The sequence below is a fragment of the Emticicia fontis genome, from assembly GCF_054779675.1.
The window spans coordinates 1-57,671 of record NZ_BAAGXU010000017.1 but is presented as its reverse complement, the minus strand read 5'-3'; the positions used below and the strand labels follow the sequence as shown (position 1 = coordinate 57,671).

General features: G+C 38.1%; 43 protein-coding genes (1 of these 43 running past the window's edge). 24 read left to right on the top strand and 19 right to left on the bottom strand.

Annotated features, from left to right (window positions below):
- From ACYVFA_RS09820 to ACYVFA_RS09805, 4 genes are all read right to left on the bottom strand, one after another.
- A protein-coding gene (locus tag ACYVFA_RS09820; RefSeq protein WP_460471650.1) for a DUF4440 domain-containing protein crosses the window boundary here: on the bottom strand, positions 1-248 show its 5' portion. It extends 601 nt beyond the left edge of the window; the window shows 248 of its 849 coding nt (coding positions 1-248); its start codon is at positions 246-248; the stop codon falls past the left edge of the window.
- Between the two features lie 152 nt (positions 249-400).
- Positions 401-2,005, bottom strand: a complete 1,605-nt coding sequence (locus tag ACYVFA_RS09815) for a Na+/H+ antiporter (RefSeq protein ID WP_460471649.1) — start codon at positions 2,003-2,005, stop codon at positions 401-403.
- Between the two features lie 199 nt (positions 2,006-2,204).
- Positions 2,205-3,191, bottom strand: coding sequence for an aldo/keto reductase (locus ACYVFA_RS09810; protein ID WP_460471648.1), 987 nt, complete (start codon positions 3,189-3,191; stop codon positions 2,205-2,207).
- A 57-nt stretch (positions 3,192-3,248) separates the two neighbouring features.
- Positions 3,249-4,148, bottom strand: a complete 900-nt coding sequence (locus ACYVFA_RS09805; RefSeq protein WP_460471647.1) for a helix-turn-helix domain-containing protein — start codon at positions 4,146-4,148, stop codon at positions 3,249-3,251.
- Between the two features lie 378 nt (positions 4,149-4,526).
- Here ACYVFA_RS09805 and ACYVFA_RS09800 point away from each other — a divergent pair, with 378 nt between their 5' ends.
- From ACYVFA_RS09800 to ACYVFA_RS09780, 5 genes are all read left to right on the top strand, one after another.
- Complete coding sequence (locus tag ACYVFA_RS09800) at positions 4,527-5,654, top strand: glycosyltransferase family protein (protein ID WP_460471646.1); 1,128 nt, start codon at positions 4,527-4,529, stop codon at positions 5,652-5,654.
- A 319-nt stretch (positions 5,655-5,973) separates the two neighbouring features.
- Positions 5,974-6,378, top strand: a complete 405-nt coding sequence (locus tag ACYVFA_RS09795) for a response regulator transcription factor (RefSeq protein ID WP_460471645.1) — start codon at positions 5,974-5,976, stop codon at positions 6,376-6,378.
- A gap of 14 nt (positions 6,379-6,392) precedes the next feature.
- Positions 6,393-7,589: a sugar transferase gene (locus tag ACYVFA_RS09790; protein WP_460471644.1), complete on the top strand. Its 1,197-nt coding sequence runs from the start codon at positions 6,393-6,395 to the stop codon at positions 7,587-7,589.
- Between the two features lie 120 nt (positions 7,590-7,709).
- The gene (locus ACYVFA_RS09785; RefSeq protein ID WP_460471643.1) at positions 7,710-8,615 is read left to right on the top strand and encodes a glycosyltransferase family 2 protein; all 906 of its coding nucleotides are present in this window, start codon (positions 7,710-7,712) and stop codon (positions 8,613-8,615) included.
- Between the two features lie 95 nt (positions 8,616-8,710).
- The gene (locus ACYVFA_RS09780) at positions 8,711-9,844 is read left to right on the top strand and encodes a glycosyltransferase family 4 protein (RefSeq protein ID WP_460471642.1); all 1,134 of its coding nucleotides are present in this window, start codon (positions 8,711-8,713) and stop codon (positions 9,842-9,844) included.
- A 7-nt stretch (positions 9,845-9,851) separates the two neighbouring features.
- Here ACYVFA_RS09780 and ACYVFA_RS09775 read toward each other — a convergent pair whose 3' ends face one another.
- The 11 genes from ACYVFA_RS09775 to ACYVFA_RS09725 all read right to left on the bottom strand — a co-directional run bounded on the left by ACYVFA_RS09775 (position 9,852) and on the right by ACYVFA_RS09725 (position 24,781).
- Positions 9,852-10,712: a core-2/I-branching beta-1,6-N-acetylglucosaminyltransferase family protein gene (locus ACYVFA_RS09775; protein ID WP_460471641.1), complete on the bottom strand. Its 861-nt coding sequence runs from the start codon at positions 10,710-10,712 to the stop codon at positions 9,852-9,854.
- A 9-nt stretch (positions 10,713-10,721) separates the two neighbouring features.
- Positions 10,722-12,074: an oligosaccharide flippase family protein gene (locus tag ACYVFA_RS09770; RefSeq protein ID WP_460471640.1), complete on the bottom strand. Its 1,353-nt coding sequence runs from the start codon at positions 12,072-12,074 to the stop codon at positions 10,722-10,724.
- An 8-nt stretch (positions 12,075-12,082) separates the two neighbouring features.
- Positions 12,083-13,324 carry a glycosyltransferase family protein gene (locus tag ACYVFA_RS09765; RefSeq protein ID WP_460471639.1) on the bottom strand — a complete coding sequence of 414 codons (1,242 nt, stop codon included), beginning with the start codon at positions 13,322-13,324 and terminating at the stop codon, positions 12,083-12,085.
- A 103-nt stretch (positions 13,325-13,427) separates the two neighbouring features.
- On the bottom strand, positions 13,428-14,603 hold the full coding sequence (locus ACYVFA_RS09760) for a glycosyltransferase family 2 protein (protein ID WP_460471638.1): 1,176 nt from the start codon (positions 14,601-14,603) through the stop codon (positions 13,428-13,430).
- A 74-nt stretch (positions 14,604-14,677) separates the two neighbouring features.
- Positions 14,678-16,153, bottom strand: a complete 1,476-nt coding sequence (locus ACYVFA_RS09755) for an O-antigen ligase family protein (protein WP_460471637.1) — start codon at positions 16,151-16,153, stop codon at positions 14,678-14,680.
- Between the two features lie 14 nt (positions 16,154-16,167).
- Positions 16,168-18,375, bottom strand: coding sequence for a GumC family protein (locus ACYVFA_RS09750; protein ID WP_460471636.1), 2,208 nt, complete (start codon positions 18,373-18,375; stop codon positions 16,168-16,170).
- The gene (locus tag ACYVFA_RS09745; protein ID WP_460471635.1) at positions 18,372-19,133 is read right to left on the bottom strand and encodes a TolC family protein; all 762 of its coding nucleotides are present in this window, start codon (positions 19,131-19,133) and stop codon (positions 18,372-18,374) included. The genes ACYVFA_RS09750 and ACYVFA_RS09745 overlap by 4 nt, the downstream gene beginning before the upstream one ends.
- Positions 19,134-19,455: 322 nt before the next feature.
- Positions 19,456-20,664, bottom strand: a complete 1,209-nt coding sequence (locus ACYVFA_RS09740) for a glycosyltransferase family 2 protein (protein ID WP_460471634.1) — start codon at positions 20,662-20,664, stop codon at positions 19,456-19,458.
- Between the two features lie 90 nt (positions 20,665-20,754).
- Entirely contained in the window at positions 20,755-21,123 is a 369-nt protein-coding gene (locus ACYVFA_RS09735; protein ID WP_460471633.1) for an Hpt domain-containing protein, read from the bottom strand.
- Positions 21,124-21,242: 119 nt separating this feature from the next.
- On the bottom strand, positions 21,243-21,932 hold the full coding sequence (locus ACYVFA_RS09730) for a LytR/AlgR family response regulator transcription factor (RefSeq protein ID WP_460471632.1): 690 nt from the start codon (positions 21,930-21,932) through the stop codon (positions 21,243-21,245).
- Positions 21,929-24,781, bottom strand: coding sequence for a PAS domain S-box protein (locus ACYVFA_RS09725; protein ID WP_460471631.1), 2,853 nt, complete (start codon positions 24,779-24,781; stop codon positions 21,929-21,931). Before ACYVFA_RS09725 ends, ACYVFA_RS09730 begins: the two co-directional genes overlap by 4 nt.
- A 664-nt stretch (positions 24,782-25,445) precedes the next feature.
- On the opposite strand from ACYVFA_RS09725, the gene ACYVFA_RS09720 reads away from it, so the two are divergent.
- From ACYVFA_RS09720 to dapA, 14 genes are all read left to right on the top strand, one after another.
- Positions 25,446-28,547 carry a SusC/RagA family TonB-linked outer membrane protein gene (locus ACYVFA_RS09720; RefSeq protein ID WP_460471630.1) on the top strand — a complete coding sequence of 1,034 codons (3,102 nt, stop codon included), beginning with the start codon at positions 25,446-25,448 and terminating at the stop codon, positions 28,545-28,547.
- 33 nt (positions 28,548-28,580) lie between these two features.
- Positions 28,581-30,014: a RagB/SusD family nutrient uptake outer membrane protein gene (locus tag ACYVFA_RS09715; protein ID WP_460471629.1), complete on the top strand. Its 1,434-nt coding sequence runs from the start codon at positions 28,581-28,583 to the stop codon at positions 30,012-30,014.
- Positions 30,015-30,077: 63 nt separating this feature from the next.
- Positions 30,078-30,554 (top strand): hypothetical protein, encoded by a 477-nt coding sequence (locus ACYVFA_RS09710; RefSeq protein WP_460471628.1) that lies wholly within the window; start codon positions 30,078-30,080, stop codon positions 30,552-30,554.
- A gap of 281 nt (positions 30,555-30,835) precedes the next feature.
- On the top strand, positions 30,836-31,195 hold the full coding sequence (locus ACYVFA_RS09705) for a cupin domain-containing protein (RefSeq protein ID WP_460471627.1): 360 nt from the start codon (positions 30,836-30,838) through the stop codon (positions 31,193-31,195).
- An 11-nt stretch (positions 31,196-31,206) separates the two neighbouring features.
- Complete coding sequence (locus ACYVFA_RS09700) at positions 31,207-32,367, top strand: alpha/beta hydrolase (RefSeq protein ID WP_460471626.1); 1,161 nt, start codon at positions 31,207-31,209, stop codon at positions 32,365-32,367.
- 4 nt (positions 32,368-32,371) lie between these two features.
- On the top strand, positions 32,372-33,580 hold the full coding sequence (locus ACYVFA_RS09695; protein WP_460471625.1) for a DUF6786 family protein: 1,209 nt from the start codon (positions 32,372-32,374) through the stop codon (positions 33,578-33,580).
- A 27-nt stretch (positions 33,581-33,607) separates the two neighbouring features.
- Positions 33,608-36,001 (top strand): glycoside hydrolase family 95 protein, encoded by a 2,394-nt coding sequence (locus tag ACYVFA_RS09690; protein WP_460471624.1) that lies wholly within the window; start codon positions 33,608-33,610, stop codon positions 35,999-36,001.
- Positions 36,002-36,045: 44 nt separating this feature from the next.
- Positions 36,046-37,959 carry a glycoside hydrolase family 88 protein gene (locus ACYVFA_RS09685; RefSeq protein WP_460471623.1) on the top strand — a complete coding sequence of 638 codons (1,914 nt, stop codon included), beginning with the start codon at positions 36,046-36,048 and terminating at the stop codon, positions 37,957-37,959.
- Positions 37,960-38,142: 183 nt separating this feature from the next.
- On the top strand, positions 38,143-39,543 hold the full coding sequence (gene uxaC / locus ACYVFA_RS09680) for a glucuronate isomerase (protein ID WP_460471622.1): 1,401 nt from the start codon (positions 38,143-38,145) through the stop codon (positions 39,541-39,543).
- Positions 39,544-39,553: 10 nt separating this feature from the next.
- The gene (locus ACYVFA_RS09675; protein ID WP_460471621.1) at positions 39,554-42,085 is read left to right on the top strand and encodes a glycosyl hydrolase family 2 protein; all 2,532 of its coding nucleotides are present in this window, start codon (positions 39,554-39,556) and stop codon (positions 42,083-42,085) included.
- A 104-nt stretch (positions 42,086-42,189) separates the two neighbouring features.
- Positions 42,190-43,518 carry an MFS transporter gene (locus ACYVFA_RS09670; RefSeq protein WP_460471620.1) on the top strand — a complete coding sequence of 443 codons (1,329 nt, stop codon included), beginning with the start codon at positions 42,190-42,192 and terminating at the stop codon, positions 43,516-43,518.
- Entirely contained in the window at positions 43,515-43,955 is a 441-nt protein-coding gene (locus ACYVFA_RS09665; protein WP_460471619.1) for a nuclear transport factor 2 family protein, read from the top strand. The genes ACYVFA_RS09670 and ACYVFA_RS09665 overlap by 4 nt, the downstream gene beginning before the upstream one ends.
- Positions 43,956-44,074: 119 nt before the next feature.
- Positions 44,075-45,349 (top strand): serine hydrolase domain-containing protein, encoded by a 1,275-nt coding sequence (locus ACYVFA_RS09660; RefSeq protein ID WP_460471618.1) that lies wholly within the window; start codon positions 44,075-44,077, stop codon positions 45,347-45,349.
- Positions 45,350-45,562: 213 nt separating this feature from the next.
- Positions 45,563-46,447 (top strand): 4-hydroxy-tetrahydrodipicolinate synthase family protein, encoded by an 885-nt coding sequence (dapA, locus tag ACYVFA_RS09655; protein ID WP_460471617.1) that lies wholly within the window; start codon positions 45,563-45,565, stop codon positions 46,445-46,447.
- 18 nt (positions 46,448-46,465) lie between these two features.
- Here the strand turns inward: dapA and ACYVFA_RS09650 are convergent, their stop codons facing one another.
- Positions 46,466-47,380: a YihY/virulence factor BrkB family protein gene (locus ACYVFA_RS09650; RefSeq protein WP_460471616.1), complete on the bottom strand. Its 915-nt coding sequence runs from the start codon at positions 47,378-47,380 to the stop codon at positions 46,466-46,468.
- A gap of 188 nt (positions 47,381-47,568) precedes the next feature.
- On the opposite strand from ACYVFA_RS09650, the gene porX reads away from it, so the two are divergent.
- From porX to ACYVFA_RS09635, 3 genes are all read left to right on the top strand, one after another.
- Positions 47,569-49,131 (top strand): T9SS response regulator signal transducer PorX, encoded by a 1,563-nt coding sequence (gene porX, locus ACYVFA_RS09645; protein WP_460471615.1) that lies wholly within the window; start codon positions 47,569-47,571, stop codon positions 49,129-49,131.
- Positions 49,132-49,136: 5 nt separating this feature from the next.
- The gene (locus ACYVFA_RS09640; RefSeq protein ID WP_460471614.1) at positions 49,137-49,850 is read left to right on the top strand and encodes a hypothetical protein; all 714 of its coding nucleotides are present in this window, start codon (positions 49,137-49,139) and stop codon (positions 49,848-49,850) included.
- Positions 49,851-49,973: 123 nt separating this feature from the next.
- Positions 49,974-50,681, top strand: a complete 708-nt coding sequence (locus tag ACYVFA_RS09635; RefSeq protein WP_460471613.1) for a hypothetical protein — start codon at positions 49,974-49,976, stop codon at positions 50,679-50,681.
- Between the two features lie 6 nt (positions 50,682-50,687).
- On the opposite strand, the gene ACYVFA_RS09630 is transcribed toward ACYVFA_RS09635, so the two are convergent.
- Positions 50,688-51,368 (bottom strand): cell division ATP-binding protein FtsE, encoded by a 681-nt coding sequence (locus tag ACYVFA_RS09630; protein ID WP_460471612.1) that lies wholly within the window; start codon positions 51,366-51,368, stop codon positions 50,688-50,690.
- Positions 51,369-51,440: 72 nt separating this feature from the next.
- Positions 51,441-52,100 carry a transaldolase family protein gene (fsa, locus tag ACYVFA_RS09625; protein WP_460471611.1) on the bottom strand — a complete coding sequence of 220 codons (660 nt, stop codon included), beginning with the start codon at positions 52,098-52,100 and terminating at the stop codon, positions 51,441-51,443.
- Between the two features lie 433 nt (positions 52,101-52,533).
- Between fsa and ACYVFA_RS09620 the strand changes: the two genes are divergently transcribed.
- Both ACYVFA_RS09620 and ACYVFA_RS09615 read left to right on the top strand, forming a co-directional pair.
- Positions 52,534-53,826: a tail fiber domain-containing protein gene (locus tag ACYVFA_RS09620; RefSeq protein WP_460471610.1), complete on the top strand. Its 1,293-nt coding sequence runs from the start codon at positions 52,534-52,536 to the stop codon at positions 53,824-53,826.
- A gap of 10 nt (positions 53,827-53,836) precedes the next feature.
- Positions 53,837-54,220, top strand: a complete 384-nt coding sequence (locus tag ACYVFA_RS09615; RefSeq protein ID WP_460471609.1) for a hypothetical protein — start codon at positions 53,837-53,839, stop codon at positions 54,218-54,220.
- Positions 54,221-54,272: 52 nt separating this feature from the next.
- Here the strand turns inward: ACYVFA_RS09615 and ACYVFA_RS09610 are convergent, their stop codons facing one another.
- Positions 54,273-57,578 (bottom strand): VCBS repeat-containing protein, encoded by a 3,306-nt coding sequence (locus ACYVFA_RS09610; protein ID WP_460471608.1) that lies wholly within the window; start codon positions 57,576-57,578, stop codon positions 54,273-54,275.
- Positions 57,579-57,671 lie beyond the last annotated feature (93 nt).

Genomic DNA, 57,671 nt, shown 5'->3' with positions numbered 1-57,671 from the left:
TCAGTGATTAATAAGACTTGACCGGCCGGATGAGAATGCCAGTCCAGCTTGGCGCTTGGTGCGAAAGTGGCAAAGGCCAGACTATAATTGAAGTTATTGTCGGCCTCACTTAATTCTTTAAGCCAGACAGTTCCTGTATGATTGTCAGTGGTAGAAATTTCACCTTTGGGGAAAATAGAAGTTTCCTGAGCAACAGTTTTTGTAAATATGGCAGATAATATAAGCGTTAAATACAGTAATTTTTTCATTGATTTCATGGGAGAATATGGAGAAATTTGTGTCGTACTTTTTTCAACACAAAGTTTCCATTATTTTTCTCCTGAAATGTTATACATATTACTGAATTATCTACCAAAATTACTGGTTGATAAAATATACCTTAGTAAATAGAATCTAACACTCATTCCAACATCTTCTCCCGCACCTTAAACTCTTCAATATCAATCAAAGAATGGTATTTCCTGACGAGTTCTTCATCAAACTCTGCTTTCAGGTTAATTCGGTTAAGCAATTCTCGTTGGTGTTCTAATAACTGCAGATAAGTATATTGGTAGCTTTTATAAGGGTGTTCTTCGGCTGGGTCTGTTTCGGCTATGGTTTGGTTAAACAGTCTTAGCTCAATTCTTAATTTTTCAAGCAAATCACTTAATTGATTGTCCTTAGCGCCATCTTCCTCATATTTTTTCTCTAAATGCTGTATAGAATATTGCAGGATTTTCTTCTGGATGAGTATTTCCTGATCATGCTCAGACATAGTTGCATATTTATCTTCCATCTGTACTTTTTTAATAAGCCAAGGAAGCGTGAGCCCTTGAAAAACCAAAGTCACTAAAATAACAATGAACGTGATAAATAAAATAAGATTACGATACGGAAATGGCTGATTATCATTGGTAATCAATGGAATAGAAAGCGCCGCGGCTAATGACACTACCCCACGCATACCTGCCCAACCAAAAACAAGGGGCAGCCTCCATCCCGGATTGGCATCTGCTACTGTGATATAGCGACTAACCCAATGGGAAAAACCAGATGCCCCGAGCGCACACAAAACCCGAACCACAATGAGTACAAAAGATATGGCTAAGCCATAGCCAATGGCTTCACTTAATTGCGTATCTCCCAATTGTTCAACAATTGAGGGCAATTGCAATCCAATCAGGAGAAAGACTAAGCCGTTCATTACAAAGACCAGACTACCCCAGACATTTACACCCTGAATCCTGCTTGCATACGAAAGTATTCTTTGCCTTCTGCTTGATAAGAAAAGCCCTCCACTTACTACTGCCAATACGCCCGAAAAATGGAAATATTCAGCAAAATAATACATACAGTAAGGTGTAATGAGCGTGAGGACAATCTCAATACTTGGGGTAGTAGGTAACCACCGGTGTATACCATAGAAAACTAACCCAACCAAAAGGCCAATCAATACGCCTACCACTACCACTAAAAAGAAGCTGGTGGCTGCTTCCTGAAAGTAAAAATTGCCTGTAAGTATAGCTAATAATGCAAAGCGAAAGATAATTAAAGAGGAAGCATCATTCAACAAACTTTCGCCCTCACCAAGGCTTAATAATGACTTGGGTACTTTCAGGCGTCGCATGATAGTAGACGAAGATATTGCATCAGGCGGAGAGACAATTCCACCTAAAAGAAAGCCATGTGCCAGAGTGAATCCCGGAATTAGTGCTACTGAAAATACGGCAATAACCCCGGCATTAATAATCACTACCAGAAAGGCAAAACTCATAATGATGCGTCTCCATCGCCAGAATTCTTTCCATGATACCTGCCAGGCAGATTCATATAATAAGGGCGGTAGAAAAATAAAGAAGATTAAATCCGGGTGAACGGTGACATTAGAAAATATTGAAAGAAAACTAACAGCCAGGCCCCCTAAAACAAGTACTATCGGGTATGCCAAACGAAGTTTATTGGCCACCATAACCAATGCCAGAATAATCAGGATAAGGTAAACGTACTCAATAAACTGGTCGTGCATAATGACAAATATGAGGAGTTTAGGATATATATGTGTTAAACGCTTTCTATTAAAACAAAGAGAGATTATCATTAGAGCATCTCACGAATATCAGCAAATTTATCCTTTTTTCTACATTTGTATATTATTGTTTTATAAAATAAAATGCCTATATAATCAAGCAGACGCTTAACTATATAGGCATAAGTATTTTATAAAATTATAATCCCGTCGATTTCTCCATGGCTTCGGTATAGCGTGTACCTATCACTTTGATATGCGCTGAGGCATTTTCAATTTCCTGCAATTCTTCTGTTGTTAATTGAATGGCAGCCGCACCGTTATTTTCGGTCAGGCGATGGATTTTGGTTGTACCAGGGATAGGTACAATCCAAGGCTTTTGAGCCAATACCCATGCCAGAGCAATCTGGGCAGTTGTGGCATTTCTTCGTTCAGCAAACTGATTCAATAAGTCCAACAAAGTCTTATTGGCTGTGCGCGCTTCTTCTGTATACCTTGGTAAAATATTACGAATATCTCCTTCCGCAAATTTGGTATTTTCATCAATCTTGCCTGCTAAAAATCCTTTCCCTAGTGGACTGAATGCTACCAGACCAATACCCAATTCTTCAATGGTTGGAATGATATCTATTTCGTGCTGGCGTGTCCAGAGTGAGTATTCACTTTGCAAGGCAGTAACTGGTTGTACTGCATGCGCTTTGCGAATAGTACTTGCTCCGGCTTCCGATAAACCAAAATGTTTTACTTTCCCTTCCTTGATTAAGTCTTTTACCGTTCCGGCCACTTCTTCGATAGGTACATTAGGGTCAACCCGATGCTGGTAGAAAAGGTCTATCACTTCCAGTTTCAATCTTTTTAGTGATTCTTCAGCTACTATTCTGATATTATCCGGGTGGCTATTTACACCAGCCATTTTTCCATCCTGAATATTGAAGCCAAACTTAGTAGCAATCACAACTTCATGCTTAAATGGTTCCAGGGCCTCGCCTACTAATTCTTCGTTTGTAAAAGGGCCATATACCTCGGCCGTATCAAAAAAAGTAACCCCCTGCTCAACAGCCGTGCGGATTACTTTAATCATTTCGCTTTTTTCGCCTGCCGGGCCATAGCCAAAACTCATGCCCATACAGCCCAAACCTATGGCTGATACCTCTAAATTACTATTTCCTAATTTGCGTTTTTGCATAGCTATTATCATTTTATAAAGAACAAAATTTAATCATGTATAATGATTTTACGAAAATCAAATATTCCTGAATTTCACTGGGCTTTGCTGAACATGCTTCTTGAAGAAATTATTGAAATGCGTTACTTCCGTAAAGCCCAAAGCATAGGCTATCTCAGATACATTCCATTTACTTTGTTTCAGTAGTATTTTTGATTCCTGTAAAATACGTTCGGTAATAATCTGAGAGGTTGTTTTCTGTGTGATTTCTTTGACTGCTCTGTTCAGGTGATTGACGTGAACATTTAGTTGGTTAGCAAAATCTGATGCCGAACGTAATTGGATTGCCGGATGCGCATCATCAATAGGAAATTGCCTTTCTAACAACTCTAAAAATATAGTAGCAATGCGCTGAGAGGCATTCATCTGCTGTTTTTCAAAAGTTGACGAAGGTTGCATTTTCATCCCGAAATGCAATAATTCAAATACCATATTTCTGAGCAAATCATACTTATGCATATAGTCAGAATTGATTTCGTCAAACATCCGCTCAAAAATGGCATTTACTTTATCTGCCTGCTCATCTGTCAACTCAAATATATGCGTGCCATTCGGTTGAAAAACTTCGTATTGATTCAGATTGCCGAATTGATGGAAGAAGTGTTGATTAAAAATGCAATAAGCTCCGCTTCTAACATTTTCTAGATGCTCCCATTTATACGGTATCTGCGGATTCGAGAAAGATAAAGCCTGTTTCTTTACCTCAATTATTTTATCGGCATAATGCACCTGACTATTACCAACCATCAGCATGACTTTATAATAATCCCGACGTTTATAGGGTACGGGTTTAGACTTGCCATCTATCAGCGGCTCTAATCTGAATAAATTGAAATGCCCTATTTCATTGCGGATATTCTCTGGCATCCACTCAAACTTCCTTTGATACATCTCTTCGATGGTCTCTACTTTTTCCATACGCTTCAATTGATTATCTTCATTCACTATTTCTTCAAAAGTACTGGAAATAGTTCTTTAAACGCTTAAACTTTACCTTACAAAATTAGTTTATCAGATAGCTATTTTCTAAACGAAATTCAAACCAAAACTTACGAAAATCAAACAATCATTAAAAATCCACTCTTCACTTATCAAATTTTATACTAAAGATGGACCTCATAGACTTATGAAATTTATCTACTATATAAAACCCTCTTCAATTCAACTGTTCTTTTAACTAGTAAAATTTTAATGTTCCACTTGATAACTTTATAAAATTATTCGTCGAACTTGGCATTACGTTTGTGCATAAATCTTTGCTTAATATATACTTACCTTTATTTATAGTCACCAAACATGCCAGAAAATCATAAAATCAGAATTCTACAAACAATCAGACAAGGGAAAATAGGTGGCGGTGAAACCCATGTGCTTGATTTAGTGAGCACACTTAATAAAGATAAATATGAATCTATCGTGCTTTCGTTTACAGAAGGCCCGATGGTAGATAAGATGAAAGCGATGGGTGTAAAAACCCATGTAATTTATACCGAAAAACCCTTTGACAGGTCTGTCTGGGGTAAAGTAAAAGATATTCTGGAAGAAGAGAAAATTGAAATAGTACACGCGCATGGCACCAGAGCCAATTCTAATACTTTTTCGGCTGCCAAAAAATTGGGTATTCCTCTCTTGTATACGGTTCATGGCTGGTCTTTTCATAACGACCAGAATTTTCTGGTAAAAAGTGTACGGACATTCGGAGAAAAGTTTCTGGTAAAAAATGCTACCAAAACCATTTGTGTATCCAATAGTAACTATGAAGATGGAGCCAAACGGTTTAATATGAAAAATGCCACAGTGATTACCAACGGCATTAATCTGGATAAATTTAATCTGACTCAATCATTTAAAGATATAAGGAAGGAATTTGATATAAAGGAAGACGAGGTTCTGGTTGGATTTATTGCCCGCATGACCTCTCAGAAAGACCCTTTTACGCTTTTAAAAGCGATAGCGAAGATTCCGGCAGATAGTAAACTAAAATTCCTGATTATAGGCGATGGAGATAGTAAAGAAGCAGTGTTGAAAATGGCAGATGAATTGGGAATCAACTCTAGAGTAATTTTTGAAAAATTCAGACAAGATATACCGGATGTGCTCCACGGCATTGATATTTTCTGCTTACCGTCATTATGGGAAGGCTTACCGATAGCCTTATTAGAGGCTATGGCTATGGCAAAAGCAGTGGTGGCTACTGCCATTGATGGTACCAAAGAAGTAATTGTGCATCAGAAAAACGGTCTATTGGTACCAGTAATGAATCCGGACGAATTAGCAAATGCCCTCATAAGACTAGCCCATGATAAAGCTTTAAGAGATAAATTGAGCAAAGAAGCCCGGTTAACAGTTGAGAAAGATTACAATATTTTGCGGATGACACGTGAGGTTGAAAAGATTTATGATGAATTGCACAAATTACAGTAATATGGTATATTTATAGAAAAAATTTTATTCTTTACTGAGCGGGGTAATGAGCCCCTAAAACCCATCTGTTTACTGCTTAAAAAAAGACTCTTATCAGGTATTTTGGCAAAATAATTGCTATATAATTTACTGATTGAAAGGTCATTTTATTTAAAAACTGTACCCTTAGCAAACAATAATTCTGGTAATTCTGATTATCTGTCTAGGATCAAGAGCCAAAATCTGTTTTTATACCCAATAAGGGCGGTTCTTTTTCATTCAATATATTAAAGCCAGTCATTGGTAAGCTTGTCTAACATATTCTCAAAAAATAATAACGATGAACAAAAAATTAAAACTTCTGATAATTGATGATGAGGCAAGTATTAGAAAAGTTTTAGAGCACTTCCTGAATAAAGAATTTGAAGTAACAGCCAAAAATGATGGAATGGAAGGTATGAGCTGGCTTGAAGCCGGAAATGATACCGACTTTATCATTGCGGATTTGAATATGCCAAATCTGAACGGGAAAGAATTTACTAAAGTAATCAGAGCAAGCAATCTATATTCAGAACTACCAATCATTATACTTTCAGGTACTGACGAAAGTAAAGAACGAATTGAATGCCTGAATATTGGTGCCGACGACTTTATGTTGAAACCATTCAATCCAATGGAAGTTCACGCCAAAATTAAAGCGATTTTAAGACGTGTTAAACCAAAATCTATAGTTGATTCATATTAACTCATCATTCCTATATGAATAATACTTTACCAAATTCTACGACACTTACGGACGAAGAGAAACTCCCGATTAAAATAATTTTAGTAGAAAGAGATGACAAGGCTGTGGTGGATTTCGTAAAGAAATTCGGAGAGAAAATTCACATTAAAGTGATGGAGAGCCCTGAGAGTTGTCTTGACTACTTAAAAAATACTTATCCACCCGATGCGATTGTGATTAGCAGAAGTAGCGGTGGGATAAAATTCCTTGAAACCATTCGCGCTGAGGCCTGGACAAGGACACTTCCGGTAATTATTACCAGCGACCATATCACGCATGGATTACTGAAGGAAATTCATGAAAAGGGGGGTGATGATATTTATCCTAGCGATTTCAGCAGCGGCGATTTAATTACCCGCCTTGATTATTTCATCAAGCGGCGCCATTATAAAGCTATGCAACAAACCAAAGCCAGTATCCTAGATGTAAAGATTCCGCTTTGGAAAAGATTTATTGATGTTAGTACCACAGGACTAGCCCTATTATTGCTGTCTCCGATTTTAATTATCGTGGCCATTTTAATCAAACTTGATTCGAAAGGGCCTGTTATTTATCTGTCTAAACGTGTAGGTGCCGGATATAAAATTTTCAGTATTTACAAATTCCGTACGATGCGAACCAATGCCGACCAATTGATTAAAAATATGGGTTCGCTGAATATGTATACCAAAAATACAGAAACCAAACAGGCAACTGGTCTGTGCGATACCTGTGCAAGCATAGGCACTTGCCAGCAACAATTATATCTGGATGGTGAAATAGTTTGTGAAAAAATGTACCTGACAGAGAAAAAGGAAAAAGTAGCTTTCATGAAGTTCCAGAATGATCCGCGTATCACCAGACTAGGGAAATTCTTACGTAATAGCAGTATTGATGAATTGCCACAATTATTTAATATTTTCTTAGGAGATATGTCGTTGGTAGGTAACCGCCCTCTACCTTTATATGAGGCTGAAAAACTAACCACTGACGAATATATAGAACGTTTTGCTGGCCCCGGAGGTTTGACCGGATTATGGCAGGTAACCAAAAGAGGAAAAGGCAAGAAAGACATGACCGAAGAAGAACGAATTCAGTTGGATATTGAATATGCCAGAAACTTCTCATTCAAATATGATATGAAAATTTTCTTTATGACATTCCCGGCGTTACTGCAATCGGAGAACGTTTAAGACTGCTTCTTTTTATATAATTTAGCATTCATATTGAAGAATTTATTGCCATTTATCGAATTGGATAAATGGCAATATCAGATAAACATTTAAGGATAGAACATTTACGTTTAATCTTTTATGCCAAGCAAAACACCTAAGGTTTCAATTATCACTGTCAATTTTAATGGTACTGCTGTAACTGCCGAATTACTTCGTTCGTTGGAGAAAATCACCTATCCTTCAATTGAAGTTGTTGTGGTTGATAACAGTAACAAGGAGCCGGGGCACCAGTTGCCTATTGACTTTCCATGGATTAAATATCTTGAAACAGGCGCTAACTTAGGTTTTGCAGGAGGCAATAATCGTGGCATGGAAATAGCCACAGGTGATTACTTTTTTCTATTGAATAATGATACAGAAGTTGATCCGGGATTTTTAGAACCGCTGGTCGACCGCATGGAAAGTGATAAAACGATTGGGATTGTTTGTCCGAAATTATTGTATTTCGATGAACCTGATACGATTCAGTTTGCCGGATTTCTACCCATTAATCCTATTACAGGCCGTGGGTTTTCAATCGGGCATTTTGAAAAAGACCAGGGGCAACATGATGTAGCCCGTCCAACTTCAAGGGCACATGGTGCCGCTATGATGTATTCGAGAGAGGCATTCGAAAAAGTTGGCCTGATGGCCGAGCTTTTCTTTTTGTATTACGAAGAAATGGATTATTGTGAGCGTTTTAAGCGCGCAGGTTATACCATCTGGTATGAGCCTAAAAGCAGAGTCTGGCATAAAGAATCGATGAGTACAGGGAAGGGCTCAACCTTAAAAACCTACTATTATAGCCGTAACAGGCTACTTTATTTACGCCGCAATACATTCGGGCTCCAAAGATTTCTGATGTTTATTTATTATTTCTTTATAGCTGTACCTAAAAATATGTTGGGGTATCTACTCAAACGCGACTGGCCGCACCTGAAAGCTTTCTGGCAGGGTTTCGCCTGGAATTTCAGCAATAGCTCAAAAGATATTCATGATAAATAAGTTTATCGGCAGATAGCCCGGAATTAGCGCTATCTTTAAGGAACTTTTGAGTATGTTTTGTTTTTATATCTACACAAGTTTACTTTGCGAACGAGATGCGTATAGGAATAGAAGCTCAAAGAATTTTCCGACAGAAAAAGCATGGCATGGACATTGTCATACTTGAAATACTACGTCAATTGCAGCAAATAGAAACTTCTCACGAATATTTTGCTTACGCTCAGCCTTATAAAGATACAGATACCCTTCATTCTACGAGGAATGTAAAAGTAAAGTTAACGGGTAAGGCTTTATATCCTATCTGGGAGCAATACATTTTACCCAAAGAAATCAAAAAAGATAAACTAGACTTGCTGCATTGCACAAGCAATACTGCGCCTATCAACGTAGATGTGCCATTGGTAGTTACTATTCATGATATTATCTATTTAGAGAAGCAAGTGAGGAGTAATAGTGTTTTTTACCAGAAACTTGGTAGTATTTATCGACGTTGGAATGTACCGGAAATAGCTAAAAAAGCAGCTTTAATTGTTACGGTAAGTGATTACGAACGTACCCGGATTATTGAAAAGCTAAATTTACCACAAGAGAAAGTAAGAACTGTATATAATGCTTGCAGCAATCATTTTAGCAACGAATATAGCACAACTGAGCTAGAAGATTTCAAACAACGAATGAAACTGCCTGAGCGATTTGTATTGTTTTTAGGAAATACAGACCCAAAAAAGAATTTACCCAACGTAATCAAGACCTTAGGCCTACTCTTCCAACGAAAGCAATTAGATTTCACTTTGGTTATTACTGATTTTAGTATTGATCATCTATTACCTATATTAAAAGAACAAAACCAAGAGCATCTGATCAAACATATCAGACTTATTGGATATGTTAATAACCAAGAGCTACCCAAACTCTACCAATTAGCTGAATTATTTTTGTATCCTTCATTGAGAGAAAGTTTCGGGATTCCGATATTAGAAGCTATGCAGTGCGGTATACCTGTTATCACCAGCAATACTTCTGCTATGCCCGAAATAGCCGGAAGCGGGGCTGTTTTGGTAGACCCAACTCAACCAGAAGAAATTGCCGAAAAAATAATAAAGTTATTAAACGATACCGAAATGAGAGCAAAAGTAATAGCTTATGGTCTTGAGAGAGTTAAGCTATTCTCGTGGAAACAGACTACTGAAAAAATGGTGGGTATTTATAATGAAATATTGAAAAGTTAGACCGATTTTAGTGCAATTCTTTATATTTTCTCTTCTCTTTATCTAATTCGTCTAATAATTCAGTAGATACCTCAAAATTGAATTTTCTGGCAAACAGTTTTCCCGAATCTACCAATGCCTGGAAATCCTTCATCGTAAAAGTCTTTGGACTAGCTTTTCCTTCCGACCAGTCAATGTATCGCATACTATCATTTACAATATCTTCTCTATAAGGAGAGTTATAGAGAATTGTCTGGAATATAATTTCATCAGCTCCCCATGTCAGCTCAAAAAACTTCTGAACATCCGTATGTTTCTGTAAATACTCAACAATGTATTTAATATGTTTTAATGTCATAGTAAACCATTGAGATCGCCCCACAGGAATCAGATTGTCAGGCATCTTGCGTTGTGGAGCAAGGAGATTCAAGGTTTTTTCAAGTGCATATCTACCGCTGAAATGGAAATTCACAAAATGATATTTCCTTAATCTTGGCAAAGCCTCCTGCCATTCAGAATCTATCAATAAGGCATCCATAAAAGCCTTGTCGGGGTTATGGGCAAAAAAATCATGAATGAATTCTACATTTTTTAAAGGATAATCCTGCCCACTCAACAGGTTCACATAATCGTATTTTTTGCGCGAAGCCAGAATTTCATAAAAACTATTTACAGTAGCCTGAACAATACTATACGCCCCCCAATATACTTTTATACGGTTGTGAATAAAGAAAACATGATTACTCGCCAGTGGCAGTAAGGGTTCAACATCAGTCTTTAAGTCTACGTGGATATAAAAATCTGCATCAGGATGCGTTAAACTTTCTATCAATCTTTTTAATTGATTGGGGTTAGTAGCATGAGTCAATATTAAATGGGCTATTTTCATAGGTAATTGTTAAGCAGCCTTGTTTTTTAAAAAGACCTGACTGTATAATTGTTTGATTTCATTAAACCCAGTTGTAAAAAAACCCAATAGCGTAAAGTCAAGATATTTTTTCAGCCAGATATATCCAAAAATAATACCAGCTGAAAATGTAAAGAAAGTAGCAATTGCCGTACCAATAATATCCTTAAATATATACAACCCTAAAAAGTCAAAGGCAATATTGGTCGATAACATTAATAATACTTTATAAAAATTGATTTGTGGTTGATGAATTATATCTAAGGTAACACCCATGAATCGGTCAAGCGGGTAAAACATTGCAAAAGACATAAAAATACGATAAACTGTTACCGCTTGCGTATCTATATACTTACCGCCTCCGAGGATCCCAATCGCCAGATCCGCTAATAGAATTGCTATTAAACAGATAGGTATCAGGCAAATCGTAAGCAAGCCGCCATATTTCTGCATGATATTTACTACCTCTTTCTTGTTATTTTTATTAAATGCCTCTGACATAGAAGGCATCCCCGTTGCCAGAAAGCTCCGGAGAGGTATTTCTATAACCTCCATCAGGCGCATCGGAATATTATACATTGCTACTGCTGCAGGTCCTGCTGTACCCAATACAATCATAATGATGAAAGTATCAGAACTACGCAACAAGTTAGCGCTAATAGTAGTGCCGACACTATATTTACCAAAATGGAACAATTCGTTGATTGATTCTTTTGTTCGCTTCTTAAAGGTGTCTAAATGCGTCCATCCTTTTATTAAGCTATAAATACTCACTACCAATACACACGCCGCATTTATTATTAATATTTTGTCCAGTTTCAGTTCATGAAATATAATCATTGCCAAAACTGTGACAATAAACAACCCCTGATTAATTACCCGTAAAATCAATAGTTTATCAAATCGTTGCTCAGCCTGTAATACCCACATAGCAATATTTGAAGGCAAGCTGCAAAGAAAAGTAATACCAAACCATTGAACCGTAATAGATATACCGGGGTTATCGATAAATTGTAAAAAAGGAAGAGCTAATAAATTTAGCACTACCATCACAGCAGTAATGACAATTCCCAGATACCAGACCGAACCCAGCACTGCCTCTGCTTTCTCTTTTTCTGCACCTGTATAAAACTTTATCAAGGCCACCTGCAAACAACCGCTTCTGAATGTATCTAACAGCACAAATACCGATTGAAAAAAAAACCAATACCCGAGGTCATCGGAGGGCATAAATCTGAATAAAATACCAGCAAGCACCATTCCAAGAACAGCCATTGCTCCATTGCCAAACAAGGACAAAAAATGTCTGTTACGCAGTTTAGATATAATATTCTTTAAATTCATGCGATTGATTACAGCGACGAAAGGCTTTTAAGGTGATTTGGGTCTTTTTCGTTTAATAATTGGCCTTGTACTGCATAAATTTTCTCTACGCAGGCTTCCCATGTATGACTTTTAGCGCAGTCAATAGCTCCTAATTTCTGTTCATGCGTTTGCAGTTGCAAGGCTTTTTCTATGGCTTTGAGATAACCCTCAAGGCCAACGGCAAGCTCTACGTGAGGCAAAAACATCTTCATTGCAAGTGTCTCAGTAGCTACTGTTGGTTTACCCATTGATAAATACTCATCAATTTTTCTGGGATAATTACCCATAGTTAAACCATTAATCACCTGTGGATTCATACATACATCCATATAGTGCATATAGGCAGGTAATTCTGTTGTTTTCTTAGACCCAAGAAAATGCACATTCGGAATTTCATGCAATCGGCTTTTTTCAAAAACCGGATCTTCTGGCCCTATCAATACAATCTGCCAGTCTTTTCTTGCTTCGGCAATTTGTTCTAACAATTGAATATCTAATCGCTCGTGAGTCAGAAACCCTACATAGCCAATTCTTGGATGCTCAATTGAGGCTAAATCAGCTGGTTCGGTTTTTTCTGAAAAGGCATCATAAATATCTGTTTCACACCCCTGCCCTATATCTAAACTTCTTGGATTATATTTTAAGCTATAATCAGTCAAATAAGCCGAATTACCAAAAACAGCATCAGCTTCTTTAAGCGTAATAGGTTCTATGCGAGGGCCATGGAATTTGAAATAGGCTTGTTCAACCAGGTTATCTCTTATATAATAAAAGCTCAATAATGGGCCAAAAAACTCTTTGACGAAAGGTCCGGCAAACATCTGGCTATCGTTCAGAACAATACATCTTTCAGGCCTCCAGCCCAATCTTTTTACTGCCTCTTTTAAATCATCAAAAAAACCTTTAGCATTTCTTCTGTTCAGAATATCGTATAGCTTAAAGTTTTTTAGAAAATTAATCGAAGTGCTTAGATTCTGGGGTGTATGCAACCAAAGTTTATCTGCAATTTTTTCAGTGTTTTCACCAATTCCTAATGCCAGCTTCGAGCGTTTACGACCATAAGGAGTACCGATTCTACTAATAAGAGATTTAATATTAGTATCCGGATTTACATACATCACAGGTATAGTCTTGCTGATTTCAGCAGCTAAGTTCCGGGCATTACTACCTAAGTTTAGCTCCCATTCCTGCTGTGCAATCAGGATATATGCATCAACTTCTTTTGACATAGCGCTTGCTTTTAAGTTTCAGACCTTTGAAAAAACCCCAGAGTAGGCATATCACCGCGGTTACTCCAATAATATCCCAAGGCATAGTAGTATATTTTAGATGTTAAGACTCACCGTGTGGTGTATGAATAAATTGTTTACGGGCTTTACCGATATGCAACATGGCTTTCAGCATCGAGAACAAAGCACTTGGTATCTGTAAGAATGCCATAAGCAATTTTTTATTATACCATTTGCCAGGAATACCCATCAATAATGCTAAAACCAGAGCAAAAAACATTCCAATTGTGACGTATAAAAACTCTTTAAAAAAGAATATTGTCAACACTAACCAAAGGCTAACAACTGCTACCAGCATCACCCTCGGTAAGAGATACGTTTGAAAAACTTTATCGAAAAAAGCCACATTTCCTTTGAACAATTGCACCCAGCCTTCTACAAAATACTTCTCAAAAAACTCAATCTGCATGGCTATCCAGCGGCTTCTTTGCTTACTGAAAACATCAGTTTTAGCTACTTTTTCGTCATATACATATCTCCCATCCAGAAAAGCGATGTCTTTGCCTTGTCTGATAATCCGGTATTCCATTTCTTTATCTTCACCCGATGTATCGCCGATATTATGAAGCAACGACACAAAGAAATCCCATTGAAATGCCATACCACTACCAATCAGGGCTGACGGTAAACCTACGGCCACATGGCCTCTTCGGAAAATGTGGTTGTTAATTTCTTCGGTACAAGCATCTAATAAGGCAAATGGCGTTTTAAAATCTTTGGCTGTTCTGTGTCCTTGCACTACCATATACCCTTTTTCAAATGCATTGTTAACTGCATGCAAGAAACCAGGTGACATATGGTTATCAGCATCCAGAATCAAAACTATATCAACAGGCGAGTTGGCAGTTGCCTCAACGGCTTTCTCCAAAGCTTTTCCCTTGGTACTTTTCTCAAAACTTACTTCTACTATTTTAATAGGAAGTGTTTTGAGGGTAGTTAAAGTAGCTTCGCTGAAAGAGTCGGCGATAATTACCACTTCATATTTATCTTTTGGATAATCTTGCAGAATAGCATCTTTGGCTGTATTAATAATGACAGCGTCTTCTTTATAACCCGGAATAAAGATTCTGATTTTTCTGAGCGTTTTGGCTTCTGCAAATTCTTCTTTTGAAGCCAGTTTGCCTGCAATAGAATAAAACAGCAGATATGCCACCTGTATAAACAAGTAGACGAGAATAATGTAGAGAACAATGGTTAATAAGAGGTATAGTACATTCATCGTATTATCGGGTTTTACACAAAAGTGATTACAGGTCAAATTATGCTTAATTGTTTAAACCAGTCTTATTATCATCAGGAATAAACCGATTCTTCATTTTCCTTTACTTCTATTACTTTAGGTTCTGGGGTGTCCCATCTAGGGCTTAACCATATAAAAGCCAGACTAATGTAAACTACAGCTTCTGATGGCATCGCATTTAATACTTCGTTACCATAGCTACAAAGCAAAATCCCGGCCACCCCTGAACAGAGTGATGCCAACTGGTTTTTGAGTACAGGATCTCTGGTTTTCCAGATAATTCCCGCGCTTTTGCCCAGAATATACATCATCATTCCGAACCATATCAGGAAGCCTACAATACCATACATCCCCCATATTTTTACATAAAGGCTGTCTGGCGGTATGGTAGAAATATATTTATTCTTATTATAGGTAGTTCCCCATGTACCCATCGTTCCTACTCCTGCTCCGAAAGGCTTATTTTTTATATAATTAGCCAATATCTGCTGATTAATAAAACGTACCTGTAACGAAGGGTCCTTCGGGTCTAATGATGTGCGCAAACGTCTGATTTCGGCGTTTTGATTACCTATGGTGGTATATTTCAGAACTCCTAAAGCTCCTCCACCCACTATAGCACCTAAAAGCAGAATTTTTACCTGCTTACTCAGTACCAGAAACATGAAGCCCCCTCCTACCAGGCCAAATAAGGCACCTCTCGTGCCTGAAATAATCATACCATACATAATTACCAATCCGGCAATCAGATAGGTAAGTTTCTTTTTCTTAGAATGAGGTCCAACTGCCAGAATAATACACATAATGGCTATATGTGCCTGTGAAGCTCCAAACTGTGCGGCATCAGAATAGTATGAGAAAACTCGAAGTTTACCGAATAAAATATGTGTTTTCTTAGGCCCTTCTTCCAGCCATCTGTTTTCGGCAGCATCTGGTCCCATTTTCATTTGTTTTACCCCATATACTGCTCCAATAAAAGAGAGTACAATGATGATGGTGAAAAAGGTATTGATGTCTGACTTCTTATAAAAAAGTAAAATAGACAATGGAATAGTTAATATCCAGTATAAAGTTGCTGAACGCATTTCATACACCCACCCCAGCACACTTGGTCTTTCGGGATTACCTAATTGCAATATGGTGATTACAAACCATACTACGGCTGTCCAGAACAAATCATTATTAACATATCTGAATTTAAACTTGTCGCTCCTGAAAAATAATATAGCAAACAGCGTCAATAGTAGTATTCCATCAGTACCTAACCCAACCTGTAAGCCTGGAATATGTTTACCTATGGTAGGCATTACAAAAACATATACAATGTAAGTATATATGCCTACGCGCGGTTTCAGAAACACTAATGTAACAAAGCCTATGATAAAGGGCAATACGATAAAAATCACGCCAATAGCAATACCTTTTTTGGCGATCAGCCAACCGCAAGCAATCGTCATCAGAACAATTGGTATCAACCAAATATTCTTGATGATGTTCCGGTTAGTACTATAAAAAGTATTGCCTTCCATTCGCAAAAAAATACTTATCCCCGATAAACTGTTTTTCTATTACCAAATTCAAACTTCACTACTTTCTTGATAAAAGACCTTAGCGCATTACGCTTCTTGGGTACCTCGCCTATATATTCTTCGGCAAAATCGGTTTCTACTCCATTCAGAATAAACATTGGCTGACTACCGGTGGTCTGGGTAAAAATCGAAACCATTTCCTTGTCTTTCGAATCCCAGATACGATTGGCTCTACAAATCAGAATAGAATGATTGAGTGGCGGAAAAAGACCGGGTTTTATAACCATTTTGTCTAAAGCCGGAAACTCTACCAATACAAAATCTTTTTCTTTCTTTCTTACCAGCTCACCACCAGGTATTTTCATTAATTCAACAACTTCATGCTGTCTGATGATTTCCTGTTCGCTAGCCCATTCTAATTGGTGTGCGGCTAAGCTTAGTGGCATAGTAATACCTAGCTGGCGGTATTCAGTATTAGATAATAGCAATTGTCTTTCCACATGGTAATTCAGGTCTAACAGCTGCCTTTCTAATATATCTATTATAGTGCTTTTACCTTCGCCCTTTTGTGTGCTGATAAAACCCAGATAAATAGTATCCTGACGTCCATCTATTTTTGCAAGCACGTGTTGCAATAATCTTAAATCGGCTTGTCTTAAAAAACTCGAATTATCATTAAGCAATGGGTAGATACCTAAGAGAGGAAGATTCACCATCTTCTTAGCCCGGCCTGGTTCCAGTAGCGTTTTATTCACAAATGCTCTTCCAATTACTACCGCCAAGACCAGTACAAAACCAACGAGAAATCCGACTATCACCAAAATAATACGCTTTGATGGGTTTGGCTTTAACGGCAGAAAAGGTGGGTCAACTACATCTAGTTTGGATGTAAGTTCGGTATTTTGCTGCGAAAGTTTTGCCTGATTGAGGTCGTGCAATAATTGTAGATATTCTTGCTCAGATACGTTGATTTGTCTCTCAATCTTTTTCAGAATGGCACCTAACGGAGCAAATTTCCGGTATTCTTCCGTAAATTCTTTCTTGCGTTTGTCCATAACAGCCAGCTTCGCCTTGCTTTGTTCGAAAGCAAGTGTAGTCTTTAGCCACTCATCCATCACGTTCTTTGTTGGAATCCCATTAGGTGTATTGGACTCCTGGTTTAAGCTATTGAGAGATTTTTTAATATTACCCTCATAAACTGTGGCCAGGCTTCTTAAGCTATCCAGTTCTTTTTTATTCGATCCATCTTTATTGACAATTTCACTATTGGCAATCTTAGTGTAAACATCTGAAAGTTTCTGACGCTCGTCTATTATTTCGCTACCATAAATAGATTGGTATGCACGGTTTTTAATACTTTCATTTACTTTATCCAGCGATTTACTGGAGGCCAGTTCGTCCATTTCCAAGGCATGGTTCTGCGCGTATAAATCTTCTCTTTCGCCTGCTACAGCTTTGGTTTGCTCATAGTAGTTGATGATGTCGTTGTTTTTATTAAAATCCAGAAAGAGTTTTTCTACTGAATCAAGCTTAACAAATGCTTTTCTGGTTTGTGTCTCGAAATAGTCTACTACCGAAGTAGTCTGCCCTCCTTTAATTGTTTTGTATTTTTCCATGAAAATACTTTCCAGCAACTCCAATGTCCTTTTACAGATAAAGGGGTCGTTGGTTTCGTAAGATAATTTTACCAAATCACTGGAATTAATACGGCTAGACTCAATTTTATTTAAAGCATCTAAAGAATAATAGGCTTCCTTCGAATTCAAAAGCTCATAAATGATGTTATCGTCGCTACTCTGCATCAATTTGATAATCGCAGCACGTGTTTCGGGCAAGGTTGGCTTTACTATGATTTTTCTTACACTATCCGGAATTTGTTTGCTCAATTCATCATAAGCTAGCCAAGTCATTATTTCCGGGTCATGTTTCTTTAAGGATAAGTGTTCGGCCAGCAACGAAATTGCCACATCTTGCTTGGTATCTCTTGACTGGATAAGGGTCAATAAGTTATCAAAAGCATTGCTGGTAGAAAAGAAGTCACCTTTAATTTCTCCGCTCAGGCTATAGCCTGATGCTATACCCGTATAAATAGTTGATTCAGAAGAATATACTTTTTTCTCCTTACGTGTAAAATAAAAAATTGTTGCGGCTAATAGTATAGGTACTAATATCAGCCACTTCAGATTTTTATAAATTAAATGTAGGAAATGCAAAAAACTCATTTTACTCGCTTTAATAATGACACTAAAGTTGTTCCTGTAAATGTCTCTAATTGCAAAATATTAGTCTGAAACAAATTGACTGTTTGCTCATATTCTATTTTTGCCTTGTTGTTCATATCAAGCACCCTTGAAAGTTGATCAACCGTCAGTTGCCCTTGTAAAAACTCTTTTTCAGCTAAATCATAATTCAATTGTGATGATTGCTTATTGTTTGTGCTAATAGCCAATAATCTCTGCGATAATTTCAGCTCCTGATACATTCTTATCACCTCTTGCTTTACAGCCATTGTAGCTGATTCTTTTTCATGTCCAAAGACCTCCACCTGCATCTGTGCCGATTTCACTAAATGTTTTCTGTTAAGAACAGTTGTTATGGGCAAGGATATACCTGCACCCAAATTATAAAATCCTGTTTGCGTAGTGGTAAGCCTGTTAAAATTGGTTGTTGAGGTTGCATCTGCTACAGCTGCATAATTGGTTCCGTATGCATAGCTTGCCTGTAAACCAAGTGCACTAAAAATAGAATTTTTATTTATTTTCACGTTGGCCTGTGCCAATTGAATACTCTTATCAAATTTTTTTACTTCTCCCGAATTTTTTAAGGCAGCGTCAATCAAAGATGGTAATAGTTCGTCGGTAGCAAAGGCTCTCGCTAAGGTAGCATCAACAGAAGTGACCTGGGCATGTACTTCTGCTTGGGTATAAATAAAGATGAATACAGCTGTAAACGCCGTAAAAAGTCTCTTAAAGCACGTCATTTTCTTAAAAACGAGGGTTCGTTGTCTATCGTTATTAAACAAGCCCGGGGGCCTATTAGCTAGTTCCTCAAATATCATACCCAATCTCATTTTCGTAAGAAATACTTACTAAAAATTAAATTTTTTGTTAATTATTTTTTTGAGCAACTCAATAGCGGAGTCTAAAAAGGCAGCAGGAGGTCAGTAAAAAGAGGAAAATCTTGATTCAATTACAGAAATAGATGTACAATCAACGAATTTATAGTATTTCTTTACAGAATTCTGAATAAAAACAGCTACTCATGTTTTAGTAACTGTTTTTATCGGAAATTATTATCTTTTATCATTGTGCGCGTTTCACTTTTTCCCAGATACCTGAGGAAACTCCCTGGCGGTAGCGGTTATAGCCTTTGATTGCGCAATAATTCATGAATGAAAAGTAAAAGGGTACAAAAAGCAGTTTTATTCTGATTTTCTGATTTTCTAACCAATAGCCTACGATAGCTAATACATAAAAAGCTACTTGTGCAACCAATAATACTTTATACAAAGTTACGAGTTGGCTCATATCTTCCATCAATACCAGAGCCAGATTGAGCGCAAAAATAAGAGGTAAGCAAAAAGGGGCTACGGCCCAACGCATGGCTCTGTGAGATACATATTGAAAAGACAACCAGCCATATTTAAAAATGTTCCATAAGAATCCGAGGCGGGCTATAGATTGAAAACCTCCTGTGGCAATGCGGACTTTTCGTTTCATCTCATCCTGAATAGAAAACGACGGTCTTTCAATGGCATAAGCTTCCGGCTCATAAATTACCCGATAGCCACCGGCCGCTACTCTTAATGATATCATAAAATCATCCAACAAAGTGTCTTTTTCAACTGTGCCGTGCAGATTTGTTCTTACAGCAAACAATTCACCTGCTGCTCCTACAACCGAATAGAGTTTAGTATCCAGTTTTTTCAGAAAAGACTCATACTTCCAGTATAGTCCCTCTCCTGCCCCTGCGGCAGCTTCGCTATCATCTACCTGAATACGCTTCTCGCCTGCCACTGCACCTACCTTTTCATCTTTAAAATGACGAACGATATTTTTAATAACGGCTTTATTCAGCGTAGTGTTGGCATCTGTAAAGATAACAATAGGTGTAGTGATAGTTTTTACAGCCATATTCATGGCTTCTATTTTACCTCTACGCTCAGTGCCGCTAATGATTCTCAAATTCGGATAAGAGGGCATCAAAGACTCTATATATTCTGTAGTGCCGTCGTTTGAGCCTTCCGTCACAAATAGAATTTCTATTTTATCTGCCGGGTAGTCAAGATTGAAAGAGTTTTTTACCTTAGCTTCAATACAACTCATTTCGTTGTAAGCAGGAATGGCAAGCGTAACTTTCGGTTGAAAAGCTGGGTCGTCCGGGGTAGGAAATGAAATACCCATGGTTGTCCTGATTTTAACAAATATCCATGCTAAAATACCGTAGCCTATATAAGTGTGAAAAACCAGACCTATACAAACCCAGAAAAGAATTTCAATGATAGTTTTCATTAGAATAATATAAATAGTAGGAAAGCTATATTTAGCAGGAAAACGAAAGCCAGCAAAACCTTTATTTATCTAAAAATTGAGGGTTATTCATTATACATAATCCTCCATTCGTTTCAGTTCTTCTTCAATCACCAGTTTTGCATGATTCACATCTACAGCAATCTGCTGATACTGCGTCAATAACTCTGCTTGAGCAGGGCCCGATTTGGCAAAGGTTTCAAAGGCCTGAATCTTAGGATGTAAAAAAGTAAGCCCAACCATCGAAAACGATGGTTTAATCTGATGTGCCAGGCGACCCACTTCAGCATAATTCTTGCTGATGATTTTTTCGTACATCTCGTTCCAAACCGGAATACTCTCTTCTAAGAAAGAACTAAACATGATTTGCACGATAGACAGGTCTCCACCATAAATTTCGTTGATGTAGTCGGCATCAAGATGAGCGTTAAACTCAAACATACGATTATAATTTTTTAGATAAGAATAAAGCAAAAAAAGTACCATTATATTCTTTTCATGAAAAAATATTTAGATGGTATTCAAGGGATTTTGGTAGCTATTTATGTAGAGGATAGCAATTACAACATATTCAATCGGTTCATCAATTCAGGCTTGTTTGCCCGGCTGATGGGTATAACTTTCTTGGCAATAACCAGGTTGTTTTCTTCTATATCGACGATTTTATCAAGGTGAACAATGAATGAGCGATGGACACGCAAGAACTGACTACCTAATTTTTCCTCCAGGTATTTCATCGTAGTATGAATAATATACGAATTGTCAAGAGTAAATATTTTTACATAATCGCCTATGTTTTCGATGTATAAAATGTCTGTATAAGGTAAGCGGATATATCTGCCTTCAGATTTTACGTAAATCTCTTGTCGTTGTGTTGAAACAGTGGTTTTACGGGCGTTAAGTTCTAATATTTTATCTACTGCCATCTTGAACCGAGGCAGCATAACAGGTTTTTTCAGGTAGTCAGTTACCTGATACTGATAGGCATCAAATGCATACTCTGTCTTGGTGGTGGTCATCACAACCTGCGGTATCGAGGTCAGGTTTTCTAATAAATCAAAACCAGAAAGCCCTGGCATCTCTACGTCAAGCCATATCACATCCACTTTTTCTGTCGACAAGAAAACCAATGCATCTTCGGCGTTCTCAAAGACAGAAACCAAGTCAAGCGACTCATGCTGTTCGCAGAGTCGCTGTAGTGATTTCCGAGCCATTACTTCATCTTCAACGATGATACATCTTAATTTCATCTGCGTAAGTTGGCTAATTCAGTTTGTATAATTGGCAGACTTTGATTAATATCATCAAAAATATTTTTCCAGGTTGCCTGCAAAGCCTCTTTTTCAGGGGTTTGCTTTATATTCTCTTCAAAATCAAGCATTCTTTTTTCCAACTCTGTCAATCCTACCATTGCTAGCGTAGGTTTCAGTTTATGTACCACTTTTGCTAGGCCGTCCCAGTCTTCTTCATTGATTAGTCCTCTCAGTGTACCAAAATCGGGTATTACTTCTGCCAAAAAAGTCTGGAACATATCAGCGGCATATTCTTTATCATCGCCATACATTTCATTCAGGCAGGCGCGATTTAATTCTATTTTTCCGCCAGTGCTTGAGATTAACTCTTCTTTTTCTTTGGCATTCGCTTTTTTGGCATTCAGGTATTCCTGAATTGTACTCAACAGATGATTAGGCGTAAACGGCTTTGAAATGAAATCATTCATACCCACAGCCATCGCCCTGTTCTTCTGGTCAATCATCGCTGAGGCCGTCAATGCTATAATCGGTGTTCTCCTATTCGGATTTTCAGTATTTCTTATATGAATTGTGGCTTCGTAACCGTCCATATTCGGCATCTGAATATCCATCAGAATAATATCAAAAGCCTTTTCCTGTGCCAGTTCTACGGCTTTTTTGCCATCGGGTGCTATCACAAACGGAATATTCCATTTATTCAGCAAATTACTGATATATTTCTGATTCATGGCATTATCTTCTGCCACCAGCACCTGTGTTATCTTCAATCCTTCGGCCGATGGGTCTTTCTTGGAAGTATTGATGCCATCATCCACTTTTTGCAAAGGCAAGATAAAGGTAAAAGTAGAACCTTCGCTTTCACGACTTTTTACAGAAATTGTTCCGCCTTGCAGTTCAATTAACTGTTTGGTGATTGTCAGACCAAGCCCTGTTCCTTTATGTTTATTGCCATGAATGGTTACCTGCTCAAACTTCTGGAAGATCAAATCCAGTTTTTCTTCTGGTATACCAATACCTGTATCAGAAACCTTAAACTCAATCCAGGCAGTGTCGCCTTCTTCTTTCTTCACCTTTACAGCAATCTCAATTGAGCCATCTTGTGTGAATTTTTCGGCATTGCCTACAATATTCAGCAGAATCTGATTCAGTAACAAGTCATCACCAATATAGTTACCAGAAATCTGTCCATCAATCATCAAATCTAAAGTAATCGGACGATCCCCTATTTTGATTTTAAATATCTGTTGGGTTGTACGAAGTAAACCTGTTAAATCGAAAGATTTTTTCTTTACTTCTATTTTACCGTTTTCTATTTTGGCCATGTCTAATAAATTAGCAATGAGTCCATAAAGAAAATCAGCAGTTGTTTTTAATATATCAAGGTATTCTTTTTGTTGTTGGCTCGGACGGGTATCAAACAACAGGTGAGTCATTCCGATGATGGCATTGAGCGGTGTACGAATCTCATGGCTCATATTTGCCATAAACTGCTTTTCAGCCTGACTAGCCTCTTCAGCCAGTTGTTTGGCTTTTTCAAGCTCCAGTTCTAATTGTTTGCGCTCTGTTATATCATAATGTATACCTATCGACCCGATAGTAGCTCCATATTCATCAATTATCGGTGTACCACTGATAATAGCCCAAAGCGGACTTCCGTCTTTTCTCTTCAGCTTCATTTCATAAGAGCTACCTTTTCCATGCGCCCGTTTTTCCTGTTCTGTTTCTAAAATACTTTCGTATTCTTTGGCGATGAACAGTTCCGGTGCAATTTTACCTACCAGTTCTTCCTCTGTATAGCCAATCATCTGGCAAAAACGGTCATATGCACGAATAATTCGCTGGTCGTTATCCACTTCAAGAAGCCCTAATTCCATGTTATCCATAATTTTACGGTATTTTTCTTCACTCTTACGAATACTCTCTCCAGACAAATGCCTTTGCGTAATATCGGCATACTCCCACAAGTTACCACGGTAAGCCCCTTCTAAGAAAATCGGTATATAGTCTCGTTCTAATATTCTTCCATCAGCAGTAGTTAATTTTTCTTCTACTACTATCTCCTGATTGCCCAATAACTGAGCCATCCGGCGCACGAAACCTTCGGCATCGTTGAAAGAATTTTTAACCTGATCTAATGATTCTAAATAGTTGGTACCTATTAATGCTTCCGGAGTTGAAGCAATACCAAAAAAATCGCAGAATAATTGGTTGACCAAAATTACCTTTCGGTTTTCGTCTTCAACCAGTACAGCTTTTTGCAGATTAGTAATCAAGGCCGCCAAGCGCCCCTGAGTAGTTCGTAAGACATCTTCAGTGTTTTTCTTTTCAGTTATGTCACGAGCAACGGCAGTCAGTTCGACAATTTTATTGTCCTGTTTAAGAAGGTGTACGCTTTGGCCAATCCATACGGTTCTGTTGTCTTTGGCCAGCACAGGGAATTCGGTGTAAGTACTTCCCTGTTTTTCCTTCATCATGTTCCAGTAAAAATTCACAAGTGGTTCTCTATATTCAGGTAAAACTAATTCGGTAAAATGTTTCCCAATTATTTCTTTTTCTTTATAACCTAATACTTGATCAACAACCGGATTCACAAAAGTAAAAAAACCCTCGGGTGAGATTTTATATATAATATCATTCAAAGACTCTATAATTTTCTGGTGTCGGTTTTCTATAGACTCCAGTGCTGTATCTTCTTCTTTTTCTATCCTGCGTTCAAAATTCGAATTGCGTAATAATTCCTGCACCTGAATCAACTGCATAGTTTGTTCATGCAGAAGAGCCTCGGCCTTCATACGAGCTTCACGTTCTTGTTCAATCTGTTTTTTAAGAAGTTCTATCTCTTCCATATGTCGTTTTACAATCACGAAAAATGCGACCTATTCAATCTGTTAATACGATTTATACCCATCAGTCAAATATGAAGGAAGCATAATAGCTAAAGAATATAAACCTAAAAAATTAATTGATTGATAGCAGTTTTGAAAATATATTGAGAGTACTAAAATTATCGTTCCACAGATTTTCATCAGAATATTTACGGGCTAAGAAATCTATTCTAATGCAGCAAAATTTGAACTAAAAAACTTATACACTATTATCTGCTCACTTCGCAAAATCTTTACTTGAATACTCTTAATCTGAGCAATTGCAATAAGTATGCCTATTTTTCTGAAACTTGAAATATATTTATTATATGGGTTATTCCGGCTGGTTTTTAATAAAGTTTTAATTAATCATTAAAAAATTCAATTGCTAAATTCAGGCTCAATTATAAATTAATGTCTGTTGAATAGTTTAAAATCAGAAAGAAAAATACATATAAATTACCACCACAATTCTTCCTGTTTTATCGCACCATATCATATTTTCATCTATACAAACTACTCTTTTATAGAAAATGTTAAAAAATAAAGAAGCCTTTGCCTATATGACTCTCGTTGTATAATATGTAGGTAATATAGATAGATTCCTTACATTTACTATACTAAAACCAAATATATTCACATTTCTATGAAAAAAAAGCTACTTAAACTAAGTTTTTTGCTCTGTCTTTTGCTTTCTTTACACGTATCCGCACAGAATACAATCAGAGGGAAAGTTACATCTTCAGATGATGGCACAGCAATTCCGGGTGTCAATGTTACAGCCAAGGGAAAAAATGTTGGAACTGTTACCGATGCTAATGGCGAATATAGCATCGCAGCAGCCAGGGGAACTGAACTAATTTTCAGTTTTGTGGGTATGGAAACCCAAACCGTGTTGGTGCAAGACCAGAGTACGATTAATGTGGTGATGGTGGCTTCGGCTGCCGCCTTGGGCGAGGTAGTGGTTACTGCCCTTGGACAAACGCAGGAAAAACGAGCACTTGGTTATTCGATACAATCGATTAAATCTGATGAGATCAAGAATTCGGGCAATCAGAACTTAGTGGGTGCTTTACAAGGAAAAATTGCCGGAGCCGTGATTACAGGGTCGGGTGGTGCGCCAGGCGCTGGTATCAATATTATTTTAAGAGGGGTCACTTCTTTAAGTGGTAATGCTGATAATCAACCGCTTTTTGTAGTTGATGGGATTATTATCTCGAACTCAACAAGTGTGGGGAATCCATTGCCAAGTGCCGGGAGTAACTCACCGGGTGCAGGGGAACAATTTGCCAATACCAACCGTGCTGCCGATATTAATCCGGATGATATTGAGAGTATTTCAATCCTGAAAGGGCCGTCGGCAACTGCACTCTATGGACTACGTGCATCGAACGGAGCGATTATTATTACTACCAAAAGAGGTAAATCAGGAAAGCTGAATATCTCGGTTTCATCTTCAATCAGTGCCGATGTATTAGGTAAATCTCCTGCCATACAAACCACTTTCTTACAAGGTCGATTAGGAGAATTTATTCCATTAGGGCCTGGTAGAACACCGTATCAATCTTTCGGTCCGGTTTTAGACCCACAGAATACAACTGATAAAATTTATGATAATTTCCGTGGATTTTACAGAACTGGTTTAACAAATAATAATAATATTACTTTAACGAAAGGCGGTGAAAAAGGTAATATCTATGTGTCGCTAGGTCGTAGTTATCAGGAAGGTATTGTGCCTAATACCGATTTCGGACGTACATCAGCTAAAGTGTCGGGATTGTATAATATTACCAAGAAATTCTCGGTTTCGGGTTCATTTAATTATATTAATTCAGGGGGTAAACGTCCACCGGCCGGAGATAAATCCATTTTTAGTGCTTTGGGTTATTGGCCTAATACCTATGATGTAAACGATTATCTGAACCCTGACGGTACGCAGAAAAACATCCTTCCGGGCTTTACAGACAATCCTCGTTATCTGGTTGAGAAAAGCCCTCGTGTAGATAAAGTAAACCGTTATATCGCCGATCTTACTTTAAATTATAATATCACCGACTGGCTTACTGCCAAATATCAGTTGACCTATGATACTTATCACGAAACCCGTAGCCGTCAGGTAGATAGTACTTTTGACGTAGGTATTCAAGTAAAAGGGTTCCTTGTGAATGAATTTCTGAATTACCGTGAGTTAAACTCTAACCTATATGTAACGGCCAAGAAAGACTTTGGCAATAACTGGAGCGGTTCGTTGATGGTAGGTAATTCATTAGTCAATAGTGAGCGCCCTGATAGTTATTATATTCGTGGAGAGGGTTTTAAAGCGCCATTTACCAATGATATCAGCAGCTATAGAAACCAGCAAACACGCTTTTATTCTCCGGCACATTATCGCATCGCCAGTTTCTTTGCCGATGCTAAATTGAGTTATAAAGACATTCTTTATCTGAATGCCACCGGACGAAATGATATTGTATCTACCCTACCACAGGCTAATAATTCATTCTTCTATCCGTCTTTCAGTGCAGGATATGTATTTACTGAGCATTTCTCGGCTAAAAATACTTTATCTTATGGTAAACTGCGTGCTTCGTGGGCACAAGTGGGTAAAGGAACAGACCCTTATGTATCAGGCAATTATTTTGATATTACTGATAATTTCCCGTTTGGCAATAATGTGCCGGGCTATTTCCGTAGAGCAACTACAGCTGACCCGAATCTGAAACCAGAACGTACTACTTCTATTGAAATCGGGACAGAGTTACGTTTCTTCAAAAACCGCTTCATGTTAGACGCAACTTATTTTACGATGGATAGCAAAAACCAGATTGTAAGGGCTCCTGTTTCTAATGTTTCAGGATATTCTTTCTACTACACCAATATCGGTCTGATTCGTAATAAAGGGGTGGAATTGTTGGCTACGGCAAAAATTATCCAGAACAAAGATTTCAGTTGGGATGCTTCGGTAAACTGGTCAAAGATGTCGGGTAAGGTTATCGAAATGCCTGCCGAATTACAGGAAATATCTTATTATGACAATACTGTTGGAAGTTTGAGAATCCGACAGGGAAGTAAAATTGGTGATTTATGGGGTTACGATTATCGAAGATCTCCCGATGGTCAATTAATTATTGATGCCAATACAGGTTTCCCGATAACCAGCACAACCTTAACCCAATATGGCAATGCCTTACCTGACTGGTTGGGCGGTTTAACTAATACATTCACCTATAAAGGCTTGAGTTTAACGGCCCTATTAGAATGGAGACACGGTGGTGATGCTATTGATTTAGGAGAAAGAAATGCCCTGCGTAGTGGCTCTATTAAACTGACAGAAAGACGGTATGAGCAGGTAGTATTTAATGGAGTGGTAGAACAAAAGGGAGCAGATGGCTCGGTAACCTATGTACCAAATACCAAAACCGTGTATTTAGATGATCTATTATATAATCCTTCTACTTCAACACGTTTCAATAGCTGGTCTAAATTAAATATTCAGGATGCTTCGTGGATTCGTCTGCGTACAGTTAGTTTAAATTACTCGCTTCCGCAAAGTCTGATTGGTAAGACTGTATTCAAAAACGGTGTGCGATTCAGCTTTACAGGCACGAATTTATTCCTGAATACACCATTCCGTGGTTACGACCCAGAGGCATTGTCTTTTGGTGCAGGAACGAATATTATTGGTTTTGTGGGCAGAAACAACCCTGCTACCAGAAGTTTTATGTTTGGTGTATCAGCTAATTTCTAATCGAATCCACCTCAATAAACATTATTTAATGCAATGAAAAAAGTACATTATCTATATACACTCTTAGTGGCAGGGTTTATGACAATTCTATCGGGTTGTCAAAGTTTTCTGGACGTAAACGTTGACCCGACTCTGAAATCTGACGCGACAGTACAAGAGCTTTTATCTACAGCTCAGTTTTATACAAGCGAGGCTAGCTATCAGCAAGCCTATTATGCCGGACAATACGCTCAACAAATAGGTAGCAATTTGGGTACGAATGGGACTGATGCTTATTATGAGTCAGAAAACGCTACGGGCTGGTCTAACCTTTACTTATATGTGGTACCCCAGTTGAATCTAATTATTCAGAAAGGAACATCCGGCAATAATCCGGCTTATGTGGGTATTGCTAAAACCTTATTGGCATATAACCTTGGGTTAGCTACCGCCAATTGGGAGAATGTTCCCTATTCACAAGCCGATCAGAAAATTTTCACTCCTACTTACGATAGTCAACAAACCATTTATACGACTATTCAGAAATTGCTGGATGAAGGAATTGCTGAATTAGCTAAAAACTCAGGTACTAAACCAGGTACTGACGATATGATTTATGGTGGAGACTTAGGCAAATGGTCTCGTCTGGCTTATTCATTGAAAGCGCGCTATGCCATGCATCAATCAGCTTTGAATCCGCAAACGGCTTCCCAAACAGCCTTAGCTGCTTTGCCCAATGCCATGACAAGTAATGCTGATGATTTTCAGTTACAATATAATTCGAAAAACCTGAGCCCTTGGTATAGTCGTGTGGCATTGGCTAATAGCACCGGGAACTTATCTATCACTTATGGTAGCACTTTTGTTGATTTAATGAATGGCAAAGTACAAGGTATTGTTGACCCTCGCCTCCCGATTGTAGTTAGTTTGAAAAACGGACAAACGAACTACTCTGGTGTATTTCCAGGTTCTAATGCCGGTTCAACTGTAGATTTTACGATCAGAGCCTGGCATTCAAATATCAACTCACCGATTGTGATGATGACCTATGCCGAAGTAAAAGCTTTGGAAGCCGAAGCCAGATTTCTGGCTAACGGCGGCTCTATCACCTCAACCGGAACAACCACTGATGCTTACAACGCTTATCTTGAAATTGCCAGAGCCAATATGCAAAAACTAGGAGTAAGTACTGAGAATATCAATACTTACCTGACAGCCAAAGAAGTAGCAGTAGAGGCACCAAACCTTACTTTATTAAATATCATGCGCGAAAAATATAAAGCCATGTTTTTGATTGGTGATATCTGGACAGATGTAAGAAAATACAATTATCTGGATTTCCCGATGCCGCTCAACGTTAATCCTGACTTGAATGGGCAACGGATTCAACGCATGAAATACCCATCATCTGAATTAACAAGAAATGCTGCTAATGCAGAAGCTAATCTGAAACAACCAGGTGTAAAAATGTGGGTATTTACCAAATAATGATACCTGTTCATTCTGAAAAGCAGGGTATAAACATTTAAACGATTTTAAATTTCAAGAAATATGAAAAATATAAAAGGAATTATATTCACCTTATTGGCTTTTACGACAATCTTTATGTCAGGATGCTACGAAGAGCCTGACTTATTAAGTGAAATCAGTACCAGCAAAGGCAAAGTAGCGCAGATTTCGGTTGTGTGGATTGGTACTACACGCACTACTACGGCTAATACTTCAGTAGTAACAGGTTTAACTGCTGCTCCAGGAACTAATACAAATTTCAATATTGAATTTAATTCTCAAGTACCCGTAAAAGAATTCAGAGTCTATTGGGCTCCTACTGCTTCGGGCACACAAACGCTGGTAGCAACTATTCCGGCAGGCACGCAAAAATATGATGCCACACTCAGAAACTATGTACTGGCAGTACCTATTACTGCACAGGCAACAGCTAAGACGTCACGCGTGTTTTTTGCCGAAATTGTTGCAGAAAACGGTCTGGTTTCTGCGCAAAAATCAGCTACTTTGACTACTAACTAATCTATTGGTATTTATTAAACTGAAACTAATTCTAAAAATCCTGATAGTTGAGAGGCTGTCAGGATTTTTTATTGGAGAACCAAAGAGAATCTTAACGCTTTTCAGCAAATTTCTTAGATATTTACAATTCAATTAAACCTAAGTACAATTTTGGCAACGTTCCCGATAACGTTTGCATAAAAATATCAATCAGGATTAAATATTTTCTTTAGAAATAATAGGTACTTTTACCTTGCCATAAAAGTATAGTATATTCACTCACCATCTATTAAGCACATACCTTGAACTCTTTCGTACAATCCGTCTTCGAGAAAACATTGGTAGAAGATCACGAACTCCCTTGGGAAGTAGTCAACGATAAAATCAAACGCAAAATCATGTCTTATTCTAAAGACCTGATGCTGGTAAAAGTCGCTTTCGAAAAAGGCGGTATCGGTGCTACCCACAAGCATCGTCATCTGCAAATCAGCTATATTGCCAGCGGTGTTTTTGAAATCACGATTAATGATAAAAGCAAAACCCTGAAAGAAGGCGATGTGTATTTTGTGCCGTCTGATGTTTTGCATGGGGCTGTTTGTATAGAAGATGGGGTGCTGATTGATGTTTTTAATCCAATGAGAGAAGATTTTATTCAACCATAAACCTAACTCCTATGAAACGCTCATTTTTCACCATCTGTCTTTCTTTGGTTGGCTTCGGCGCGTTCAGCCAGTACAACCCCGAAAAACCTGATTTGATGCAGGGTAAATTCTACACTGAAGAACAGGCAGTAAAAGTGCATGAAGACTTAGCCAAACAATATACAGATAAAAAAAGCTGGAAAAAACACGCAGCACTTATCCGCAAGGGTATACTGGAAGGCTCAGAACTGGACAAACTTAAATTAAGAAAGCCCTCAAATATAACCATCCATAGCAAAAAAGAATTAAATGGTTATAGTGTTGAGAATGTCTCGTTTCAGAGTTTAGAGGGTATTTATGTCACCGGTAATCTGTATCGTCCCTTAAATCATACAGGAAAAATGGCTGGAATTCTTTGTCCACATGGACATGGCCAAGACCCACGTTTCAAAGAATACACCCAACAACGCTGTGCTACATTGGCACGTATGGGTGCCACAGTATTTGCCTATGATATGATAGGTATGGGAGACTCCAAACAATGCGACCATAAGATTCCGAAAGCGGTAAAAATACAATTGGCTAATGGCGTGGCCTCTTTAGATTTTTTATTGAGCCTACCTGATATAGATAAAGACAGAATCGGGATGACCGGAGAATCTGGCGGTGGTACACAAACTTTTTTACTGACAGCTATCGACCAGAGAATAAAAGTATCAGTGCCTGTGGTAATGGTATCCGGCTTTTTCTTTGGCGGTTGTATTTGCGAGAGCGGTATGCCTGTTCATAAGCGTCCAACGCATACCACTAGCAATGTTGAAATAGCCGCCATGGCGGCCCCTCGCCCAATGATTATGATTTCGGACGGTGGTGACTGGACAAAAAATACGCCAGAACTGGAGTATCCTTTCGTTAAGAGAATCTATTCTTTTTATGGTGCCGAAGATAAACTGGAAAATGTGCATCTGCCTAACGAAAAACATGATTATGGTATTTCTAAACGTCTGGCAGCTTATGACTTTCTGGCAAAGTATCTGAAACTAGACATCAATAAAGTAATGGTAAACGGCAAGGTAGACGAAAGTACTAATACAGTATTGACTGTGGCCGATTTAAAAGTATTTGACGAAAACCATCCATTGCCGGCTAACGCATTGATGGGCGATGAAGCAGTGATGAAATTATTAAACTAAGCCAATGATGAAGAAAATTCTTTCAACCTTATTGGCATTATCAGTCTGGGCTTGCAGCCAAGACAAAAAGACCAGCGAAACACAAACAACTATGAAATCGGAGGAGACTTTTGGTTACGATTATGATTTTTTGAAAAAGTACAAGGACGTTGTCTTATTGGAGCAAGACAGCATGAAAGTAGCCATTGTAGGCGATTATCAGGCACGTGTCATGACCAGTTCGGCCAAAGGCATGAATGGCTTTAGTTATGGCTGGATTAATCATGCCGTCATTGCTTCGGGCAAATATACGCCACACATGAATGCCTTTGGTGGAGAAGAGCGCTTCTGGTTTGGCCCTGAGGGGGGCCAATATTCAGTTTTCTTTAAAAAAGGAACCACATTCGATTTTGCGAACTGGCAAACTCCTGCCGAAATAGATACGGTTTCTTATGATTTGGTAGAGAAACAGGCAAATAAAGCTATTTTCTCGAAAGACATGGAATTGGAAAACTATTCGGGCACTATATTTAAAGTAAACCTGAATCGTGAAATCAGCCTCTTGAATCAATCGGATGCTGAAAAACTATTAGGGGTATCCTTGAAAGATTTAACTTGGGTTGGCTATCAGACCAAAAATGTGGTAAAAAACACAGGAACAGAAGATTGGGATAAAACGAAAGGTGTGCTTTCTGTCTGGCTTCTGGGCATGATGAAGGCTTCACCACAAAATACAATTATTATTCCCTATCAATCAGGTAAGGCCGACCAGATTAACGATAGCTATTTCGGCAAAATTTCAGCTGAGCGATTAGTAAAAAAAGACGATATTCTATTCTTCAAAGCTGATGCGCAATCAAGAGGTAAATTAGGCATTCCGCCACAAGCTTTGAAACCAGTAGCAGGCAGCTATGATGCTGAAAACAAAATCCTGACGATTCTTCAGTTTGATTATAGTGGCGAAACAGACTATGTCAATTCGATGTGGGAGATACAGAAAAATCCATATAAAGGCGATGCTATCAATGCCTATAACGATGGCAAAAACGATTCTGGCTCACAGATGGGGCAATTCTATGAATTAGAAACATCCTCACCTGCCATCGCTTTAAAACGCAATGAAAGTCTGACACATACCCAAAGAACTTTCCATTTTGAGGGAACTGAGAGTGCTTTAGATGTGATCAGCAAAAAGTTATTGGGTATTAACTTATCAGAAGTTCCTAAACTCTAAACTAACCGAACCTATAAAACACCAGGTATGAAAAAATATAAATTACTACTACTACTTTTTACCATTACAAGTCTCAGTTATGCACAGCCCGAAAAAACACTTTGGTATAAAAAACCTGCCCAGTATTTTGAAGAAACGCTGGTTTTAGGAAATGGCAAATTAGGTGCTACTGTTTTCGGAGGTGTGCAATCAGACAAGATTTATCTGAATGATGCGACACTTTGGTCGGGTGAACCGGTCAATCCGAATATGAATCCTGAAGCCTATAAGCATATTCCCGAAATAAGAGAGGCTTTGAAAAAAGAAGATTACCAACTGGCAGATAAACTTTACCGGAATATACAAGGCAAATATTCTGAGTCTTTTGCGCCACTAGGCACGATGTATATCAACTTTGCAAATGGAGATAATGCTCAAAACTATTATCGTGAATTAAATATTGGTGAGGCAATTTCTAAAACTACTTATGAAATTGATGGGGTAAAATACACAAGAGAATATTTTGTATCTCATCCTGACCAGGTGATGGTTGTTAAGTTAAGTAGTAGCAAGCCAGGTACGCTCAACTTCGATATAAAATTCAATAGTCAGCTAAAAAACAAGGTATCAGCTAATGATTACCAGTTGAAAATAGATGGCTATGCGCCTATAAAAGCAGCGCCTAATTATGTAAATATACCAGATGCAGTAGTTTTTGATGAAACAAAGGGAACGCGATTTACGACATTAGCCAAAATTAAAAATAATGGTGGTGGTGAAATGGTACACACAGATAGCACGGTTGGCATTAAAAATGGCACTGATGTGTTGATTTTTGTGGCTATTGCTACCAGTTTCAATGGCTTTGATAAAAACCCAGCTACTGAGGGTGTAGATAATCAGGCGGTAGCTGCGGCAAATCTGAATAAAGCTTTTGCCAGAACTTATACTCAATTAAAAAACGCGCATATCAAAGATTATCAGACATTTTTTAATAGAGTTAACTTAAATGTGGGCACTTCACAAGCCCCTAACCTACCAACTGACGAACGCTTGAGACGCTATGCTGAGGGAAAAGAAGATAAGGTTTTAGAGGTATTATATTTTCAATATGGCCGATACCTATTAATTAGTAGTTCTCGCACCAAAGGTGTCCCTGCTAACTTGCAAGGTATCTGGAATCCTTATATGCGTCCGCCCTGGAGTAGTAATTATACGACGAATATCAATGCCGAAGAAAATTACTGGCTGGTAGAAAACACCAATTTATCCGAAATGCACGCTCCGCTTTTAGGATTTATTAAAAATGCTTCTGAGACAGGAAAAATTACTGCAAAAACCTTTTATGGTGTCAATGGGTGGACGGTAGCGCATAATTCTGATATATGGGCGATGAGTAATCCGGTGGGTGATTTTGGCAAAGGTGATCCCGTATGGGCTAACTGGACGATGGGTGGCACGTGGTTAAGCACACATTTATGGGAGCATTATATCTTTACAAAAGATGTAAATTTCTTAAAAAATGAAGCCTATGACCTGATGCGCGGTGCCGCACAGTTCTGTCTGGAATGGTTGGTGGAAGATAAAAACGGGCATTTGATTACCTCTCCTTCTACTTCTCCTGAAAATAAATATGTTAATTCAGCAGGCTATAAAGGGGCCACCTTGTATGGTGGTACTGCCGATCTGGCTATGATTAGAGAATGCTTTGAGCAAACAATTAAAGCTTCTAAAATATTGAATACCGATGCTGAGTTTAGAGGCAAACTAGAACAAGCTTTAAATAAATTGTATCCTTACCAGATTGGTAAAAAGGGTAATTTACAAGAATGGTATTACGACTGGGATGATGAAGACCCGAAACATCGCCACCAATCACATTTGTTTGGTTTGTTTCCGGGCAATCATATTACGCCAGAAAAAACACCTCTATTAGCCGATGCTTGCCGCAAAACTTTAGAAATTAAAGGAGATGAAACAACAGGTTGGTCTAAAGGTTGGCGGATTAATTTATGGGCGAGATTATGGGATGGGAATCATGCTTATAAAATGTATCGTGAATTATTGCATTATGTAGAGCCAGATGGTGTAAAAACCAACTATGCACGTGGCGGTGGTACTTATCCTAACTTATTTGATGCGCACCCACCTTTCCAGATTGATGGAAATTTTGGTGGAGCAGCTGCAGTAGCTGAAATGCTGGTACAATCAGACGAAAATCAGATTCGCTTGTTACCTGCTCTACCTGATGATTGGGCTAATGGTTCGGTGAGTGGTTTATGTGCCAGAGGCGGTTTTGAGGTATCTATGACGTGGGCCAATAAAGGGATTAAAACCTTGACGATTTTTTCTAAGAATGGTGGAGAGACTACGCTTATCAATGGTAAAAAAACAAAGAAAATCAGCTTGAAAGCAGGACAAAAACTGAATGTAGTTCTGTAAAATAACCATCAGCTATTTTAATGTTGTAGCTTATTTTTATCCTTATGAATACTAAAAAACTCATAGCAGTATTATCTTTTGCTGGCTTAACGAGCTTTGCACAAAAACCTTATTCGGTACAAATGGCAGAGTCGTTTATGACCTGGCATAAAGATTCGATTACCGTAAAACCCAATAAACCTGCCGGATGGGATTATGAACAAGGGCTTGTACTAAAAGCCTTGGAAAAAGTATGGTATCGCACCGGAGATGGTAAATACTTTGAATATATCCGTCATGACCTGGATCGTTATGTGCAGAAAGACGGTAGTATAAAAAGCTATGCCTATGATGATTTCAATTTAGATAATATTCCTACCGGAAGAGAATTATTGATGCTCGCACAACAAACCCAGCCGGATAAAGAAAAATATATTAAAGCGGCGAATTTATTGTGGAAACAGATTGAGAATCAGCCGAAGACTAAAGAGGGTGGGTATTGGCATAAGCAACGTTATCCTTACCAGATGTGGCTGGATGGCTTGTTTATGTGTGAGCCTTTTGCGGCGGAATACAGCAAGATTTTCAATAAAACAGAACATTTTGATGAGATTGCCAAACAATTTGCCTTGATTGAGAAATATGCGGTAGATGAGCAAACAGGCTTGATTTATCATGGTTACGACGAAAGCAAGGAGCAAAAATGGGCAGATAAAAAAACAGGAGTATCACCACATTTCTGGAGCCGTGCCATTGGTTGGTATGCCATGGCTTTGGTTGATGTATTGGATTATTTCCCGGAATATAATCCAGAAAAAGCCAACCTTATCAAATATCTGCAACGATTAGTACCTGCTTTGGTGAAATATCAGGATGCGAAGACTGGGGTGTGGTATCAAATGACTTCACAAGGGAATAGAAAAGGCAACTATTTTGAGGCTTCGGGTTCTTGTATGTTTGTGTATGCAATGGCCAAAGGCGTGCGTCAAGGGTATTTAGATGCTAAATATCTTACAGCTGCTAAGAAAGGATACGCAGGTATTCTGAAAGAGTTTGTTGAGAAAGAAAAAGATGGTACTATCAGCCTTAATAAAACAGTGAGTGTAGGTGGCTTGGGTGGCAATCCTTATCGTGATGGGTCTTATGAATATTACCTGAGCGAACCTATCCGTAAAAATGATTTGAAAGGTGTTGGACCATTTATTTTTGCCAGTGTAGAAATGGAGATTGCCAATGAAAATGCCTTGGGTAAAGGTAAAGTCGTAGCAGTTGACGGCCACTTTAATAATGAGTTCAGAAAAGATCTGAATGGGAATCAGGAGAATTTCCATTATACGTGGGATGACCGAATGCACTCGGGTTTCTGGGTTTGGGGTAGTATTTTTAATGAATTAGGTGCAAGAACTACTACTATCAAGGCCGCTCCTACCACAGAAAATCTGAAAGATGTGAATGTTTATATCATTGTTGACCCTGATACCAAAAAAGAAACAGCTAAGCCTAATTTTATTCAGGCTGATGATATTAAAAATATCAGCAATTGGGTACGTAATGGGGGTGTATTGGTGATGATGGCGAATGATACGGCCAATTGTGAACATAAAAACTTCAATCTGCTTGCTAAAGAATTTGGTATTCAGTTCCTGCCTAAGAACATCAATATGGTGCAAGGAACGCAATGGGAACAGGGACGACTGGATATTCCGGCAAACAATCCTGTCTTCAAAAATACCAAGACCGTTTATATTAAAGAATTAGCACCGCTTGCCTTAAGTGGTACGGCTAAATCTATTTTAAATGATAAAGGAGAGATGATCCTAGCCGTTGCCAAAGTAGGTAAAGGAACTGTATTTGCGGTTGGAGACCCTTGGCTTTATAATGAATACACTGATGGCCGACGTATTCCGATTGTGTATCAGAATTTCAGTGCGGCTAAGGATCTGGCGACGTGGTTGTTGCAGCAGAGTTCTAAGAAATAATAGAAGACTTCCTGACAGAGGTTTCTTTTCGTCAAAATAGTATTAAAAAAAGAAAAATTAGGGCAGAATAAATTAATTGAAACTAAATAGTTTTGCTGAATCATTATTTTAATAATTATCAAGAACGCGCATAAGGATTTTCAGTCCTTTGCTCTATCTTAAAAAATTAGCCTATCAGAGAGCATGAAACCGTTTCTAGACGAAGACTTTTTGTTGCAAACCAAAACTGCCCGCACGCTTTATCATGAGTTTGCGAAAGATATGCCTATCATTGATTACCATAATCACTTGCCTCCTGACCAGATTTTAGGTGATAAAGTGTTTAAGAATATCACAGAAATATGGCTTTATGGTGACCATTATAAATGGCGTGCCATGCGTACCAATGGTATCAATGAAAAATATTGTACGGGCGATGCTTCTGATTACGAGAAATTCGAGAAATGGGCTGAGACTGTGCCTTATACCATGCGTAACCCGCTATATCATTGGACGCATCTGGAATTGCAACGCTATTTTGATATAACAGATAGTTTGAGCCCTGCAACGGCTCAAAAGATTTACGACATCAGTTCAGAAAAAATTAATTCTCCTGAATTTTCTGTCAGAAATCTGCTTCGTAAAATGAATGTAAAAGTGGTTTGTACAACCGATGACCCACTTGATTCATTAGAATATCATCAGCAATTAAGAGAAGCAGGTGATCTAGAAATAAAAGTACTTCCTGCATTCAGACCTGATAAGTTTATATTGATTGACAACCCTAATTTCCCGACCTATATTCAGAAATTGGGTGCCATTGTCAATTTTGACATACAATCTTTTGAAGATTTACTGAAAGCACTTCGCCAGAGAGCAGATTTCTTTGCTTCGCAAGGTGGACAAATCTCTGACCACGGTTTGGAACAAATCTATGCCACCGATTTCACACCAGAGTCAGCCGATAGTGCTTTTAAAAATGCTATTGCAGGTAAAACCCTTTCAGAAACAGAAGCAAACATATTCAAATCAGCTATTTTACATGAATTAGGTAAAATGTATGCTGAACTGGGCTGGACACAGCAATTCCACTTAGGAGCCTTACGTAACAATAACAAGCGTGCGATGCGTGTATTAGGCCCTGACACAGGCTGGGATTCTATCGGAGACTGGTCACAGGCTGCTGCTTTATCAAAGTTCTTAGGGAAACTGGATGAATTTGACCAATTGGCTAAAACAATTATCTATAACCTGAATCCTCGTGACAATGAATTAATCGCCACCATGGTAGGTAATTTCAATGATGGTTCTATGGCCGGGAAAGTGCAGTTTGGTTCGGGCTGGTGGTTTCTTGACCAGAAAGATGGCATGGAAAGACAAATCAATGCCTTATCAAACATGGGGCTATTGAGCCGTTTTATCGGCATGCTGACTGACTCCCGTAGTTTCTTGTCGTTCCCTCGTCACGAATATTTCCGTCGTATCCTTTGCAATATTTATGGCAATGATATTGAGAATGGAGAATTGCCTAATGATATTCCTTGGATTGGAGAGACTATCCAGAACATTTGCTATAACAACGCCAAAAACTATTTTGGCTGGTAATTAAAGTTTGATGAAACGCTTTGTGATTCTTTTTTGCCTGATTGCTTGTCAGGTATCGGCACAAGTTTCTACTACCAAGCCCTGGGCTTATTGGTGGTGGATGGGCAGTGCCGTTACCAAAGATGGAATCAGACAGAATTTACAGGATTATGCCAAAGCGGGTTTTGGAGGAATGCATATTATTCCCATTTATGGAGTAAAAGGTGAAGAAAGCAAGTTTCTACCCTATTTATCAAAAGAATGGCTGGATATGCTTGATTTTACTTTGCAGGAAGCCAGGAAAAACAACCTGGGTATTGATATGACTCTGGGTACGGGCTGGCCTTTTGGCGGTAAAAATGTTTCTACGCAAGATGCAGCACAAGCTTTCAAAGTCATAGAAAAAGACGGGAAATATACGCTTACCTTCGCCCCTACTAATCAGAAAGTAAAAAGGGCAGCACCCGGAGGTGAAGGACTGGTAGTTGACCATTTTAATAAAGCTGCCGTAGCGCGTTACCTGCAAACATTCAAAGAGGCTTTCGGGCAAAAAAACTATCCTGTACGGGCTTTTTATAATGACTCTTATGAAGTTTATGGTGCCAACTGGACTGCTAATTTCTTCCAAAAATTCAAGGAATTAAGAGGATATGATTTGCAGACTCACCTGGATGTATTAGCCAAAGAGAAAGCGGAAACCGAAAGAGAACAGTTGATTTGGGGAGATTATAACGAAACTATTTCAGATATTCTTCGGGAAGATTTTACTAAAACCTGGGTTGGCTGGTCGAAACAACAAGGAAAGATTACACGAAATGAAGCGCATGGCTCTCCTGCAAATATTCTGGATTTATATGCTATTGCTGATATTCCAGAGACAGAATTTTTTGGCAGCAAGCCTTATGGTATTCCGCTTTCAAGAATAGACCCTGATTATGAAGAGAAACGCTTTGGTGTACCTGATGCCCTGGTTGTAAAGCTGGCTTCTTCAGTAGCGAATGTAACTGGTAAAAAACTGGTGAGCTCAGAAACTGCTACCTGGCTGGCCAATCATTTTAAAGTATCGCTTTCGCAAGTCAAGCCCATTATTGATGAGTCATTTATTGGCGGGGTTAATCATATTTTTTATCATGGTATGCCCTACTCGCCACCTAATGAGCCATTTCCGGGTTGGTTGTTTTATGCTTCTACCAATTTTAATCAACAAAGCCATTTCTGGGAATATCTGCCTGAGTTGAATAATTATATTGCCCGCTGTCAGGAGAAACTGCAAAATAGTAAACCGGATAACGATATTCTGATGTATTTCCCTATTCCTGATTTATGGCAATCGGTAGGTAATAAGACTAAAACTCATGCGATTGATGTACACGCCATTATGAAAGATGGTATGTTGCATTCTGCTTTTGGAGACGCTTGCAAAGAACTGATAAAACACGGGTATACTTTTGATTTTGTTTCTGATTTGCAATTGAAAAATTCTAAGATTGCAAATAAACAATTGATTACGCAAGGAAAGCAAGCCTATAAAGCTATTGTTGTGCCTCCAGTACAATATCTTCCCGTAGAAACACTGGCTTATTTAGAGAAATGTAAGAGTGCAGGAATACCAGTATTTTTCATTAATCAATTGCCGAAATCTACCACAGGATTTCATGATTGGGAATCACGCCAAAAGCAATTTGAACAGCTTTTGGTTAAATTGAATCCCAGTGTAAGTGCTGATATTATTGAGAGTTTGAAAGTTGCTAAGATAAGACAGGAGAACATGGCTGAATCGGGTTTGTCATTTATCCGAAAGAAAAATGACAATGGCACAGTCTATTTTGTAAGCAATTTAGGTAATCAGTTTCAGCAAGGAAATATTCAATTAGCTACTTCTGCGCAAGCTGTGAGGTTATATGATGCCCTGCATCAGAAAAGTACCTGGGTTAATGTCAAAAAAATCGGTAATAATCTGGTTGAAATACCTTTATCGCTTTTTGGCGGGGAGAGTGTATTTATTGAAACTTTTACTCAAAAACCTGCGAATGCTAAAGTTTCACCAACTAGGGCAATCTATGAAACAATTGCCTTGAAAGGCAACTGGCGAGTAGATTTTGTGAAAGGGGAACCTTTTATCCCAAGTTCTTTTCAAACTGACAGTCTGCAATCATGGGTAAATCTGACAGATTCGACGGCTCAGTATTTTAGCGGAACTGCACACTATCAACTACAATTCAGTTTAGACAAAAGCCAGATCAGAAACGGCTATATAGACCTTGGGGATGTAAGAGAAATGGCGACTGTGAAACTTAATGGTAAGGATTTAGGCAAATACTGGTCTTTACCGTTCAGAGTTCCGGTTACGGCCGATTTATTGAGCAGTACCAACAAATTAGAAATAGAAGTAACCAATTTATCAGCTAACCGGATTAGGTATTTAGACAAAACGGGAGTAAATTGGAAGAAATTTTATGACACCAATATGGTGGACATACGCTATCAACCCTTTAATGCCGCAAAATGGGAACCTGTTCCATCAGGACTATTAGGCACTGTAAAATTAGTTTTTGAAAAATAAGAAACTGTTTGAATCCTTCTTATTACGTTCAAAACATTTTCTTAATCCATCATGGAAAGGAAGCGCTTCCTTTTCTGGACCTAATCTTTTTAACCCTATAAACTATGGAAAAAATCGGAAAGTATCGTTGGACTATCTGTAGTCTGCTTTTTATTGCCACCACCATCAACTATCTCGACCGAAACGTAATTTCTTATTTAAAACCTTATCTGGCAGAAGCCTTCAGCTGGTCGCCTGAGCAGGAAGTGAATGACTATGCTAATATTGAACTAGCCTTCAAATTTGCTTACGCTTTCGGGATGTTCTTCGCAGGTGGCTTTGTTGATAAATTCGGAACAAAATTAGGCTATGCCATAGCCACAGGACTTTGGAGTGTAGCGGCTGTAGCTCACGCGCTTTGTACCGGAACCTTAGGCTTTATTGTTGCCCGTATTTTCTTAGGCGTTACAGAGGCCGGAAACTTTCCGGCAGCCATCAAATCAGTAGCTGAGTGGTTTCCTCAAAAGGAAAGAGCTTTGGCGGCTGGTTTTTTCAATTCAGGGACTAATATCGGTGCTATCATTGTGCCTTTGAGTGTACCTATGATTGCTGAAAAATGGGGCTGGCAATGGGCATTTATCCTAACCGGGGTTATTGGTTTTATCTGGCTTATTTTATGGTTTATCTACTATGAAGTACCAGAAAAACAAAAACGCTTATCAAAAGCCGAATATGACTATATCCAGTCTGATAAATCAGAACCTGTTTCACAAGAAAGTGTTCCGTGGAAAAAATTGTTAACTTACCGTCAGACATGGGCCTTTGCTATTGGTAAATTTTTGACCGACCCAGTGTGGTGGTTTTATCTTTTCTGGTTACCAGACTTCCTGATGAAAGAATATGGTTTATCTAAAACCGAAGTTGCGGTGCCATCTGCCTTGGTGTATATCATTGGTAGTGTGGGTAGTATCTTTGGTGGTTGGTTGCCTCTAAATTTCATCAATAAAAACTGGCCGGCTTTTAAAGCGCGTAAAACCAGTATGCTTATTTATGCTTTTGCCGTATTGCCTGTATTATTCTCGCAATATTTAGGTGCAATCAATATGTGGCTGGCAGTATTAGTCATTGGTATTGCAGCCTCGGCTCACCAGGCGTGGAGTGCGAATATCTTCACTACGGTATCAGATATGTTCCCTAAAAAAGCGACGGGTTCAGTAACAGGTATTGGTGGAATGTTTGGTGGATTAGGGGGTATCCTTTTAACCTGGTTGGTACAAAAGAATATGTTCGTGTATTATACCAAAATCGGGCAGATACAAACCGGATACTTTATTATGTTCTGTATTTGTGGTGGTGCCTATTTATTAGCTTGGACAATCATGCACTTCCTGGTACCTACCATGAAAAAAGTAGAATTGGACGATTATAAAAATACTAAACCTCCGAAAATATGAAAAAATTAATTGTATTAGGTATATTCTTATTGCTTAGCCAGTTTTCTTTCGGACAAGATATAAAAGCAACAATCGAAGATTTAGAAAGAAAACGCTTTGATGCACAAGTTGCCAAAAATGGTGATTATCTGAATAAAATCTTTGCAGATGACCTGATTTATGTTCATTCGAGTGGAAAAACAGATAATAAAGAAACCTATGTGGCTTCGGTGCTGAATGGAGGTAGTGTCTATTCGAAAGTAGAAATAGAAGAGCTTATTGTAAGAGCCTATAATAAAAACCAGACTGCCGTGGTGAATGGCAAAGTGTTGATTACCCAACCTCCGGTTGATGGTAAGCCTGTACTTTTGCACCTGCGTTATCTGGTTGTTTATACCAAAGACAGTAAAAAAGGCTGGCAGTTAAATTCATGGCAAGCCTCAAGACTGCCCAATTGATTTCAATTTTATTCTAAGCAAAATTAATAGTGGTTATACTACTTCTGTATATTATAGAAGTAGTATAACCTTTCTCATTATTGAGAGAATTGTATAAATAAACTCTATTTCTATCCCTAATGAAAAAATTAGTTTCTCTAGCAAGCTTCATTCTACTCTTTTTGATAACCGGAGTCAATGCTCAGACACCGCAGGTATTGACCCAGGCCAAAACACCCGAAGAGGTAGGTTTTTCAAGCGAAAGGTTGAAAAAACTGGATGCCCATTTTCAGGAGATTGTAGATAAAGGCATTGCTCCTAACATTGTTACACTTGTGGCCAGAAAAGGTAAAATTGTGCATGAGAAGGCTTTTGGATTTAGTAATTTAGAAAATAAAACCCCATTAAAAAAAGACGATATTTTTAGAATTGCCTCTCAGTCAAAACTTATAACAACTGTGGGCTTACTCATGCTGTTTGAAGAGGGTAAATTCTTTTTAGATGAACCTATTTCGAAATATATCCCGGCTTTTAAAAATGCAAAGGTACTGGTCAATTATGACGATAAAGACCGTAGCAAATATATTACTCGTCCGGCTAAATCAGCTATTACTATCCGTCAATTACTAAGTCATTCGGCGGGTATTCCGTATGAACATCCCTTGCAGGATTTACCTGAGTTTAAAGTGCCTTTCTTCTGTTCGGTAGAAAAGGATATGCTAAAAGATGTAGTGGATAAAATAGCTGCGCGTCCGCTCCTATCAGACCCCGGCACACAGTTTACTTATGGTTTGAACACTGATGTGATTGGTCGATTGATTGAAGTGCTTTCGGGGATGTCATTCGATGAATATCTGCGTAAGAAAATATTGGATCCTTTAGGCATGAATGATACTTATTTCTACTTGCCCGCTGATAAGGCTAGCCGATTGGTGGAATTGTATTCGAAAGGTAGTACAGAAGAAAATTTAAAAATTCATACTAATGAGACCTATAGAAAGTTTGCTATTACCGGACAAAAAACCTATTTTTCCGGTGGAGCAGGTTTAGTGAGCACAGTTCAGGATTATGCTAAAATTTGTCAATTCATACTGAACAAGGGAGAGTTTAATGGCAAAAGATTGTTAAGTAAAAGTACGGTAGAACTGATGGCTCGTAATCAGATAGGTGATAGCTTTGTTTGGGACAGGCAAGATAAATTTGGTTTGGGTTTACAAATCATTACACCTGAATCGCATTATGGCGACAACGCTACACCCGGCTCTTTGACATGGGGAGGTATGTACTGTTCTGAATATACTATTGATCCTAAAGAGGATTTGATTTTACTGGTATTTACTAATGTTCACCCTTATGCCCATTATTCTGATATTGTTCGAAAATTCAGAATTCTGGTTTATCAGGCACTTTTATAATTTATTATGTGGAACCAATTCTTTAGGATGGCAAAAAATGGGTCTTTGTTATCGTTTTACAATAATAAAAGGACATAAAAGGTAGACGCTACGGTGTATACCTTTTCGCAATTTAAAAAGTGGCCGTTGGTTATGAACTGCCCTTATCGTTTTGCAAAGTCCGATTTTTCTGACGAACTTTGCTCATCTAGACAAATCTATTATTCTATAAAAATGGCACATCCGTTACAAGGAGTAGGTGTAGCTTTAATAACACCATTTGATGAACAGCACGAAGTTGATTTTGACGCTTACGGCAGGCTGCTCGATTTTACAAGCACAGGCGGGGTAGATTATTTTGTTGTGCAGGGTACAACAGGAGAAACCTCTACTACTACTGCCAAGGAAAAGATTGATTTACTGAAGCTTACAAGAGAAAATAACCCCAGGAACCTGCCTATTGTATATGGCTTAGGAGGGAATAATACCAAGACAGTTCTAGAAACTATCAAGACTACTGATTTGACAGGTGTTACAGCTATCTTATCAGTTTGTCCTTATTATAATAAGCCTTCTCAGGCTGGTTTAATTGCACACTTTACTGCTATTGCAGATGCTTCTCCGGTGCCGGTTTTGTTGTATAATGTACCGGGGCGTACGGTTATCAGCCTGCAAATTGCAACAGTGGTTGAATTGGCCAAACACCCGAATATTATTGGTATCAAAGATGCCAGTACTATTGAAAACGCTTTGGAACTAGCAAAACGTTGTCCGGAAAATTTCCTTTTATTATCAGGCGATGATAATCTGGTTACTACATCTATCAGTGTGGGCTTCAAAGGAGTTATTTCGGTGATTGCCAATGCATTCCCGAAGGAATTTGGTGAAATGACCTGGGCTGCTCTGAATGGTGATTTTGGCAAAGCAGCTGATTTGCAGAAAAGATTTGTAGATTTTGATACTTTACTTTATACAGAATCGAATCCGGTAGGTATCAAAAAATGTCTTGAAATTAAAGGGGTTTGTAGTTCAGAAGTGCGCTTACCGTTGGTAAAAGCCACTGATGGCCTAGGAGAGAAGCTGGAAAAAGCTATGATTGCTGAAGGTTTCTGGAAGTAATTTACCAATAGATATTTATTATTGCAAAGGTGAGTCAATCTCACCTTTTTCAATTTTATAAGTAGTAAGCGCTTCTCTCACCGAAATATTTATTTCAAAGCCAAGAATCAAAATCAGGGCAATCAGGTACAACCATACCATCAAAGCTATCAGCGTACCTATAGAACCATAGAGTTTATTATAAGAATTGAAATTAGCCAGATAAAACGAAAAAAGGTTCGTGGCTAAAATCCCCAGAATAGATGCAATCAATGCTCCTATATTGAAGAATTTCAATCTTTTATGAACCGCAGGAGCAAAATAGTAGATAACACAGATACCAAAAAAGAAAATCAGGAAGATACCACCATATCGCACCACCTGAAACAGGTAAAAGCTAAAATTTTCGTTCAACAACTCTTTAGCAAATAAGAAATCTATGATGATTCTGCCCACAACCAGGATAACAATCGCACAGACCATTACGATGATCAATAATATAGTCAAGAAAAGTGCCATCAGTCTGGCTTTCAGATAGTTGCGTTTTTCTTTTACCTGTAAGGCCATATTAAAAGCACGCATGAGCGCCATCATACCATTGGTAGCAGCAAAAACCGTAAAGAAAAAACCAAATGAAAGAACGTCGCTACGTTTTCTACTTACAATCTCGTGAATGGTTACTGCTGTGTTTTCATATATTCCTTTGGGTATGGCATCTTGCATAAACTTCATAATCTGCCTGTCAAGATGATTTATTGGGATATAAGGAATGAGTGTAAACAAGAAAATAATTCCGGGAAAAACGGCCAATAAAAAACTATAGGAAACTGAAGCCGCGCGCTGGTCAATGTCAAAAGTTATAATTTTTTTCCAAAGAATTGTCAACAAATTATACAATGAAACAGTTGTGTTCCATAGGTAGATACTTTCAAGGAATTGTTGAAGTCGTTTCAAATTGGTTGTTCTTTGGTCTTATTTACAAAAATACAAATTTACTTGAGTCTACCATCCTCATTGATGGTTTTCCCAAATTTTGTCCTATAGCAAACTAATAAATTTAAGAAAAATTAAGCGTGCGTATAGGCAATAAAAGTTCATATTTTTGCATTGTAGCTTTACATATTTTAAAAACTGATAATCTTATGCGATATAACATACTCTGGGCAGACGACGAGATTGATTTACTAAAACCATACATAATTTTTCTACAAGGTAAAGGCTACGATGTTACTCCCGTACCAAGCGGTGCTGATGCTATTGACAAAGTAGAAACTGAGCGTTTTGATGTAGTTTTTTTGGATGAAATGATGCCTGGCATGACAGGGCTTGAAACTCTTTCACAAATTAAAATACTCAAGCCCAATTTGCCCATTGTGATGATTACGAAGTCGGAAGAAGAGCGGATTATGGAAGATGCCATCGGTTCAAATATTGCCGACTATCTGATAAAACCATTGAATCCGAATCAGATTCTACTTTCGGTAAAAAAGATTCTTGAAAATAAACGCCTGATCTCTGAAAAAACGAATCTGGGCTATCAGCAGGATTTCCGCAACTTGGCCATGCAGTATAACGACCGCATCGGGCATCAGGAATGGGCTGAAATCTATAAAAAACTTATCTACTGGGAGTTGCAATTAGACCGCTCAGAAGATAAAAGCATGGAAGAGGTATTTGGCATGCAGAAATCGGAAGCCAACTCTAATTTCTGTAAGTTCATAGAAGACAATTACGAAGACTGGCTCAACGACCCGAAAGTTGATAAACCTTTACTTTCTCACCAGTTAATGAAGAAAAAGGTTTTCCCTTTGGTACAGTCAAACTCTCCCCTGTTCTTCTTACTGATAGACAATCTGCGCTATGATCAGTGGAAAATATTGGAAGAGGTGATTAGTGGCTATTTCAATGTAGAAGAAGAAAGTGATTATTATGCTATTCTCCCGACAGCCACCTCTTATGCCCGTAATGCGATTTTCTCAGGCCTGATGCCTTCTGATATGGCACGCCAACACCCTGATTTATGGGTGAATGATGAAGGTGAGAACGAAGATGCGCTCAATAATAACGAAGCAGAGTTCCTAAAACGTCAGATTGACAAAAGCCGTTTAAACATCAGCTTCTCTTACCATAAAATCCTGAATACTAATCAAGGGAAAAGTTTAGTTGATAACTTCAATAATCTATTGAAGAATCAGTTAATTGCCATTGTTTACAACTTTGTAGATATGCTTTCGCATGCCCGTACCGAGATGGGTATGATTAAGGAACTGGCACCTGACGAGTCGGCTTATCGTTCTATCACAAGGTCATGGATTGAGCACTCGCCTTTATTAGATTTATTGAAGAAAATATCGGAGAAAAAAGGTCGGTTGGTGATTACCACCGATCACGGTATGATTCGCGTAAAACATCCGAAAAGAATTGTTGGAGATAGAAATGTAAATACTAACTTGCGTTATAAACAAGGTAAAAATCTGAATCTGGACGATAAAGACGACCATGTATTGGTAGTAAGAAGACCTGAATTATTTATGCTGCCAAAGCCTAATGTGTCAACGGCCTATTTCTTTACGATGGAAGATTATTTCTTTGCGTATCCGAATAACTATAACCATTATGTGAGCCATTATAAAGATACTTTCCAACATGGAGGTATTTCGATTGAGGAAATGATAGTGCCTTTTGCTTATCTGACTGCAAAATAGTAAAAATGAGAGTCTTACTTTGCATATTCTTTTATTTAGGTATATCAGAGGTTGTAGCTCAGACAGACCGGAAAGACTATATTCCTAACAAGTACTCCTTTTTTATGGCTCTGAATATGGGCAATCCGGTTGGGGCTTATCGAACCATATTGAAAGAAGGAGATAAAGCAAGAACCAGATTTGGTGCTTCCATTGGTTTGTTAGTAAATCCTTTGGGGAAGAAAAAACTTTCTCCGATAATGCTCGGGGTAGAAGGTGGTATCCTGAGTTACAGGGAAGCATCAAATATTACTTATCCGGGAAATTTTTATCTTAGCGGTTCATCTTCATGGTTGAATGGTGTGGTAAGGTATCGTCCCATTCTATGGAGTTCGATATTTAACCCTTACGCTGATATTTTTTACGGAACTAAATTCATTAAAACATCTTTAATAGAAAAAATAAATGAGGAGAATTCCCAAATTTTACAAAAATGGGCTAGAAAAACTCCAAACTATGGTATTGGCATTGGTGTGGGTATTAAATTAATCAAAAATGAGAAAAACGGGTATCTGGATATCGGGGTTTACTACCAAAAGGCCGATGCGACCGGAATTGTCAAACCTAATTCTGTGCAGATTGATAATAGTTTCAAAATTTACAGTGAAGAAGTACTGACAACAACTAACCAATTGATTGTAAAAGTTAGTATTAACTTGTTTAATTTCAGGTCTGATTAAGTCTTTTATTATGGCTTTCAAATAATAAGGTTTATAAGGAGTGTATAACCCATTGATATTCTCATTGATCTCTATAAATAATTTCAGAATTTCCACTGACATCTCAGCAAAATAGCAACAAAAATGAGATTTATACTTTACTTATTCTTTTGCGCAAGTTTCTTAAAAGTTGCTGCCCAACAACAGCAGCAGACTCAATATATTGAAGATAAATACTCCTACTTCATTGCGTTGAGTTTGGGCAATGCTGTAGGAAATTATAAAACTATCCTTAAAGAAGGAGATAAAGCAGGCACTAAATTTGGTTTGACTGGTGGTGTGCTATTTAACCCTTATGGACGAAAAAAAGCTTCTCCGGTCTTTTATGGTGCTGAAATTGGTTTTCAGGGAGATGGCAGAGAAGACCCTATAACTACTTATACAGGAGATTTTCGGGTAAGTAATACATCTTTTTGGTTAAATGGTCTGGCACGTTACCGTCCTGTCTTATGGAGCTCGAAATTTAATCCTTATGCTGATGCTTTTTTCGGCGCTAAAATTATCCAGACAAGTCTGGTAGAACAATTAAATGAAGACGATTCAGAAACTCTGAATAGATGGACTAAAGTAACTCCTAACTATGGTTTAGGTGTGGGTGTAGGTATCAAATTATTTGGAAGTATGAAGAATAGCTATCTGGATATAGGAGTGTATTACCAGCAAGCCGATGCTACCAAGATTGTAAAGCCTCGCACCGTAGAAATTGATAATAATTTCGAGTATAAAAGTAAACAGATTTTGACTGCTACTAATCAGTGGGTGATTAAGATAGGTATTACAGGCTTTAATTAATGCAGATTACATACTTTCTGATAAATCCTGTACTAATCCTTTATCACAGTAGAGTGTACGGCGTGGGAAACGTTCTATCAATTCGAAATCATGTGTAGCCATCAATACGGCTGTATTTGATTTCTCATTGATATCCATAAATAATTTCAGAATTTCTACCGACATTTCAGGGTCAAGATTTCCTGTTGGTTCGTCGGCCAATAAGATTTGTGGTTGGTTGAGTAAAGCACGGGCTATACCTACTCTTTGTTGCTCGCCTCCTGATAGTTGGTGAGGCATTTTTTCAAGAATATTAGAAAGATTTACCAGATTCAATACCTCACTGATTCTCACACTCATTTCTTCTTTATCTTTCCAACCCATAGCCTTCAGATAAAACATGAGATTTTTCTCTACGTTTCTATCACCTAATAATTGAAAATCCTGAAAAACGATTCCGATATTTCTTCTTAAATGAGGGATTTGGGAACGCTTTAGCGCATGAAGTTCATACCCAACTACTACCCCAGTGCCTTTTTCGAGCCAGAGGTCAGCATATAATGTTTGTAAAACTGAAGATTTTCCGCTACCTGTACGACCAATTAAATAAACAAACTCACCTTGATGAATAGTAAAATTCACTGCTGATAATACCAGTTGATCACGTTGATAAATATAGGCGTTCTGTAGAGAAATGACGGGTTCCATGTATCGGAGATTAAATACCTTTCAATATTAAGCAGTTTTTGCTAGAAAAACTGCTTAATATTCAACAAAAGCTTATTTCTGATTTACTTTTGCGTGGTCAGCTAGGAACTTGGCTAAACCACTATCAGTTAATGGGTGATTCAATAAAGCTAAAATAGCCGAAAGTGGGCCTGTCATTACATCCGCACCAATTTTAGCACATTGAATAATATGCATAGGATGACGCACCGACGCAGCTAATATCTGTGTTTCGTAGCCATAGTTATCATAAATCAGGCGAATATCTTCAATCAGATTCATACCATCTGTTGAAATATCATCTAAACGACCTACGAATGGTGATACATATGTAGCACCTGCTTTAGCCGCTAACAATGCCTGACCCGGTGAGAACACCAATGTACAGTTTGTTTTAATACCTCTTTCTGAAAAATATTTAATAGCCTTAATACCGTCTTTTATCATCGGTATCTTAACTACAATCTGCTCATCTATCTCTGCTAATTCTTCACCTTCATTAATCATCTCTTCGTATTTCGTAGAGATTACCTCAGCACTCACATCACCATCCACTATCTCACAAATCGCCTTATAGTGACGCATTACATTATCTTTTCCGGCAATACCTTCTTTTGCCATTAATGATGGATTAGTAGTAACACCATCAAGCACACCCAAGTCTTGTGCTTCTTGTATTTCTTTAAGGGAGGCGGTATCGATAAAAAATTTCATAGAACATATAGCCCCATATCCGAAAATCGGAAGATTTTGTTAGGAACTTTCATGCCTTTGGGGGTTAGCTACATGAAAGTAGTGGTTTATATTTGAACAATTGCTATGAGCCTAAAACAAAAAAAGGCAAATTCACCGCTCAACCACAATACCCTTGCTTCGGTCAAGACCTGGGGGATTCAGCAGGAGCTGGTAATTTGCCGCTGCAAAGGTATGAAATTTTTCCACTCTCTACAAATGGTTTTAGAAAAAAGACAAATGAATTCCCAGCACTATGAACAAAAGAATATATAAATTGATTAAATTTTTACGCATAAAATTTAATCAATTTATTTAAAGTTGTAAAATATATATATCTTTGAAAAACAATAAGTAGTAGTCTTAACTTATTGACTGTCACCCGTTTCATTTTATGTCATAAAACTAATTTACTATGAAAATAACCTCGACTTTTACCACAGGTTGTATCTTCTTTTTATGCCTGATAACGCTCTGTGATGCCTTTCCGCAAAGCACAAAAAAAACTAAAAAAATTACTTCAGGCTACATTGTACCGAAAGTTTATTCTCAACGTAAAAACCCCGAACAATTTCTGAAAGACCAGCAAGGGCAGAAAATTGAACTAAAAGAACGCAGTGTAGCCGACCAGGTAATAGCTGATGATTTAATTGTGCAAGGCAGCGAATGCGTAGGCCTTGATTGCGTAAACAATGAAAATTTCAGCTTCACTACTATCAGATTAAAAGAAAACAATACCCGCATAGGTTTTGATGATACTAGTGCTAGCTCTGGCTTTGCTGCAAATGATTGGGAAATTGAAGCTAATGAGAGCGCATCAGGAGGAACCAATTCTTTTGCTATCAATGATGTGACCGGAGCAAAGACGCCATTTAAAATTATAGCAGGAGCACCGACAAGCAGTTTATTCGTGGCTTCCACTGGTAGAATCGGTTTAAGAACAAACACTCCTGTATTAGATCTCCATATCAATACCAATAATACCCCTGCCATAAGAATAGAGCAAAACAGTTCAGGAGGTTTCTCGGCTCAAACCTGGGACATGGCCGGCAATGAAGCTAATTTCTTTATAAGAGATGTGACAAGCGGTAGCAAATTACCCTTCAGAATAAGACCAGGAGCACCAACTAGTAGTATTGATATTGCTGCTTCAGGGCAAGTTGGTATTAATACGGCCAGTCCGATAGCTACCCTTCATGTAGAAGGCTTCGCTTATGTAAGAGATTCTCTATTTGTAAAAGGCTCAATATTACCTGGAGCAATTGTTTCCCCTTCCGACATACGGTTAAAAAGAAATATCCTGGATATGGGTAGCATGACCAGTCTTATCCGTTTGTTAAGTCCCAAGACCTTTTATTATAAAACCGACCAGTATCCGGCGCTAGGGTTCTCCAATCAATTACAGTATGGTCTGGTGGCTCAGGAGGTTGAAAAAGTTTTGCCATCGTTTGTAAGCCAGAGTTCCATACCCGGACAGAATGAAAGGTTTAAAACAGTTAATTACGTCGGCCTCATTCCTATTTTATTACAAGGCATAAAAGAGCAGATAACGGTTAATGAACTGCAAAAGGCAGAAATTGATGATTTAAAGGCCAAACTAGCGCAATATGAAGCGCTCAATACCCGCTTGGCTCGATTGGAGGCTATCTTAAACAAAGAAGCTATTTTAAGCAAAGAAGAAAAAGATAAAAAAGCTGACAAAAAATAAATCTGAAAAAATGAAAACTATCTATACAATTATTATTCTGTCTTTTCTGAGTTTATCAGCCTTTTGCCAAGGCATCGACCAAAATGGACGAACCTCAGAACAACAAAAAATGACCTCTGTTACTCCTGTGCAAGATGTTTATTTGCAAGAAGATGCCTCCGCCAAAACAAGCGTCTCATTCAAACTGAAATATGCCCTTCCTGTAGGAAAAACTTCAGGAGAAATTATTCTATTTCATCCTAAAGCTGACCAGGTTCTTAAAAAAATCAGTTTAACTCAGCAACAAGGTTCAGTTGAGATTTCAACGAAAGATTTACCTTTCATAAGCGTCGTTGTTGCGTTGTATACAGATACAGCGCCATTACAGATAAAAACTATCAGGTTAACTCAATAAAGATAAACCCATTTTCAAGAGTCCGATAGCATTTACCTACTATCGGATTTTTTCATTTGTTTTTAAAAACTTTCAGAGGGGCTCTATTCTGAGAAACTACATAAAGTCTGCTTTTTGAAGCAGTTTTCAGTGTAATGATATCTTTACAATCTCCATCAGCCACAAAACCGGTTTTATCATAGAGCATAGGTTTAAAATTCCCCTTACCATTTCCAGTGAGCACAAGTCCTACTGAAGCATCATATCTACCCGCAATAGGTTCGGCATCATAGGCATTACCTACCATCATCATATCTAGATTCCCATCATGATTAATGTCTTCTATCAATATGCTTTGCACAGGTGCCCATTGCGCCATCTGCGGCAAAGGTTTCAAAGCGAATTTCCCGTTGCCCAGGTTTTCGGCATACATACTTTCCTGCACATATGCCTTTCTTATAATAGCCTGCTGCATTTGTTGTTCTGTTAATACCTCTGTCATAGTTGCCCGGGCATACGTGGCATAGTTAGGAAATTTTTCGCGGAAAGAAGGTAATTGTCTCAGCAAATCATCTCTGGTCGGAATCGGATGCTCTTTACCGTTGATATAGTAAGATGGTATTCCATCCCAACGACCGTTTGCATCATAATCTGCCCCATATACTGTCAGGGGTCGTTTTAATGAACAATGATACCGTGAATTCAAACCTATATTACCTAATACTAAATCCATGTCTCCGTCTTTGTCAAAATCTCCGGCTGATACTGCGTTCCAAAAACCATCAGAATTCGGGAAAGCATCCAATCTATCTAATTTGCCCTTATTATTTTTAAAAATACTGATAGGCATCAACTCTCCTACTATCACTAAATCAAGCCAGGTATCATGATCAATATCTACCCATATTGCATCAGTAACCATCCCAATTCTGGCAAGTTCAGTAGAGGATTGTGCAGAATAATCGCTGAAAACACCCTGATCATTTTTCAACAAATAACTATCCCCTGATTGAGGATACTGCAATGGGGTGAGTCTCCCGCCTCTGAAAACATCCAGATCACCATCTTTATCGTAATCGGCTACAGCTACACAAGAGCCACTATGCGCGATAACTGGGAGTCGTCTGGTTGCATCAGTAAAATTCCCTTTCCCATCATTCAGATATAGTCTGTCCTGGAAAAATCTCGAACCATCAAGATATTCATTAGAACCACTTACTATATATAAATCCAGATCTTTATCGAGGTCTGCATCAAACAATATCATTTCTATGTCTTCCTCACCTTTAGGTAAAGATTCATTGGTGTAAGACTTCTGAATAAACTTACCCGATGGTGTCTGTACAAAGAATTTTCCATAGTGCTGATAAGACCCACCTACAAAAAAATCTTCTAACCCGTCATTGTTTATGTCTCCGGCAGCCATTTTCGGGCCTTGTTGTGATAATTTATGCAGCAATAAGGTTTCTACATTATAATCTACATATCGTTCTTCTTTTGGCTGGTAATTAACATTAACTACTGACGTTACGTCGATTAATAAATCAGTTTCCGGTTGATTAACAGATTTAACAGATACGGCAGCATTCACATAATCTAATGTAAGGGTCTGATTAGCGTTTATATTCTTTAGCTTCTGAATCTTTCCATCTGTCCAGACTATTTCAAGAGAGTCTAATACCTCATTTTTCCCTAAACCGAAATGAATGGTATAATCAACCGATGAAGCATATCCTTTTGTAACAGCCTGATGATATTTCTGTAAATTACCTTTGGTATACACACTCACCTCACTTCCAAGGCCATAAATGTTTTTCGGGCTGCCTTTTAGTTGAATTTTTAAAAAATTCGCATTTCCGGCATTATTCCGCATGATATAGGCCGGCTTATTGGTATTATTTACGACAAGGTCTAAATCTCCGTCATTGTCCAAATCAGCATAAGCAGCTCCATTTGAAACTGACAGAGAATCTCCAAACCACTGCGATGTAGTATTTTCAAACGTCAGGTCTCCTTTATTTCTATAAAAACAGTTTACATCATTCCACGAAGGCAATTCTAATGACCTGTCAATCATATACCTTCTCAAATCTCCCAGATTATGTTGCTCATAGGCCACATTGTAAGAGATAAAATCAAGATTCGTAATGTCTCTTAAGTAACCATTTGAGATAAATAAATCTTTCAAACCATCATTATCAAAGTCAGCAAACAAAGGTGCCCAACTCCATTGGCTGCTATGGACACCTGCCAGTTGTCCGATTTCTGAAAAAAGCAGTCGACCATCTGGGGTTTTACCTAAATTCAGATGCAACATATTTCGCATGAATTGTGAATGGTATCCGGTATATAGTTCTACCTCATATTGCTCAAAGTTTCCTGGTCCTGTCATCATTTTTCGCTGTTCATTAGTAGCGGGCAGCATATCAACCATCATGATGTCCATTCTGCCGTCATTATTAAAATCTGCTACGTCATTACCCATCGAAAAACGGCTATGATGTTTCAGGTACTCTTTTGCCGTCTCTTTAAAAGTTCCATCCTGATTATTTACATAGAGCAAATCGTTCGGCAGAAAGTCATTACTTACAAAAACATCTTCCCAACCATCATTATCTATATCACAGATGGATAAGCCCAAACCATTCCCATCGTGTAAGATACCTGCTTTTCGGGTTACATCAATAAATTTAGCATTCCCATCATTCTGGTATAATTTATCATTTGAATAGCCTGTTCCGTCGTTGACAGGCGTGGTAATACGATTAGGATTACGAACAAGATTGGTGGTTGTCAATAAATACATATCCAGGTCTCCATCTTTATCATAGTCAAAAAAGGCTGCCTGACTCGAGTAGGTAGTATCTGCTAAACCATATTCCAATGCTTTTTCTTTAAAAGTCGGAATCCCATTTTGCCCAGTGCCCTGATTAATGTACAATTGATTAGCTCTTAAATCGCCTATATAATTACCTGATTTACAAACATATATATCCAATAGTCCATCCGCGTTTACATCTGCCATTGTTACGCCTGTTGACCACCCACCCTTTATAATTCCGGCCTTATCAGTAATATCCTGAAATTTCAGAGAGCTATTCCTTTCACTGCTTACATTCAGATAAATACGATCACCGGACATATTTCCGGTAAAATATAAATCCGGTAGATTATCATTGTTCAAATCACCAACAGAAACCCCGGCACCATTATACACGTTATGAAAATCATAGAGATTAAACTGTTCATTTTCAATAATCTCATTATTAAAGTGAACTCCCGTTTCTTCGGCAGATAATACTGTAAATAGTGTTTTTGACTTATTTTCGCACGAAAAAAAGAATGGAATTACAAGCAATAAGAAAAATTTCGGATTCATGACTTAAATAATGTACAGGATAGATGTTCAGTAAGAACATGTTTAAAAATTATATTTGTTATAATTCATAATCGATTTAGAATAATTTGGCAA

Excerpts from the sequence above, each read along its gene's own strand:
- ACYVFA_RS09815 (WP_460471649.1), bottom strand. The coding sequence starts at position 2,005 with ATGCACGACCAGTTTATTGAGTACGTTTACCTTATCCTGATTATTCTG.
- ACYVFA_RS09810 (WP_460471648.1), bottom strand. The coding sequence starts at position 3,191 with ATGCAAAAACGCAAATTAGGAAATAGTAATTTAGAGGTATCAGCCATA.
- ACYVFA_RS09805 (WP_460471647.1), bottom strand. The coding sequence starts at position 4,148 with ATGGAAAAAGTAGAGACCATCGAAGAGATGTATCAAAGGAAGTTTGAG.
- ACYVFA_RS09800 (WP_460471646.1), top strand. The coding sequence starts at position 4,527 with ATGCCAGAAAATCATAAAATCAGAATTCTACAAACAATCAGACAAGGG.
- ACYVFA_RS09795 (WP_460471645.1), top strand. The coding sequence starts at position 5,974 with ATGAACAAAAAATTAAAACTTCTGATAATTGATGATGAGGCAAGTATT.
- ACYVFA_RS09790 (WP_460471644.1), top strand. The coding sequence starts at position 6,393 with ATGAATAATACTTTACCAAATTCTACGACACTTACGGACGAAGAGAAA.
- ACYVFA_RS09785 (WP_460471643.1), top strand. The coding sequence starts at position 7,710 with ATGCCAAGCAAAACACCTAAGGTTTCAATTATCACTGTCAATTTTAAT.
- ACYVFA_RS09780 (WP_460471642.1), top strand. The coding sequence starts at position 8,711 with ATGCGTATAGGAATAGAAGCTCAAAGAATTTTCCGACAGAAAAAGCAT.
- ACYVFA_RS09775 (WP_460471641.1), bottom strand. The coding sequence starts at position 10,712 with ATGAAAATAGCCCATTTAATATTGACTCATGCTACTAACCCCAATCAA.
- ACYVFA_RS09770 (WP_460471640.1), bottom strand. The coding sequence starts at position 12,074 with ATGAATTTAAAGAATATTATATCTAAACTGCGTAACAGACATTTTTTG.
- ACYVFA_RS09765 (WP_460471639.1), bottom strand. The coding sequence starts at position 13,324 with ATGTCAAAAGAAGTTGATGCATATATCCTGATTGCACAGCAGGAATGG.
- ACYVFA_RS09760 (WP_460471638.1), bottom strand. The coding sequence starts at position 14,603 with ATGAATGTACTATACCTCTTATTAACCATTGTTCTCTACATTATTCTC.
- ACYVFA_RS09755 (WP_460471637.1), bottom strand. The coding sequence starts at position 16,153 with ATGGAAGGCAATACTTTTTATAGTACTAACCGGAACATCATCAAGAAT.
- ACYVFA_RS09750 (WP_460471636.1), bottom strand. The coding sequence starts at position 18,375 with ATGAGTTTTTTGCATTTCCTACATTTAATTTATAAAAATCTGAAGTGG.
- ACYVFA_RS09745 (WP_460471635.1), bottom strand. The coding sequence starts at position 19,133 with ATGACGTGCTTTAAGAGACTTTTTACGGCGTTTACAGCTGTATTCATC.
- ACYVFA_RS09740 (WP_460471634.1), bottom strand. The coding sequence starts at position 20,664 with ATGAAAACTATCATTGAAATTCTTTTCTGGGTTTGTATAGGTCTGGTT.
- ACYVFA_RS09735 (WP_460471633.1), bottom strand. The coding sequence starts at position 21,123 with ATGTTTGAGTTTAACGCTCATCTTGATGCCGACTACATCAACGAAATT.
- ACYVFA_RS09730 (WP_460471632.1), bottom strand. The coding sequence starts at position 21,932 with ATGAAATTAAGATGTATCATCGTTGAAGATGAAGTAATGGCTCGGAAA.
- ACYVFA_RS09725 (WP_460471631.1), bottom strand. The coding sequence starts at position 24,781 with ATGGAAGAGATAGAACTTCTTAAAAAACAGATTGAACAAGAACGTGAA.
- ACYVFA_RS09720 (WP_460471630.1), top strand. The coding sequence starts at position 25,446 with ATGAAAAAAAAGCTACTTAAACTAAGTTTTTTGCTCTGTCTTTTGCTT.
- ACYVFA_RS09715 (WP_460471629.1), top strand. The coding sequence starts at position 28,581 with ATGAAAAAAGTACATTATCTATATACACTCTTAGTGGCAGGGTTTATG.
- ACYVFA_RS09710 (WP_460471628.1), top strand. The coding sequence starts at position 30,078 with ATGAAAAATATAAAAGGAATTATATTCACCTTATTGGCTTTTACGACA.
- ACYVFA_RS09700 (WP_460471626.1), top strand. The coding sequence starts at position 31,207 with ATGAAACGCTCATTTTTCACCATCTGTCTTTCTTTGGTTGGCTTCGGC.
- ACYVFA_RS09695 (WP_460471625.1), top strand. The coding sequence starts at position 32,372 with ATGATGAAGAAAATTCTTTCAACCTTATTGGCATTATCAGTCTGGGCT.
- ACYVFA_RS09690 (WP_460471624.1), top strand. The coding sequence starts at position 33,608 with ATGAAAAAATATAAATTACTACTACTACTTTTTACCATTACAAGTCTC.
- ACYVFA_RS09685 (WP_460471623.1), top strand. The coding sequence starts at position 36,046 with ATGAATACTAAAAAACTCATAGCAGTATTATCTTTTGCTGGCTTAACG.
- uxaC (WP_460471622.1), top strand. The coding sequence starts at position 38,143 with ATGAAACCGTTTCTAGACGAAGACTTTTTGTTGCAAACCAAAACTGCC.
- ACYVFA_RS09675 (WP_460471621.1), top strand. The coding sequence starts at position 39,554 with ATGAAACGCTTTGTGATTCTTTTTTGCCTGATTGCTTGTCAGGTATCG.
- ACYVFA_RS09670 (WP_460471620.1), top strand. The coding sequence starts at position 42,190 with ATGGAAAAAATCGGAAAGTATCGTTGGACTATCTGTAGTCTGCTTTTT.
- ACYVFA_RS09665 (WP_460471619.1), top strand. The coding sequence starts at position 43,515 with ATGAAAAAATTAATTGTATTAGGTATATTCTTATTGCTTAGCCAGTTT.
- ACYVFA_RS09660 (WP_460471618.1), top strand. The coding sequence starts at position 44,075 with ATGAAAAAATTAGTTTCTCTAGCAAGCTTCATTCTACTCTTTTTGATA.
- dapA (WP_460471617.1), top strand. The coding sequence starts at position 45,563 with ATGGCACATCCGTTACAAGGAGTAGGTGTAGCTTTAATAACACCATTT.
- porX (WP_460471615.1), top strand. The coding sequence starts at position 47,569 with ATGCGATATAACATACTCTGGGCAGACGACGAGATTGATTTACTAAAA.
- ACYVFA_RS09640 (WP_460471614.1), top strand. The coding sequence starts at position 49,137 with ATGAGAGTCTTACTTTGCATATTCTTTTATTTAGGTATATCAGAGGTT.
- ACYVFA_RS09635 (WP_460471613.1), top strand. The coding sequence starts at position 49,974 with ATGAGATTTATACTTTACTTATTCTTTTGCGCAAGTTTCTTAAAAGTT.
- ACYVFA_RS09630 (WP_460471612.1), bottom strand. The coding sequence starts at position 51,368 with ATGGAACCCGTCATTTCTCTACAGAACGCCTATATTTATCAACGTGAT.
- fsa (WP_460471611.1), bottom strand. The coding sequence starts at position 52,100 with ATGAAATTTTTTATCGATACCGCCTCCCTTAAAGAAATACAAGAAGCA.
- ACYVFA_RS09620 (WP_460471610.1), top strand. The coding sequence starts at position 52,534 with ATGAAAATAACCTCGACTTTTACCACAGGTTGTATCTTCTTTTTATGC.
- ACYVFA_RS09615 (WP_460471609.1), top strand. The coding sequence starts at position 53,837 with ATGAAAACTATCTATACAATTATTATTCTGTCTTTTCTGAGTTTATCA.
- ACYVFA_RS09610 (WP_460471608.1), bottom strand. The coding sequence starts at position 57,578 with ATGAATCCGAAATTTTTCTTATTGCTTGTAATTCCATTCTTTTTTTCG.